The organism is Stenotrophomonas sp. 10L48, assembly GCF_056395105.1.
This window is the reverse complement of record NZ_JBFTIX010000018.1, coordinates 1-54,855: the sequence shown is the minus strand read 5'-3', so window position 1 is coordinate 54,855 and position 54,855 is coordinate 1. Positions and strand designations below refer to the sequence as shown.

The window sequence follows — 54,855 nt, the reverse complement described above, 5'->3', positions numbered from 1 at the left end:
AGACTGTTCATCCCGAGGTTGCCGGCCAGCGGCCGACACTACCGGGACACCCGGCGTACCATGTGGGGCATGAGTACCCTGCCCCACACGCCGGGCTACAGCCGGCGCAGCCACGAAATCGCTCCCTTCCATGTGATGTCCCTGCTGGCCCGCGCACAGGCGCTGGAACAGGCCGGTCACGATGTGATTCATCTGGAGATCGGCGAACCGGACTTCACCACCGCCGAACCGGTCGTGCGTGCCGGCCAGGCGGCGTTGGCCGCCGGCCACACCCGCTACACCGCCGCACGCGGCCTGCCCGCCCTGCGCCAGGCGATCAGCGGTTTCTATCGCAGTCATTACGGCCTGGATATCGACCCCGAACGCATCCTGGTCACGCCGGGCGGCTCCGGCGCGCTGCTGCTGGCCAGCAGCCTGCTGGTCGACCCCGGCCGCCACTGGCTGCTGGCCGATCCCGGTTATCCGTGCAACCGCCACTTCCTGCGGCTGGTGGAAGGCGGCGCGCAGCTCGTTCCGGTCGGCCCGGAAACGGCCTACCAGTTGACCCCTTCGCTGGTGCAGCAGCACTGGAACGCCGACAGCGTCGGCGCGTTGGTGGCGTCGCCGGCCAATCCCACCGGCACCGTGCTGTCAGCCGATGAACTTGCGGCCCTCTCGGCTTCACTGCATGCGCGCGGCGGCCACCTGGTGGTCGACGAGATCTATCATGGCCTGACCTACGGCCTGGATGCAGCGAGCGTGCTGCAGGTCGATGACAGCGCGTTCGTGCTGAACAGTTTCTCCAAGTACTTCGGCATGACCGGCTGGCGACTGGGCTGGCTGGTGGCGCCACCGGCGGCGGTACCCGACCTGGAGAAGCTGGCGCAGAACCTGTACATCAGCGCTTCGAGCATCGCCCAGCACGCGGCCCTTGCCTGTTTCAGCGACGAGGCGATGGCGATCTTCGAGCAGCGCCGCCAGGCCTTCCAGCAGCGCCGCGACTTCCTGCTGCCGGCGCTGCGCGAGCTTGGCTTCCGCATCGAAGTGGAGCCGCAGGGGGCGTTCTACCTGTACGCCGACGTCAGCGCGTTCACCGATGACGCGCAGGCGTTCTGCGCACACTTCCTGGAAACCGAGCATGTGGCGTTCACCCCGGGCCTGGATTTCGGCTTCCATCGATCGAACCAGCACGTACGCCTGGCCTATACCCAGGAAGTGCCGCGGCTGCAGGAAGCGGTGGAGCGTATCGCGCGCGGGTTGAAACGATTCCGGTAGCGCCGGGCCGTGCCCGGCGGAATTTTGCCGCGCGACGCGGCAAAGGAGCCGCCGGGCACGGCCCGGCGCTACCGTTCAACGAATACCCAACGAAAAACGCCGCCCGAGGGCGGCGTTTTTCATTTCATCATTTACCGCCCAACCGCTCCCACAGGAAGCTGTAGGCCAGTGCGGACATGTGCGCGGCCTGCGCGTTGTTGGCTGCACCGCCATGACCGCCTTCGATGTTCTCGTAGTAGGTCACGTCCTTGCCGGCATCGATCATCTTCGCGGCCATCTTGCGGGCGTGGCCCGGATGCACGCGGTCATCGCGGGTGGAGGTGGTGAACAGCACCGGCGGGTAGCTCTTCTTCGCGTCGAACAGGTGGTACGGCGAGAAGGTCTTGATGAACTCCCAGTCGCTGGTGTCCGGGTTGCCGTACTCGGCCATCCACGAGGCGCCGGCCAGCAGGTGGCTGTAACGCTTCATGTCCAGCAGCGGAACCTGCACCACCACCGCACCGAACAGCTCCGGGTACTGGGTCAGCATGTTGCCGGTGAGCAGGCCACCGTTGCTGCCGCCCTGCACGCCCAGGTGCTTGGCAGAAGTGATCCTGCGGGTGACCAGGTCCTGGGCAACCGCGGCCATGTCTTCATAGGCCTTGTGACGGTTCTGCTTCAGCGCCGCCTGGTGCCAGCGCGGGCCGTACTCGCCACCACCACGGATGTTGGCGACCACGTACACGCCGCCCTTCTCCAGCCAGGCGCGGCCCATGCCGCCCGAGTACGACGGGGTCAGCGAAATCTCGAAACCACCGTAGCCGTACAACAGGGTCGGGTTGGAGCCGTCAAGCTTCATCGCCTTGTCGTGCACCACGAAGTACGGCACGCGGGTACCGTCCTTGCTGGTGGCGAAATGCTGCTCGATCACCTTGCCGTCGGCATCGAAGAACGCCGGCATGGTCTTGAGCACTTCCGGTGCCTTGCCGATGTCGGCGATGGCCAGGGTGGTCGGGGTCAGGTAATCGGTGGCGGTCAGCCACACCGCATCGCTGTCATTGCTGTCGACCGCACTGACGCCCAAGGTGCCGAAGGCCGGCGCGCCGACGAAATCGCTCTTCTGCCAGCCCTTGGCGGTCGGAGTCAGCACCGACAGGCGGTTCTTGACGTCGTCCAGCACGTTCAGCACCAGGTGGTTCTTGGTCCACGAGGCACTGGCCAGCGAGGTGGTCGCGGTCGGGGTGAACAGCACCTCGAAGTCACGCTTGCCGGCCAGGAAATCATCCAGCTTGGTCACCAGCAGTGCGCCGGAGGCGTAGGTCTTGCCACCCACGGTCCACGGATCGCGCAGTTCCAGGGTCAGCCACTGCTTGTGCAGGCCCTTCTCGGCCGAGTTCGGCGCATCGATCCTGGTCAGCTTGCCATCGTCGCCGCGCAGGTAGATCTCGTTGTTGTAGAAAGCCAGCGTACGGCTGACCAGGTTGCGCTCGAAGCCCGGGGTGTCATCGTGCATCGCCGCGATGTACATGTCTTCCGGCTTGCCTTCGTAGACCACGCTGGCGGCGGACATAGGCGTGCCACGCTTCCACAGCTTGGCCACGCGCGGGTAACCGGAGGTGGTCATCGAGCCGCTGCCGAAATCGGTGTAGACGAACACGGTGTCGCGGTCGATCCAGCTCAGGCCGCCCTTCGATTCGGGACGGAAGAAGCCGTCCTTGATCCAGCTCTTGCTGGCCAGGTCGAACTCGCGGGTGACATCGGCGTCGGCACCGCCGCGCGACAGCGCGATCAGGCAGCGGCTGTAATCCGGACGCAGGCAGTCAGCGCCGTGCCAGACCCAGTTCTCGTTCTCGGCCTTGTTCAGCGCATCCAGGTCGAGCACGGTTTCCCAGGTCGGCGAGGCCTTGCGGTACTCGGCCAGGGTGGTGCGACGCCACAGGCCGCGCTCGTGCTGCTTGTCCTTCCAGAAGTTGTAGTAGTAATCACCGATCTTCTGCACGCCGGGAATCTTGGCGTCCGAGTCGAGCACCTCGCGGATGCTGCTCTCCATCTGCTTGAAGGCCGGGGTCTGCGCCAGGCGCGCCTCGGACTTTGCGTTCTGTTCCTTGACCCAGGACAACGGCTTGTCGCCGGTGACGTCCTCCAGCCAGGCGTAACGGTCGGTGTCTTCAGCGGCCACGGCGGTACCCACCGAGGCAGCGGTCATCATGCCGGCCAGCAGGCAGGCGGAAGCGAATCGTGACATTGCAGCTCCAGGCAGTCATTAGCTGTGAAACGCTAGCATGGATCACCGGGGCCGCCCCCGTGTCGAAGGTCAGGCCGTGGCGGTGTGCGCCTTGCGCGTACGCGTGGGGGAGCGCCGCCGGGCCTGCCCATGGTCGCGTCGCAGCGAGCGGAGCGCGGCCAGCGTTGGCAACGGGCAGCGCAGCAGTGCCCACCAGGCCGCCAACGGCATGCCGACCAGCCACAGCGGCAACCAGCCCAGCCAGGCACTGCTGCCGCGCGCGGCCGGCCACACCAGCACCACGGCCAGGCCAGCGAGGGCGAGCTGCGGCACCACCCGCAACAGGCGCGGATCGGCGCGTTCGCTGACGCGTTCAGTTGGCGGGCGGTGGCGGGGACGTGTGCGCATGCGGATTCTCCGGTGGTCGATGGCGGTCAGCTTGGCTGCGGGGCTTCTCACCGGCTGCGACACCATTGACGGATGGCGTGCACACAGTGACCATGCGCGGGCAAGCCCACTGGAGCCCGCTCCCGCATGACCTCGATCCGCCCGCTCTGCGCTGTGTTGCTGGCCCTGTCCCTGGGCGGTCCGGCAGTGGCTGCCAATTCTCCACCGTCGTCCCACAACAGCGCCGCGGAAGCCTCTGCAGATGGGGCGATCGACCTGCAGCGCTTCATGGGGACCTGGTACGTGATCGGCCGCGTGCCGAACTTCATCGAGCGCGGCCACGTCGCCAGCGTCAACCAGTACGAGCTGCGCGAGGACCACAAGGTCGCCATCACCTATCGCTACCGCGATGGTTTCGGTGAACCGCTGCAGGAAATCCGTGCGCGCGCCAGCGTCGATCCCGACAGTGGCAACCACGGCTGGCGCACCTGGTTCTACCGGGTCGTGCCGACCCATTCGCGGGTACTGGAAGTAGCGCCGGACTATTCCTGGGCGCTGATCGGCTACCCGGGCCGCGAGATGGCCTGGATCTTCGCCCGCACGCCTGACATGGACAAGGCCCTGTACAAGGACCTGGCCGAACGCCTGCGCGACGAGTACGGGGTCAACACCGACAAGCTCAAGCGCGTGCCGCAGCACGCCGAGCAGGTCGGCAAGCTGGGCTACGAAGTACCGAACGTGCGTTGACTGCACACGGTGGTAGTGCCGGCCAGCGGCCGGCACCACCCTGAACGATGCCGGGCGCCGCCCGGCATTCTGTTATCTGCGGCTGTAATGCGCGACCAGGCGGTCGCCCAGCATCTGCAGCAGCTGCACCAGCACCAGCAAAAGGACCACCGTGACCAGCGCCACGTCGGTGTGCGAGCGCTGGTAGCCGTCGCGGAAGGCCAGGTCGCCCAGGCCACCGGAACCGATCGCACCGCCCATCGCGGTGAAGCCGATCAGGGCCACGGTAGTCACCGTGGCACCGGCAATCAGGCCCGGCCGTGCTTCGGGCAGCAGCACGCGGGTGACCAGCTGCCAGGTGGTGGCACCCATTGCCTGGGTCGCCTCGATCACCCCGCGGTCCACTTCACGCAGCGCGGTTTCCACCAGCCGCGCATAGAACGGCGCAGCGCCGATGACCAGCGGCACGATCGCGCCACGCACGCCCAGCGAGGTGCCCATCATGAACAGGGTCACCGGGATCAGCACGATCATCAGGATGATGAAGGGCACCGAGCGCAGCAGGTTCACCACCAGCGCCAGCACGCCGTAGGCAACCGGCCGGCGTTTCAGCTGTGGCGCACCGAACAGGTACAGCAGCACGCCCAGCGGCAGGCCGATGGCCAGGGTCAGCGGCAGCGAACCGGCCAGCATCAGCAGGGTGTCGATGGTGGCCTGGCCGATGTCGGCCCACTTGCCCGCATCCAGGTGACGGAAGAAGCCGCCGGCGGTGGCGATGATCATCGACGCAGTTCCTCAACATGCACGCCGGCAGCCACGAATGCGGCCTGCGCGGCGGACTGGTCACCGCCCACCAGGGCGACGATCAGCTGGCCATACGGGGTGTCCTTGATCCGGTCGATACGCCCGGACAGGATGTTGTAGTCGACCCCGGTCTGCCGCGCGACGCTGCCGAGCAGGGGTTCGTAGGTGTCGGCGCCGAGGAAGGTCAGGCGCACGACACGGCCACCGACCGCGTCGAAGTCGCGGTGCAGGGTGCCCTCGTCCACCTGCTCCGATTCGCTGACGAAACGGCGGGTGGTCGGGTGCTGCGGGTGCAGGAACACCTTCGTTACCGGGCCGGTCTCGACCAGCTGGCCGGCATCGAGCACGGCCACGCGGTCGCAGACGCGACGGATCACGTCCATCTCGTGGGTGATCAGCACGATGGTCAGGCCCAGTTCGCGGTTGATCTTCGACAGCAGCGCCAGCACCGACGCGGTGGTCTGCGGATCGAGCGCGCTGGTGGCCTCGTCGCACAGCAGGATCTGCGGGCGGGTGGCCAGTGCGCGGGCGATGCCCACACGTTGCTTCTGGCCGCCCGACAACTGCGCCGGGTACTTGTCCGCATGCGCCTGCAGGCCCACGGTCTGCAGCAGCTCGGCGACGCGCGCATCGATCTCGGCCTTCGGCGTACCGGCCAGCTCCAGCGGGAAGGCGACATTGCCGGCCACCGTGCGCGAGGACAGCAGGTTGAAGTGCTGGAAGATCATGCCGATCCGGCGGCGCAGCGCGCGCAGGCCTTCCGGATCCAGCGCGGTGACATCTTCGCCGGCGATCAGCAGGCGGCCACCACTGGGCTCCTCCAGGCGGTTGATCATGCGGATCAGCGTCGATTTGCCCGCACCGGAATGACCGATGATGCCGAACACCTCGCCGGCCTCGATGGTCAGGTCCAGCGGCTGCAGCGCGCTGACCGCGCGGCCGGCAACGGCATAGGATTTGTGCAGGCGCTGGAACTCGATCACGGGATCAGCTCACCGGGAGGGCGATGGAAGGGGCGTGCAGCCTACCAGCGCTGGCGCTCGCGCGCCCGCGCCATGGGCCAGAATGTTATTCCTTTTGGTTCTAAGACGCCCGCATCGGCATATCGGCGGCCCCGTCCCCAGCCAGATCGGTTCAGGGATGGTCCAACGGTTTCGGCGGCTCCTGCCGGTTCACCCGTTCGCGGTGCAGCAGGTACAGGCCCGAGGCGACGATGATTGCCGCGCCCGCCCAGATGTAGCCATCGGGCAGCTGTCCCCAGAAGGCCAGGTCCCAGCCGATCACCCAGACCAGGCCGCTGTATTCGAGCGGTGCGATCATCGATGCCTCACCCAACTGGAAGGCCTTGGTCAGCGCGATCTGGCCCAGCGCCCCGGCCAGGCCCATGCCGGCGATCAACGGCGCATGCGCCATCTGCAGCGGCACCCAGCCGGGGATAGCCAGCAGCCCGGCGCCGATGGCCATGATGACCAGGAACCAGACCACCATCGACTGCGAGGTATCGGTGCGGGTCAGCAGGCTGACGGTGATCGCGGCGATGGCATAGGCGGTGGCGGCGGCCAGCACCATCAGGCCCGGCACCGAGATGAAACCGCCCACGCCCGGCCGCAGCACCACCAGCACGCCGACCAGGCCGATGCCGATGGCGACCCAGCGCCGCGGCCCGACCCGCTCGCCCAGCAGCGGCACCGACAGTGCGGCAATCAGCAGCGGCGCGACGAAATAAATGGTGTAGGCGGTGGACAGCGGCAGGTCGCGCAGGGCGAACACGAAGCAGCCGATCATCGCCATGCCCAGCCCGCCGCGCAGCAGGTGCAGCCCCCAGCGGCGCGGGATCAGCGAGCGTGGCCCGGCACTGGCCAACACCCAGACCAGCACGAAGGGCAGCGACGCCGCGCCACGCAGGAAGGTGACCTGCAGCGAGGGATAGCCAGCCGAGAGCTGCTTCATGCCGGCGTCCATCAGCGAGAAACAGGCGACAGCAGCGACCATCCAGGCCACGGCGCGCGAAGGGGAGCGTTGCACGTTCATGGCCCATTATCGCCGACCACGGGCGTTGCCGCCGCGACCGGCGCGATAGAATGGCCGCCACTGATTTCTGCGGAGTAACGCCCATGCCTTCCTTCGACGTTGTGTCCGAAGTCGACACCCACGAACTGACCAATGCGCTCGACCAGGCCAACCGCGAGCTTGCCACCCGTTTCGACTTCAAGGGCGTGGACGCCAAGTTCGAGCGCGACGGCGAAGTGATCACCCAGTCCGCACCGAGCGAGTTCCAGCTCAAGCAGATGAACGACATCCTGCGCGCTCGCCTGGCCGCCCGCAGCATCGACGTGCTCAGCCTGGAATATGGCGACGTGGAAACCAACCTTGCGCAGGCCCGGCAGAAGATCACCGTCAAGCAGGGCATCGAGCAGAAGATCGCCAAGAAGATCGCTGCGGCGCTGAAGGAAGCCAAGCTGAAGGTGGAAACCCAGATCAACGGCGACAAGCTGCGGGTGATGGGCAAGAAGCGCGACGACCTGCAGGACGCCATCGCCGTGCTGAAGGCCGGCAAGTTCGAACTGCCGCTGCAGTTCAACAACTTCCGCGATTGATCGACACCGCGATGTAGCGCCGGCCTACGTGGCCGGCCTCACTCGCGCAGCAGTTTGTACAGCGTTGTCCGCGAGATGCCGAGCTGGCGTGCGGCGAGGCTGAGGTTGCCTTCGGCGGTATGGGCGGCTCGCCGTGCCGCATTGCGCTGCTGGTCACGCAATGGTGCCGCCTGCACGGGCGCTGCGGCCGTAGCTGGTGAACGTGTCCGTGCGGCGCGCGGTGCCTGCAGATGCTGCAGATGGACCGCACTGCCCTCGCCCAGTCGCACCCGATGCGCAGGGCCGGGCTGCAGCAGTCGACGTCGCTGTGCTGCGCTGGCGCCGGCAAACAGCGTGTCCAGCGAAAGCAGCGGCAGCGGCCCACGCCGCGGCAGGCCGAGCAGGCGCCGGGCGACGCGATTGGCGCAAAGCAACTGGCCGTCTTCCTGCACCGCCAACAGGCCCTGCAGCGGTGATGCCAACCAGCGCGGATCATGCTGCACCGCCAGCAGATGCACATCGCTGAGCGTGTGCATCAAGCGGTTCTCGATGGCCAGCGCTGCCTGCCGGAAATAGCCCTGCAGCAACGCCGGATCGCGTTCCCCCAGCCCAGTGATGTCGATCGCACCGCAGACCTTCCCCTGCAGGTCATGCAGCGGCTCACTCAGGCAGAACACGGGGGCGAACCGCTGCAGATAGTGTTCATTGCCGCGTACCAATGCGGGCAGGTCGTCGGCCAGGCTGACCGCAGGCGCGGTGGTACCGATCTCGGCCTCGCCCAGCCGCCGGCCCACCTGGATCGGCCGCAGCAGCGCTGCATCTTCCAGGCCATGGGCGCGATGCACGATCACCATGCCCTCGCGGTTGGCGCAGAACATCGTCCAGCCACGCGCACCGAACGCGGCCCACAACTGCTCCAGTTCCGGCTGCACGCAACGCGCCAGGCGGCGGTCATCGCGGGACTCCAAGCGGTGTCCGTTGCCCTGCAACGGCGGGTAATACGGCTCCTGCCCGGGGCGCACACCCGCCGCATGCGAGCGCTGCCAGGACTGCTGCAACGGCAAGGGCAGCATCGCCAGCGACTGCACGTCGCCTTCGGCGAAGGCGGCCCTAGCCGCCACCAGCTGCTGTTGCCCGACTGTCGTGGCCATCATGCATGCAGCGTACACCCACACACGCCATGCCCGCGTTACGTGTCAACAACGGAGCGTTTCCATTTCGTTGGGCATTCATCCATGCATGGCGTGGATCTGCGTGTCGACCAAGGTCGACACCCACCAAGAGCAGCCCATGCCGTTTCGACAGATCGCGGGAACCCACGATCACCCCAGCACAGCGCCAAGCCGGGAAATGCGCTTCCATTCTCGTCCGGCATTCATCCACGCATGGCGTGGATCTACGTGTCGACCAAGGTCGACACCCACCAACAGCAGCGTGGTCGACACCCGCCAACAGCCGCGTGCCGACCAACGGTCCCCACCCACCAACAGCAGCGGGAACCCGTCGAAGGCGGGGTGGGTCCGGTTGCGGGGGCGTGAGCGCCATGGATGGCGCGATCGAGCTTACATGGACGTACTTGCAGCGTCCCCCGCAACCGGACCCACCCCGCCATCCCACGGAATGCCCGCTTTTGCCGTTGCCGTTGCCGTTGCCGTTGCCGTTGCCGTTGATTCGGCAGGTGCAGGGCGCAGCCCTGCAAACCCACCCCACCCTCACCTCACGCCGCGATCCGCAGAATCGGCTTCAGCGTAATCCCCCGCGTGCTGTCCTCGGCCGCCTGGTTGATCTGCTCCAGCGGATAGAACTTCACCAGCCTGTCGAACGGGAAGCGCCCCTGCTGGTACAGCGTCACCAGCTGCGGAATGAACACCTGCGGCACGCTGTCACCCTCGACAATGCCACGGATGCTGCGGCCACCCAGCAGCAGGTTGTTCACATCGAAACTGGCAGTGGTGCCCAGCTTCGGCGCACCGACCACGCCCATCATGCCAAGCCCGCCGAGCGCTTCGATGCCGGCCGACAGCACTTCCGGGCGCCCGGTCGATTCCAGCGCGAAATCGGCGCCACCCCCGGTGATCGCGCGCACCGCCTCGATCACGTCGGTCTCGCGGCTGTTGACCACATGGGTGGCGCCCAGCTCCATGGCCAGCTGCAACCGCGAGGGCACCACGTCGATGGCGATGATGGTGGTGGCCCCGGCCACCTTGGCCGCCATCACCGCGCTCAGGCCGACCGCACCGGCGCCATAGCTGGCGAAGCTGCTGCCCGATCGCACCTGCAGCGAGTTGAGCACCGCACCGGCACCGGTCTGGATGCCGCAGCCCAGCGGGCCGAGCAGCTCCAGCGGCGCATCGTCAGGCACCTTGATCGCATTGATCTCGCGCGCCAGCGCAAACGTGGCGAACGACGACTGTGCAAAGAAGTGATCGTGCAGCGGTTGGCCCTGTGCATCGGTGATGGCGGTATGGCCGTGGCCATCATCACCACCGAAATTCAGCGCGAAGAAATCGCGGCAGTACGCACCGTGGCCACCACGACAGGGATTGCAGTGGCCGCATTGGCCGTAGGTCAGCACGACATGGTCGCCGGCCTTCAGTTCGCGCACGTTGGGGCCGACCGCCTCGACGATGCCCGCACCCTCATGGCCCAGCACCGCCGGCAGCGGCACCGGATAGTACTGGTCACGCACGATCAGATCGGTATGGCACAGGCCGGTCGCTACGATCTTCACCAGCACTTCGTCGTCCTGCGGGCCGCGCAGGCGCGCCTGCTCGATGACAAAGGGCTGTTCCTTGCCGCGCACCACCGCTGCGGTGATGTCACGCGATCCACTGTTGCTGCTCATCGTTGCGTTCTCCTCGATCAGATGGGATAGGCCGGGGCTTCGCCCTTGACCGTCATCCATTGCCACTGGGTGAATTCCTCCACGTTGGACGGGCCGCCGATGCTGGTGCCGTTGCCGGACGCCCCTACCCCACCGAAGGGATTGATGACCTCGTCGTTCACGGTCTGGTCGTTGATGTGCAGCAGACCGGTGCGCAGGCGCTCGCCCAGCTTCAGCGCGCGGCCGACATTGCGGGAGACGATCGCCATCGACAGGCCGTACTCGCTGTCATTGGCCAGGCGCACGGCTTCGTCGTCGTCATCGAACGGCACCACCACCGCTACTGGCGCGAAGATCTCTTCGTTGAACGCCGGATTGTCGACACTGACGTTGCCGAGCACGGTGGGTGCGAAGAACAGGTCCTGGTGGGTGCCGCCGGTTTCAAGCGTGGCACCCGCCTTCACCGCGTCGTCGACCACACGCGCTGCATGGTCGCGTTGCGCGGCATTGATCAGTGGACCCAGCGCAACATCCTCGCGTGCCGGGTCACCCACCTTCAGCGACTTCGCCTTGGCCACCAGCTTCTGCAGGAAGGCCTGGTGGATGCCGCGCTGTACCAGCACACGGCCGGTGGCCATGCAGATCTGGCCCTGGTGCAGGTACACGCCCCAGGCGGTGTTGGCCACGGCCAGGTCGAGATCCGCATCGTCAAGGATGATCAGCGCGTTCTTGCCGCCCAGCTCCAGCGACACCTTTTTCAGGTGCTTGCCGGCGGCTTCGCCAACCTTGCGTCCGGCCGCCGTCGAGCCGGTGAACTGGATCATCGCCACATGCGGGTCGCTGGTCAGCGCGGCACCGGCGGCGCCGTCGCCGGGCAACATCTGCAGCACACCCTGCGGAAGACCAGCCTGCTCGAACAGGCGTGCGATCACCGCACCACCACACACCGCCGTGCGCGGGTCCGGCTTGAGCACCACGGCATTGCCGAGCGCGATCGCCGGCGCCACCGCGCGCATCGCCAGGTACAGCGGGAAATTGAACGGAGAGATCACCCCCACCACACCCAGCGGACGGCGCCGCGCCAGGTTCAGCCGCCCAGGTTCGGACGGCAGGATCTCACCCACGCTGCGCGAAGGGAGCGCGGCGGCCTCATGCAGCGCCTTGATGGTCACCTTGGCCTCGAAACCGGCCTTCAGGCGGGTGGAGCCACTTTCACGGACCAGCCAGTCGATCAGCGTATCGATGTTTTCTTCGGCCAGGCGTGCAGCCTTGCGCAGCACCTCGGCGCGCTGTTCGTACGGCGCTGCCGCCCATGCCTGTTGCGCCTGCGCCGCAGCGGCCGCCGAACGTGCGACCTGCGCCGCATCGGCCAGGCCGATTTCGCCAAGCGAGTGCCCGGTGGCGGGCTCGATCACCGGCTGGCGCTGTGCAGCGGCGCTCCATTGACCGTCGAAGAAGGCGCCTGACCAGAGTGCGTCCGGCAGCCATGGGGAAGATGCAGTCATGAAAAGTCCTCCTGTGTCGTGCCGCCATTGCACGCCTGGCCCGCAGCGTCGGCAATCGGCCATTGGCGTGATGTCGGCAAGGGATTGAATCAATGGGAATTTCCAGCATCGCCGTTGTCCAGTTCCTGCACAGTGAACGGCGCCCCTGCAGCGGCCCGCCTACAATGGCCACCCCCGCCAGCCGATGCGCCCGCCATGACCGACACCCCCCTGCCCACCGATGACCCGATCGCCGCCACCCGCCTGTGGCTGGAGCGCATCGTCATCGGCCTGAACCTGTGCCCGTTCGCCAAGGCGGTGTACGTGAAGGACCAGGTCCGCATCGTGCTGAGCGACGCGACCACACCCGAAGCCCTGGTGGAAGAACTGGCCGAAGAACTGGTGCTGCTGCGCGACACGCCGGCCGAGCAGATCGATACCACCCTGATCGTGCATCCGCAGGTACTGACCGACTTCCTCGACTACAACGACTTCCTCGACAACGCCGATGCGGCGATCGAGGCGCTGGACCTGCAGGGCATCCTGCAGGTGGCCAGCTTCCATCCGGACTACCAGTTCGATGGCGTCGCCGCCGATGACGCCAGCAACTACACCAACCGCGCGCCCTACCCCACCCTGCACCTGCTGCGCGAAGACAGCGTGGCACGCGCGGTGGATGTCTACCCGGACCCGGACGTGATCGTCGAGCGCAACATCCAGACCCTGGACCGGATCGGTGTCGAGGGCTGGCACCGTCGCCTGCGCGGCGACGACCTGTCATGAGCACGGTGCCGCCGATTGCCACCTGGCCGACTGCGCCGCTGCACGGCAGGGTGGTGCTGGTCACCGGCGGTGCCAACGGCATCGGCCGCGGCATCGCCCAGGCGGTGCTCGGTGCCGGCGGCCGTGTGCTGATCGGCGATCTGGACGTAGAGGCGGGCCAGGCCTGCCTGGCCGAATGGCAGCGCAGCGATGATGCCGCGTTCCAGCGGCTGGACATCACCGACGAAAGCAGCGTGCGCGACTTCATCGCGGCGGCCCTGCAACGCTTCGGGCGCATCGACGGCCTGGTCAACAATGCCGGCATCGCCGGGCCGCACGGCACCCTGCTGCAGGACATGGACTGGGAAGAATGGCAGCGCCGGCTGTCATCGCTGCATGGCGCGTTCCTGTGCAGCAAGCACGCATTGCCGGCGTTGTCGGCCGACGCAGGCGCGATCATCAACATCGCATCGACGCGCGCCTGGCAGTCCGAGGCCCACAGCGAAGCCTACGCTGCGGCCAAGGGCGGGCTGGTGGCCTTCACCCACGCTCTGGCCATCAGTGCGGGACCGGCGGTGCGGGTGAACAGCATCAGCCCCGGCTGGATCAGCACCGATGCCTGGCAGGCGCCGTCACGCCGGCACGTGCCGCAGTACTCGGCCACCGACCACGCCCAGCATCCGGTTGGCCGCGTCGGCGAACCCGAGGACATCGGCGCACTGGCGGTGTACCTGCTTTCCTCGTTGTCCGGCTTCAGCACCGGCCAGGACTTCATCGTCGACGGCGGCATGACCCGGAAGATGATCTACGCCGATTGAAAGCGGGACGCCCCGGTAGCGCCGGGCCATGCCCGGCGGCTTTCCTACACCGCGCTACGTGCTCGCCGGGCATGGCCCGGCGCTACCGGAGCGCTGCCCTTTTTTGCGTTTACGCCATGCCGGAGCATTCCGGTAGCTCCACGCCATGCGTGGATGGCGGCAACCTGCTTACGCCATGCCCGAATGGCGCAGCAGCGCGTCGATCTGCGGCGCACGGCCGCGGAAGGCCTTGAAGTTCTCGGCAGCCGGGCGACTGCCGCCGCGCGACAGCACCTCGTCGCGGAAACGCGCGCCGGTCGCGGCCAGCGCCTGCGGCGCTTCCTCGAACGCGGCGTAGGCATCGGCGCTCAATACTTCGGCCCACTTGTAGCTGTAGTAACCGGCGGCATAGCCTCCGGCGAAGATATGGCTGAACTGGTGCGGGAAGCGATTCCAGCTCGGCGGATGGTTCACCGCCACTTCCGCACGCACCCGCTCAAGCAGTGCCAGCACGCTGTCCTGCGCCGCCTCGAACTGGCTGTGCAGCAGCATGTCGAACAGACCGAATTCCAACTGGCGCACGGTGGCCATGCCGCTGTGGAAGTTGCGTGCGGCCAGCATGCGCTCGTACAGCGCGCGCGGCAGCGGCTCGCCGGTTTCCACATGCGCGGTCATGCCCTGAAGGTGGTCCCATTCCCAGCAGAAGTTCTCCATGAACTGGCTGGGCAGCTCCACCGCATCCCACTCCACGCCGTTGATGCCGGCCACGCCCAGTTCGCCGATGCGGGTCAGCAGCTGATGCAGGCCATGGCCCATTTCATGGAACAGCGTGGTCACTTCATTGTGGCTGAAGGTTGCCGGCTTGCCATCGGCACCACGGCCGAAGTTGCACACCAGGTACACCAGCGGCGTCTGTACGCTGCCATCGGCGCGCTCGCGGCGGTTGCGGCAGTCATCCATCCACGCGCCGCCACGCTTGCCCTCGCGGGCGTACAGGTCCAGGTAGAACTGGCCCACCAGGGCGCCCTGCGCATCCACCAGGCGGAAGAAGCGCACGTCCTCATGCCAGACCGGCGCGCTGTCTTCCTGCACGCGCAGGGCGTACAGCTGCTCGATCACCGAGAACAGGCCGCCGAGTACCTTCGGTTCGGTGAAATACTGCTTCACTTCCTGCTCGGAGTAGCTGTAACGCGCCTGCTTCAGGCGGTCGGCGGCGAACGCCAGATCCCAGGCCTGCAGGCTGTCGATACCGAGATGCTCGCGGGCGAACTGCTCCAGCTCGGCGCGGTCCTTGGCCGCGAACGGCTTGGCGCGCGCGGCCAGGTCACGCAGGAAGCCCAGCACTTCGGCGGGGTCGCTGGCCATCTTGGTGGCCACCGAATAGTCGGCGTAGGAATCAAAGCCCAGCAGCGCGGCCAGCTCGGCACGCAGTGCAAGGATGCGATCGATGTTGCCGCCGTTGTCCAGCGCATCGTCGCCGAACTCGGAGGCGCGTTGCGCGCTGGCGCGGTACAGGATCTCGCGCAGGTCGCGGTCCTCGCCCCAGGTCTGCACCGGCAGGTAGCACGGCATCTGCAGGGTCAGCTTCCAGCCTGCCTTGCCGTCTTTTTCCGCAGCGGCGCGTGCAGCAGCCTTCACATCGTCCGGCACGCCGGCCAGGCGCGCCGGGTCTTCGACGATCAGCGACCACGCATCGGTGGCGTCGAGCACGTTCTGCGAGAACTTCGCCGACAGCGCCGACAGTTCCTCCTTGATGGCGGAAAAACGCTGCTGCGCGTCCGCATCCAGTTCAGCACCGCCGAGGCGGAAATCACGCAGGGTGTTGTCCAGCACCTTGCGGCGCGCCTCATCAAAACCGGCCGCTTCGGTGCTGGCCGCCAGCGCCTGGTACTGGCGGTACAGCGTCAGGTTCTGGCCCAGCGCACTGGCAAAGCGGGTCACCCGCGGCAGGTTGCTGTTGTAGGCCTCACGCAGTTCCGGCGTGTTGACCACGCCCTGCAGGTGGCCCACCAGGCCCCAGGCGCGCCACAGGCGTTCGGTGGCGTCGTCCAGCGGGGTGACGAAGGTCTGCCAGGTTACCGGCTGCACCTGCTCGGCAGCGCTGACCGCCGCTTCGGCCTGCGCCAGCAGCACGTCCAGCGCCGGCGCCACATGCTCGGGGCGGATCGCCTCGAAGCGCGGCAGGCCGGAAAAATCGAGCAGGGGGTTGGCAACGGTCACGGCAGGTCTCCAGAGTACGGGCCCGGCAGCGCGGGCAGCCAGATCGATATGGCGCTGGCCGGGCCGGCAGACAAGGGGCGGCGGGCCATTGTTCACGTCGGCCTTACGGCCGCCGGCTGAAGCTTGCAGCGCGGGGGAGACCGCAGCGGAACGTGTCGAGGAGGCCCCACATGGAAGGTCTGGCTCCAGCTCCATCCGCAGTACGTTCACCAACGCTGGCGCTGTCGGCCAGCCCGACTGAACTGGCCTGGATCGCCGCGCTGTGCGATGCGGGCGATGATGCGCCGCGCCACCTGCAGCAGTTGCAGGCACTGCAGCGCCAGGGCGGCAGGTTCAGCGATGAGCAGGAATGGTATCCGTTCGAAGTGATCGAGCGCGGTGCCAGCCAGGTGCGGCTGGGCCACGAGCGCGAATTCGTCATCTGCGTGCTGCTGTGGCTGCAGGCCCTGGCCCAGGGCCGGGCCAGCAGCCTGGACCCACGTCTGCACCTGGACGACCGCGCCGTGGAGATCGAGGCCCTGCCCGACGCGCTGCGCGATGCGGTACTGGAGGCCTTCATGGCCGCGGGGTATTGAGCGCGATCCAATGCGCCGCTGCGCTCGCCGGGCATGGCCCGGCGCTGCCGACCTGTCCTGTGGTAGCGCCGGGCCATGCCCGGCGGATGCCTGACGGGCTTACAGCGCTTCCAGACTGCACCACGGCAATCCAGGCAGGCCCTGCCCGGCCACCGCCGCCGCTACCTGCGCGTCGGCAGCGTCCACATCGATTCCCTGCCGCACATACCAGGCCGGGTCGTAATAGCTGTGCGCGTAGCGATCACCGCTGTCGCACAGGATGCTGACGATGCTGCCCTGGCGGCCGGCCTCGCGCATCCACTGCGCGGCCTGCAGCACGCCTATGAAGTTGGTGCCGGTAGAGCCACCGACGCGGCGCCCCAGCTGGCGGCTGACATGACGCATCGCAGCCAGGCTCAAGGCGTCGGGCACCTTCACCATGGCATCGACACTGGTCGGGATGAAGCTGGACTCCACCCGCGGCCGGCCGATGCCTTCCACCCGCGAGCCGCCGTTGCAGGTCATGCCGCGCCACTCGTTGCCGCCGGCCAGTGCAGCCTGGTAGCCATCGTAGAACACCGAGACTTCCGGGTCCGCACACAGGATGCGGGTGTCATGCCGGCGATAGCTGACGTAGCGCCCGAGCGTTGCTGCGGTACCGCCGGTGCCGGGGCTGCACACGATCCAGTCCGGAATCGGGCTGGGCTCCTCGGCCATCTGCTTGAAGATCGATTCGGCGATGTTGTTGTTGGCACGCCAGTCGGTGGCGCGCTCGGCATAGGTGAACTGGTCCATGAAGTGGCCGCCGGTTTCGCGGGCCAGCTTTTCCGAATCGCAGTTGAGGTCGCAGGCGCGCTCGACCAGATGGCAGCGGCCACCGTGGAACTCGATCGCGGCAATCTTCTCCGGCGACGTCGTGGCCGGCATCACTGCGATGAACGGCAGGCCGAGCAGGCGCGCGAAGTAGGCCTCGGAAACGGCGGTGGAGCCGCTGGAGGCCTCGATCACCGGCCGCCCTTCACGCAGCCAGCCGTTGGCCAGCGCATACAGGAACAGCGAACGCGCCAGCCGGTGCTTGAGGCTGCCGGTGGGATGGCTCGATTCATCCTTCAGGTACACCTCGATGCACTCGAACCCGGGCAGCGCCAGCGGGATCAGGTGGGTATCGGCGGAACGGTTGAAATCGGCTTCGATCTTGCGGATGGCGGCGGCCACCCATTCACGCTGCGACATGGCGGGCAATGGTCATCAGGACGGAACGGTGCGATCCGGCCATTGTACGTCGCGGTGCCGTCAGCTGCCGGCCCGTAGAATGACACCCATCCGGCCGGCAACGGCCCTGTCTGAAGGACCTCCCCCATGACCATTCCCGCCCTGCGCGATGTCCCCGGCGTCGCCGCCCAGGCCCCGGCCGAGACCACCGGCTTCGTCTTCAACCACACCATGCTGCGGGTCAAGGACGCCACCGCCTCGCTGGACTTCTACACCCGCGTGCTGGGCTACCAGCTGATCGACAAGCGCGACTTTGCCGAAGCCCAGTTCAGCCTGTACTTCCTGGCCTACGTACCGGCCGGCACCATGGTGCCGGAAGATGACAACACCCGCCGCCTGTGGATGGCCGGCCTGCCGGGCGTGCTGGAACTGACCCACAACCATGGCACCGAGAACCAGGAAGGCGCCGTCTACCACGACGGCAACAGCGACCCGCGCGGCTTCGGCCACATCTGCGTGTCGGTGCCGGACATCGAAGCGGCCTGCCAGCGTTTCGAAGACCTGGGCGTCACCTTCCAGAAGCGCCTGACCGACGGCCGCATGAAGAACCTGGCCTTCATCAAGGACCCGGACGGCTACTGGGTCGAGATCATCGCCAACGCCTGACCCAGAAAGGGGCACAATTCCGGTAGCGCCGGGCCATGCCCGGCGGCCTTGAGCAGGCCGCGCTGCGCGCTCGCCGGGCCCGGCCCGGCGCTACCGACTCCGTCCCCCTTTTTTGCGAGGTTCGTATGGAAACGATGGAACTGCACCGTGGGCGATTGATCGACCACATCCAGCTGGTCGTACGCGATCTGGCCGCCAGCCGCCGCTTCTACCAGGCGGTGTTCGACACGATCGGCATCCCGGTGGCCGGCGAAGGCGATGACTACTTCTGGGCCGACGAACTGTTCATTTCCAGCGCCAGCAGCGAGGCCGCTGCCGGCCAGTTGACCGGTCGCCACCATCTGGCGTTCCAGGCACGCGATACCGCCACCGTCGATGCTTTCCACAGCGCTGCGCTGGCGGCTGGCGGCAAGGACAACGGCGCGCCCGGCGAGCGCCCGTACCATCCCGGCTACTACGGCGCCTTCGTGCTCGATCCGGATGGCAACAACATCGAGGTCGTCTACCACGGCCCGGCGAACTACAGCGCCGATTCGGTGAAGGTCAGCTTCTGATTCCTGCGCTACGCGCTCGCCGGGCATGGCCCGGCGCTACCTACGAAGAAGCCGGGCAATGCCCGGCTTCGTTTCATCACACAGCGCAGGCCTCAGTGGGCCGCCATGTAGATGTCCTGCAACACGGCCTTTTCCAGCTCCAGCTCGCCCAGCAGGTTCTTCACGATGTCACCCAGGCTGAGGATGCCGACCAGCTTGCTGCCGTCGGTGACCATCAGGTGGCGGCGACGCGAGTAGGTCATCAGGGACATGGCCTGCTTCAACGTGGCATCCGGCGCAATGCCTTCCAGGCCGGTGGACGGCAGGCTGGAAATCACCCGGCGACCGGCCTGCGGGCCATCATCGGCCAGGCTGCGGACGATGTCCTTTTCGGAAATGATGCCGACCGGCGCATCATCCTTCATCACTACCAGTGCGGCGATTTTATTCGCGCTCATCTTGTGCGCGGCGGCACCGATCGTGTCTTCCGTGTCGATGGTGATGACAGCTTCTTTCTTGGATTGCAGGAGCTCGCGGACGTTCATTCTTGTTTCCTGGTGCAGGTCACTCAAGTCAAAAAAGTGTGCTCTGCCGATTCGCCCCCTCCCCGGGAACAGACCTTTCAGTGCACGTCTGGCGCACCCACCTGCCGCTTGGAATGGATCGGCAGACGTCGTGCTGCAACACGAACGAGGGGGTTCAACGGCTCAACCCGGCTCTCGGTCAACTCGATTCTACGACTGCGACCATCGGTCACTAGCGGCATCGATGGGACAGTTCGTCGTAGGAACCAACTGACGATCCAGAGAATGGCACCGCGGCTGAAACCGCCGCTGAATACAGGCGATGTCGCGCATTAAAGATTGATTGCCTGCTGCCGACTGCGGACAGAAAACCCGGCAGCTGTCCCACTTGGCAGCGCCAGCGTCGTAAACAAAAGGGGCCACGTGGGCCCCTTTCGCATGCAGCATCCAATGGATCCGAGTGTTACTCCACCGTAACGCTCTTGGCCAGGTTACGCGGCTTGTCCACGTCGGTGCCGCGCGCCAGCGCGGTGTGGTACGCCAGCAGCTGCACCGGGATGGTGTGCACCACCGGGCTGAGCACGCCGGCATGGCGCGGGGTGCGGATCACGTGCACGCCTTCGGACGCGTTGAAGTTGCTGTCCTGGTCGGCGAACACGAACAGCTCGCCGCCACGCGCGCGCACTTCCTGCATGTTGGACTTGACCTTCTCCAGCAGGCTGTCGTTGGGTGCGATCACCACCACCGGCATGTCCTCGTCCACCAGCGCCAGCGGCCCGTGCTTGAGCTCGCCGGCCGGGTAGGCCTCGGCGTGGATGTACGAGATTTCCTTCAGCTTGAGCGCGCCTTCCAGGGCGATCGGATAGTGCAGGCCACGGCCGAGGAACAGCGCACTGCTCTTGCGTGCGAAACGCTCGGCCCATGCGGCGATCTGCGGTTCCATGTTCAACGCATGCTGCACGCTGCCCGGCAGGAAACGCAGCTGCTCCAGGTAGTCCGCTTCCTGTGCGGCATCAACGCGGCCATGCAGCTTGCCCAGCACCACGGTCAGCTGGAACAGCGCGGCCAGCTGGGTGGTGAACGCCTTGGTCGAGGCCACGCCGATCTCGGCGCCGGCACGGGTGTAGCAGACCAGTTCGCTGGCGCGCGGAATCGCGCTTTCCGGCACGTTGCAGATCGACAGCGTGTGCGTGTGTCCCAGCGATTTGGCGTACTTCAGCGCTTCCATCGTATCCAGCGTTTCGCCGGACTGGGAGATGGTCACGATCAGGTGCTTGGGATTGGCATACGCGGCGCGATAGCGGTATTCGCTGGCGATCTCCACGCTGCACGGCAGGCCGGCGATGGCCTCGATCCAGTAGCGCGCGGTCAGGCCCGAGTAGTAACTGGTACCACAGGCCAGGATCTGCACGCCCTCGATTCCCGACAGCACCGCTTCGGCATTCTTGCCGAACAGTTCGGCCGGGAAGCCACCAGCGTCGATCGCCGCTTCGATGGTGTCGCCCAGCGCACGCGGCTGCTCGTGGATCTCCTTCTGCATGAAGTGGCGGTACGGGCCCAGCTCCAGCGATGCCAGCGAGACATCGGAGAGATGTACATCGCGCTCGATCGGCTGATCGTTGCCATCGAAGATGCTCACGCCATCCCGGCGGATCTCGGCGGTGTCACCCTCTTCCAGGAAGATCACCTTGCGCGTGGCCGACAGCACGGCCGACACATCGGACGCCACGAAGTTCTCGCCCTCGCCCAGCCCGACCAGCAGCGGGCAGCCCATGCGGGCGCAGACGAAGCGTTCCGGCTCGGCACGGCTGACCACGGCCAGCGCATAGGCACCGGTCAGTTCCTTCACCGTGTGCTGCAGCGCGACCAGCAGGTCATCGCCATTCTTCAGATGGTGGTGGATCAGGTGGGCGATCACTTCGGTGTCGGTCTGCGACTCGAAGGTATAGCCCAGCGCGCGCAGCTTCTCGCGCTGCTCCTCATGGTTCTCGATGATGCCGTTGTGCACCAGCGCCACGCCATGGCTGATGTGCGGATGCGCGTTCGCCTCGGTGACACCACCATGGGTGGCCCAGCGGGTGTGGCCGATACCCAGGTTGGCGTTGAAGCCTTCAGCCTCGGCAGCAGTGGCCATCTCCGAGACACGACCGGTGCGGCGTACGCGGCGCACCTCGGGCCGTTCGGCCTGATCGATCACGGCGATGCCGGAGGAATCGTAGCCGCGGTATTCCAGTCGCTTCAGTCCTTCGATCAGCAGCGGCACCACGTCGCGCCCGGCGATCGCACCCACGATTCCACACATGTCACGCATTTCCTTGAAGACGGTCGCCGCATTCTAGCCTGCGTGTCCGCCAGCCCCCTCCTGTCCGCTTAATGAAAGTGTCCGGAAAGGTGTCCGCGGACACCCGGACAGTAGCGACACATGTTCAACTCATTGATGGAAAAGGAAATAAAGTTGGCACGCTGTGTGCTTTGTCCTTGACACCACTCTGGCACCACCGACAGGCACGAACCCGATGATCCGCGACACCTCCGCCCAGGACCAGATCGTTTCCTCCGCTTCAGCCAGTGCCCCCAAGGCCGCATGGCACCGTTACCGCTGGCCGGCCCTGGCGGGTATCGCGCTGCTGGCCGGCATCGGCTGGGCCGTGCATGCCTGGTCCAATGCCAGCAGCTCGTTCAACAGCAGCCGGGTGCGCATCGCCGAAGTGCAGCGCGGCGACCTGGTGCGCGACATCGCCGCCGACGGCCGCGTGATCGCCGCCAACAGCCCGGTGCTGTACGCCATCTCCGCCGGCACGGTGGACCTGAAGGTGGTCGCCGGTGACGTGGTCAAGAAGGGCCAGGAGCTGGCGATCATCGACAGCCCCGAGCTGCGCAGCAAGCTCGCCCAGGAGGAGGCCACCCTGGCCGGCCTGGAGGCCGAGGCCAGCCGCGCCAACCTGGATGCCACCCTGGCCCGGGCCAAATCGCGCAAGGAAACCGACCAGGCCAGCATCGAGCGACAGGCCGCCGACCGCGACCTGCAGCGCTACCAGCGCGGCTTCGATGGCGGCGCGGTGCCGCAGATCGATCTGGCCAAGGCCCAGGACACCCTGAAGAAGGCCGACATCAGCCTGGTCAATGCCACCACCGATGCACGCCTGCAGAGCCAGGGCGCGGACCTGGACGCACGCAACAAGCGTTTGCTGGCCGACCGCCAGAAGGCCGTAGTGGCCGAAGTGCGGCGCCAGGTGGACGCACTGACCCTGCGTGCACCGTTCGATGGCCAGGTCGGCCAGGTGCAGGCCACCCAGGCCACCAACCTTGCCGCCAACGCGCCGGTGCTGGGCGTGGTCGACCTGTCCAAGTTCGAAGTTGAGATCAAGGTGCCGGAGAGCTTCGCGCGCGATCTGGCGATCGGCATGCCGGCGCAGCTGACCGGCGGCAATGGCCAGCCGTTCCCGGGCGAGATCAGTGCGGTGTCGCCGGAAGTGGTCAATGGCGAAGTCAACGCACGCGTCCGCTTTGCCGCAGCCCAGCCTGAAGGCCTGCGCCAGAGCCAGCGGATGTCGGTGCGGGTGCTGCTGGATACCCGCAGGAACGTCATGAAGGTCGAGCGCGGCCCGTTCGTGGAACAGGGCAACGGTGTGGCGTACGTAATGGATGGCCGCACCGCGGTGCGTCGTCCGATCGAACTGGGCGTCAGCAGCCTGGGCGAAGTGGAAATCAAGTCGGGTGTGCAGCCGGGGGACCGCATCGTGGTCTCGGGCAGCGACCTGTTCAAGGACGCCGAACGCGTCTCCGTCAACTGACAACTCATACATCCTGGAGAGAGGACACCCCATGTACATGCTCGAAATGCGTTCGGTCGCCAAGGTCTTCCGTACCGAACAGGTGGAAACCCACGCGCTGCGTTCACTGGAACTGCAGGTCAAGGAAGGCGAGTTCGTCGCCGTCACCGGTCCGTCCGGCTCCGGCAAGACCACCTTCCTCAACATCGCCGGCCTGCTGGAAACCTTCACCAGCGGCACCTACATGCTTGATGGCCAGGACGTCAGCAAGCTCGGCGATGATGCCCGCAGCCGCCTGCGCAACCAGAAGATCGGCTTCATCTTCCAGGGCTTCAACCTGATTCCGGACCTCAACCTGTTCGACAACGTGGACGTGCCGCTGCGCTACCGCAAGATGAGCGCCGGCGAGCGCCGCGAGCGCATCGAGAAGGCGCTGAGCCAGGTCGGCCTGGGCTCGCGCATGAAGCACTACCCGAACGAACTCTCCGGCGGCCAGCAGCAGCGCGCGGCAATCGCCCGTGCCCTGGCCGGCAGCCCGCGCCTGCTGCTGGCCGACGAACCGACCGGCAACCTGGACACGCAGATGGCGCGCGGGGTGATGGAACTGCTGGAGGAGATCAACGCCGCCGGCACCACCATCGTGATGGTCACCCACGACCCGGAACTGGCCGCACGCGCGCAGCGCAACGTGCACATCGTCGACGGCCAGGTCACCGACCTGGTGCGCGAGCCGGTGCTGGCCACCCCGCGTCGCATCGTCGCCGTCAACGAGTGAGGGCACGACCATGTTCGCCTACTACGCCCGACTGGCGGTACGCAGCTTCCGCCGCAACAAGGTACTGACCGCGCTGATGGTGGTCGCCATCGCGCTGGGCATCGGTGCTTCGATGACCACCCTGACCGTTTTCCACGTGCTGTCCGGCGACCCGATCCCTGACAAGAGCGACCGCCTGTTCTACGTGCAGGTCGATCCGCGCCCGCGCTCGGGTTACCTGACCGGCGAAGAGCCGGAGACCCAGATGACCCGCTTCGATGCAGAGACGCTGCTGCGCGAGAAGCGTGGCGAGCGCCAGGCGATGATGAGTGCTGGCGCCGTCACCGTCGAGCCGGAAGGCAGCACGTTGAAGCCGTTCAACATCGACACCCGCTGGACCTCGGCCGACTTCTTCCCGATGTTCAACGTGCCGATGCTGTATGGCCGTGCCTGGACGGCCAGCGACGATGACGGTCGCGCCCGCGTGGTGGTGCTGTCCAAGGTGATCAATGACAAGCTGTTCCAGGGCGCCGACAGTGTCGGCCGCCAGATCCGGGTCGAGGGCCATTCGCTGCGGGTGATCGGGGTGATGGACACCTGGAATCCGGAACCGCACTTCTTCGACCTGACCGTCGGCAACTACGGCCGCGAAGAGGACCTGATGATGCCGCTGTCCACCGCGATGGACCTCAAGCTCGGCAGCAACGGCAACATGAACTGCTTCCGCGACGGCGCACCCGATGACGACAGCAATTCGATCAACGCGCCGTGCACCTGGATCCAGTACTGGGTGGAGCTTGACCCGTCCAAGGCCGAGGACTACCGCCGCTACCTGGTGAACTACTCGGACCAGCAGCGGGCTGCCGGCCGTTTCGAGCGCCCGGCCAACGTGCGCCTGCGCACCGTGATGGAGTGGCTGACCTTCAACAACGCGGTACCCAGCGACGTACGCCTGCAGATGTGGCTGGCCCTGGGTTTCCTCGGTGTCTGCCTGGTCAACACGGTCGGCCTGCTGCTGGCCAAGTTCCTGCGCCGCAGCGGTGAGATCGGCGTGCGCCGCGCACTGGGTGCCAGCCGCGGGCAGATCTTCCTGCAGTGCTTGGTCGAGGCGGGCGCGGTGGGCGTGGTTGGTGGCGTGCTCGGCATCGGCCTGGCACTGCTGGGACTGTATGCGGTGCGCCAGCAGCCGGTGGACTACGCCAAGCTGGCCCACCTCGACGGCAGCATGCTGCTGCTCGCCCTCGGCCTGACCCTGCTGGCCAGCATTGCTGCCGGCTTCCTGCCCGCCTGGCGCGCGATGCAGGTCACCCCGGCCATCCAGCTCAAGTCGCAGTAAGCACCAGAACGAGGACTTCCCATGGACATCCGCCCCATCCTCAGCACCCTGCGCCGGCACAAGACCGCAGCCGCATTGATCGTGCTGGAAATCGCCCTGACCTGCGCCATCGTCTGCAATGCCCTGTTCCTGGTCACCCAGCGCGTGGAAAAGATCAGCCAGCCCAGCGGCCTGGCCGAGAACGAACTGGTCATGGTCCGGGTCAGCGGCATCGGCAAGCAGGCCAACGCCATGGCCCGCACCAACGAAGACCTGGCATCGCTGCGCGCGATTCCCGGCGTGACCAGCGTGACCAAGGTCAACCAGCTGCCATTCCGCCGCAACTCGAGCAACACCAGCATCTCGCGCGAACGTGACCAGGAGCGCCCGACCGCCTTCGTGTCGTTGTACATGTTCAGCGAGAACGCGTTGTCCACGCTCGGCCTGCAGCTGGTCGCCGGCCGCGACTTCCTGCCCAGTGAATACATCGACTATGAGGAAGCCCAGAAAAATCCCAAGCCCGACCGCGCCGCGCCGGTGATCATCAACCAGCAGGTCGCCGCCAAGATGTATCCGGACCAGAGCGCGCTGGGCAAGACCTTCTACATGGGCAACCAGGCCCTGCACGTGGTCGGCGTGGTCGCCCATCTGGCCACCCCCACCGACTACAACGACAACAGCACCCTGTCGATGATGCTGCCGGTGCGTACCGACTTCACCCGCGGCCCGTACATGCTGCGCACTTCGCCGGAACGCCGCGATGAAGTGCTGAAGGGTGCGCTGGCCGCGCTGGACCACAACGATCCCAACCGCCTGGTGCGCGAGAAACTGACCTATCAGGAACAGCGTGCCGACTACTTCAAGAACGACCGCTCGATGGTCGGGCTGCTGGTGACGGTCTGCGTGGCGCTGTTGGTGGTCACCGCCCTGGGCATCGTCGGCCTGGCCAGCTTCTGGGTGCAGCAGCGCAGCAAGCAGATCGGCATCCGCCGCGCATTGGGCGCCACCCGCGGGCAGATCCTGCGCTATTTCCAGACCGAGAACTTCCTGCTGGCCACGCTGGGCATCGTGCTGGGCATGCTGGCGGCGTACGCCATCAACCTGGCCCTGATGAACATGTACGAGCTGCCGCGCATGCCGCTGCTGTACCTGCCGCTGGGCGCAGCGCTGCTGTGGCTGCTGGGGCAGATCGCCGTGTTCGGCCCGGCCCGCCGCGCCGCTGCGGTGCCCCCGGCCGTCGCCACGCGGGGGGCGTGAGATGCGCGCCAGCCTGCTGGTGCTGTTGCTGGCCCTGCCGCTGCCGGTACTCGCCGGCAGCAGCAGCGCGCAGACGCTGGAGTGGCGACAGGACGATGCGCGGCTGGCGCTGCGCTCGACCGAAGGCGTGGTGAGGGTGGATGCGGCCAGCCCGGAGCCGCGCTTCGGCGTGCGCCATGGCGACCGCATCCTGCGCGTGGACGACTCGCCGGTGCGGCAGATCGAACAGCTCGCCGACGCAATACGGGCGGCATCGACGCCCACCGTCTACCTGCTGCTGCGCCGCGATGGCCGGATGCTGACCGTGCCGGTGGCGGTGTCGGCGTGGCGGGCGGCGCTGAACCCGCCAGCACCGCCGCCACCGCCGCCGCCACGGCGCTGAGTCGGGACGCCCCTGCGCTACCGCTGGTTTCGCTATATTGCAGAGCGGCCCGGTAGCGCCGGGCCATGCCCGGCGGTTCCAGCCGCTGCAACTGCACCCGCCCCGCCGGGCATGGCCCGGCGCTACCCTCTTTGCGACCCATGCCTGCGATCCTGATCATCGACGACAACGCCAGCGTGGGTACCGCGCTGGACGTGCTGTTCTCCCTGCATGACATCGACACCCTGCTGGCGCAGAGCCCGGCCGAAGGGCTGGCGCTGCTGGAATCGCAGCCGGTGGACCTGGTGATCCAGGACATGAATTTCAGCGAGGACACCACCTCCGGTGAGGAAGGCGAGGCGCTGTTCGCACAGATCCGCGAACGCCACCCCGATCTGCCGGTGATCCTGCTGACCGCCTGGACCCACCTGAGCAGCGCGGTGGACCTGGTCAAGGCCGGTGCCGCCGACTACCTGGCCAAGCCCTGGGATGACCGCAAGCTGCTGACCACGGTCAACAACCTGCTGGAATTGTCCGAAGCGCGGCGCGAACTGGACCAGCGACGCCAGCGCGAACAGCGCCAGCGGCATGCGCTGGAAGACAAGTACGCATTGTGTGGTGCAGTGTTCGCCGACCCCGCCAGCGAGCGGGTGATCGCCCTGGCGTGCCAGGTCGCGCGCTCTGAGCTGCCGGTGCTGATCACCGGCCCCAATGGCGCGGGCAAGGAGAAGATCGCGCAGATCATCCAGGCCAACTCGCTGGTGGCCAAGGGCCCCTTCGTGGCGGTGAACTGTGGCGCCCTGCCCTCCGAACTGATCGAGGCCGAACTGTTCGGTGCCGAGGCCGGCGCCTATACCGGCGCCAACAAGGCGCGCGAAGGCAAGTTCGAGGCAGCCGACGGCGGCACGCTGTTCCTGGATGAGATCGGCAACCTGTCGCTGGGTGGGCAGATGAAGCTGCTGCGTGTGCTGGAGACAGGACGTTTCGAACGCCTGGGCTCCAACCGCGAACGCCAGGTCAAGGTGCGCGTGGTCAGCGCGACCAATGCCGACCTGCCGGCGATGATCCGCGAAGGTACGTTCCGCGAAGACCTGTACTACCGGCTCAACACGGTGGAACTGACGCTGCCGCCGTTGGCCGACCGCCCCGGCGACATCGTGCCGCTGGCCGAGCATTTCCTCAGCATCGGCAAGCCGCTGTCCAGCACGGCGGCCACCGCACTGCAGCGCCACCTGTGGCCGGGCAACGTGCGCGAGCTGCGCAACGTGATCCAGCGTGCCGAGCTGCTGGCCACCGGCAACCGCATCGAAGTGGCCGATCTCAACCTGCCGCGTGCACCTGCTGCACCGCGCCCGACGCCAAGCGCCGGCAATGATCCCGATCGCGCACGCATCGAAGAAGTGCTGGCGCGCAATCACGGCGTCATCGCACAGGCGGCCAACGAGCTTGGACTGAGCCGGCAGGCGCTGTACCGGCGCATGGACCGTCACGGCATCCCACGCGAATGAAGCGACGCTCCTTCACCTTCCGCCTGTTCCTGCGCCTGCTGCCGGTGCTGGCGCTGGCTGCCGCGCTGCCGTGGCTGCTGGCCTACTGGATGGACCATGGCTGGGTGGTGACCACGGTCTCCACGATCATCCTGCTGTCATTGATGTGGTGGACGCTGCGCCGCGCCACCGCACCGGTGCGCTCGTTGATGCGGGCGCTGTCCGGGACCACCAGCAGCTACCGCGACGGTGAGTACAACTTCGGCATCTACTGGCCCGGCAATGATGAACTGGGCGATCTGGTGCAGGCACACCGCGAGCTGGGGGAAGTGCTGCGCGCACAACGCCAGGGCCTGGTGCAGCGCGAACTGCTGCTGGACACCATGGTGCAGAACACCCCGGTGGCGATGCTGCTGATCGCCGCCGGTGGCGATGGCATTTCCCGCGTGGTGTTCTCCAACCTGGCCGCGCGCAAGCTGCTGCACAGCGGCTGGAAGCTGGAAGGCCAGCGCATGGAAGACGTGCTCGAGCAGCTGCCGGTGGAACTGCGTGATGCCATCGGCCGCGGCGGCGACAGCCTGTTTGCGGTGAAGTCGGAAAGCGAAGACGGCGTGGAAGGCGACGAGGACGACGAACAGGTCTATCACCTGTCGCGGCGCGCGTTCCAGCTCAACGGCCGCCCGCATGACCTGCTGCTGGTACGCCAGCTCACTGCCGAACTGCGCCGGCAGGAAGTACAGACCTGGAAGAAGGTGATCCGGGTGATCAGCCACGAACTCAACAACTCGCTGGCGCCGATCGCATCGCTGGCGCACTCCGGCGGCGAACTGGTCAAGCGCGAACGCTTCGACCGGCTGCCGGAGATCTTCACCACCATCGAAGACCGCGCCCGCCATCTGGAAGGCTTCATCCGAGGCTACGCGCGTTTCGCCAAGCTGCCGCAGCCGCAGCTGCAGACCGTGCACTGGGCGCCGTTCCTGTCCAGCCTGTGCCAGCAGATTCCGTTCACGATGGAGCGTGCACCTGACGAGGAACTGAGCAGCCGGATCGACATCGCCCAGTTCGGCCAGGCCCTGCTCAACCTGCTGAAGAATGCACACGAGGCCTGCGCCGAAGCCGATCCGCCCAACGACGACGTGCAGGTGCAGCTGACCCGGCTGCCGCAGTGGCTGCGGCTGGATGTGCTGGACCGCGGCAAGGGCATGAACGAGCAGGTGCTGCAGAATGCGCTGATGCCGTTCTATTCGACCAAGCGCAACGGCACCGGGCTGGGGCTGGCCCTCACCCGCGAGATCGTCGAGGCGCACGGTGGTCGCGTGTCACTGCAGAACCGCACCGACGGCGGGCTGTGTGTGTCGATCCTGTTGCCGGTGGGGTAGGTTTGTTCTTCCTTCCTCTGTTGATGGCTGAAGGTTGAGCATTGTTCATGGGTGTCACTTTTCTTTGTACGCAAAGAAAAGTAACCAGAAGAAGCGTTCCGCCGACCGCGAGCCGTCGTGCTGCGCATCGGTGCTCGGCTCGCTTCAAGACGGACTCGAGAAGCAGAGCAAAAGCATCCACGCATGGCGTGGATCTACTGGGTGCAGCTGTGGCCTTTGACTTGGGTCCGCCTTGAAGCGAGCCGAGCACCGCAGGGCCGGCGAGGGCGAAGAGGCGCGGGTGTCTGAGCGCAGCGAGTTCCCGCGCCGTCCCTCGACGGACCGAGGAACGCAGGGTACCGGCGTGCGCAGCACGACGGCTCGCGGACTGGCGGCGCGTTTCTTTTGGTTACTTTTCTTTTCGCGCGAAAAGAAAAGTGACACCCATGAACCGTGATCAACCTTCAGCAATCAACAGGAGAAGCAAAACTAAAGCACCCGTCGCATCGCCACCCGCAGGTGCATCGGGAATCCCAACGCGGCTTCCTCGGCCATCACCCCTCGCAGGCCCGCGCCCCACTCCGGCTCCGGCAGCAGGGTGAATCCTTCGCTGGCATAGAACGCCGCATTCCACGGTACATTGGACAACGTGGTCAGCACCGCCGCCGGATAGCCAAGCGCCTTGGCCTCGGCGAGTGCATGCTGCAGCAACGCCCGTCCGTAGCCACGGCGAGCATGATTGGGATCCACATCCATCTGCAGCACATGGAAATCGCCGTCGAGCGTACCGCCCAGCAGATAGCCGGCGATGCCGCCATCGGCGCCTTCGATGATCCACAACAGGCCACGCCGCAGTCCGGCCTGCAACGTGGGAAGGTCCAGTCCATGGCCGGCGAACACCGGGTACGCCTCGTGCCCGCGCAGCAGTTCACCCGCACGCTGTTCGATGCGGGGCAGCGCACTCAGTTCATCGACGCGCGGTGGCCTCGGCTCAGCTTTTCTTGATGGGGCGCTGCCAGCCATCGATGGTTTCCTGGCGCGCACGGGCTACGGTCAGCTTGCCGTCCGGCGCAGTGCGGGTGATGACCGAACCGGCAGCAATCGTCGCGCCTTCACCGATCAGCACCGGCGCCACCAGCGAACTGTTGGAGCCGATGAAAGCGTTGTCGCCGATGGTGGTGGTCGACTTGTTCACGCCGTCGTAGTTGCAGGTGATGGTGCCCGCGCCGATGTTGACCTTGCTGCCGATCACCGCGTCGCCCAGATAGGTGAGGTGGTTGGCCTTGCTGCCCACTCCCAGGGTGACCTTCTTGGTTTCCACGAAGTTGCCCACGTGCACGCCATCAGCCAGCACCGTGCCCGGGCGCAGGCGCGCGAACGGGCCGATCTGCGCCGCCCCCTCGCTGATCACGCCTTCCACATCGCAGTGCGCACGCACTTCGGTGCCCGCGCCGAGAGTGACGTCCTTCAGCCGGGTGAACGGGCCGATGGTCACGCCATCGCCGAGCACCACCTTGCCTTCAAGGATCACATCGACATCGATCATCACGTCGCTGCCGACGATCACCTCACCCCGGATATCCACCCGCGCCGGATCGCGCACGCGCGCGCCCTGGATGCACAGCGCGCGCACCGCGCGCCGTTGCCAGGCCCGTTCCAGCTGCGAGAGCTGCCACGGATCGTTCGCGCCTTCGGCGTCCTGCGCATCGGCCACCAGGGCCATCTCCGCCGGAGTGAACTCGCGGGCGGCAAAGGCGAATACATCGGTCAGGTAGTACTCGCCCTGCGCGTTGCTGTTGGACAGCTGCGACAGCCAGCGGCGCAGCGCCGTCGATTCGGCAGTGATGATGCCGGTGTTGATGATGCGCACCCGGCGCTGTTCGTCATCGGCGTCCTTCTGCTCGACGATCGCCCCGACCTTGCCTTCGGCGTCGCGCAGCACGCGACCATAGCCGGTGGGATCCTCGACATCGGCCACCAGCACGGCCAGCCGGCCCGGCTGGGCCAGCAGGTCGCGCAGGGTCTGCGCACGGATCAACGGCACATCGCCGTACAGCACCAGCACCTGGGCGGCGTCGGGCACCTCCGGCATGGCCTGGGCAACGGCGTGACCGGTACCCAGCTGCTGCGCTTGTTCCGCCCACAACAGGTCCGGCTGGTCAGCGAAGTAGCTCCGCACCTGATCCCCGCCGTGGCCGTACACCACGTGGATGGCGGCCGGCTGCAGTTCCCGCGCCGTGGCGATCACATGCGCCAGCATCGGCTGGCCGGCAATCGGCTGCAGCACCTTGGGCAGCACCGACTTCATGCGCTTGCCGGCGCCAGCGGCGAGGATGATCACGTGCAGGGGTTGGGTCATGCGGGCGGTCCACGATTCGATGGCGGTGATTCTAGAACGGAGGCCGTTAACATGGAGCCCCCACCATGACCCCGGCACCATGAGCCTGCTCCGCCAAGGCCGTTCCTATCTCGTCATCGGCCTGCTGCAGTTACTGCTGGACTGGGCGGTGTTCGTGCTGGCGACGGCGGCCGGCATGCCGGCTGCGCCCGGCAATGTCTGCGGACGCGTGGCGGGCATGCTGCTGGGTTTCTGGCTCAATGGACGCATCACCTTCGCCGACGCCAACGGGCAGCGCCTGGGCTGGCGCCGCTTCGCACGATTCCTGCCGCTGTGGCTGCTGCTGACCGCGGCCAGCACGCTGCTGGTGGCCGCCGCCGACCATGCGCTGGGCCTGCGGTACGCCTGGCTGGCAAAGCCGCTGGTGGAAGCGGGCCTGGCGGTGGTGTCTTTCCTGCTGCTGCGCCATGTCGTGTACCGGTAACGGCGTTTCCGCTGCGTTGTCGACACATACAAAAACGCCGGCACTGGGCCGGCGTTCCTGCTTGATGGCGCTGGACCTCAGTGCTTGAGGGTCTTGCGCAGGCGCTCAAGCGCCTGCAGCTGGACAACGGCCTCTGCCAGCTTCTGCTGGGCTTCGGCCACTTCCATCGCTTCGCCGCGGTTGGCCAGGATGCGTTCGGCTTCTTCCTTGGCCTTGCGGACCGAGGCTTCGTCGATGTCCTGTGCGCGGATCGCGGTGTCGGCCAGCACGGTCACCACCTGCGGCTGCACTTCCAGGATGCCGCCGGAGATGGCGAAATCCAGCTGCTCGCCGCTCGGCGTGGTCACTACCACCTTGCCCGGCTTCAGGCGGGTGATCAGCGGTGCGTGCTTGGGCGCGATGCCCAGTTCGCCCAGCTCACCGGTGGCCACGACCAGGGTCGCTTCGCCACGGAAGATTTCCTGCTCGGCGCTGACGATGTCGCAACGGATGGTGCTCATGTAACTCTCTTCGCTAGGGGGCGGGTCGAACCCACCGCAGGGATTCCGCAGCGGTGGGCGCAGGCCCACCCCGTGTCACGGTCGGGACGGGCGTGTGCCCGTCCCCGCCGCATCAGGCCTTCTCGGCCATCTTCTTGGCCTTCTCGACCGCTTCTTCGATGCTGCCGACCATGTAGAACGCCTGCTCCGGCAGGTGGTCGTACTCGCCATCGACGATGGCCTTGAAGCCACGGATGGTGTCCTTCAGCGACACGTACTTGCCCGGCGAGCCGGTGAACACTTCGGCCACGTGGAACGGCTGGCTGAAGAAGCGCTCGATCTTGCGGGCGCGCGACACGGCCTGCTTGTCTTCTTCGGACAGTTCGTCCATGCCCAGGATGGCGATGATGTCCTTCAGTTCCTTGTACTTCTGCAGGGTCTGCTGGACGCGCTGGGCGGTGTCGTAGTGCTCGTGGCCGATGACCAGCGGGTCCATCTGGCGGCTGGTGGAGTCCAGCGGATCGACCGCCGGGTAGATACCCAGCGAAGCGATCGAACGCGACAGGGTCACGGTCGAGTCAAGGTGGGCGAAGGTGGTCGCCGGCGACGGATCGGTCAAGTCATCGGCCGGCACGTAGACGGCCTGGATCGAGGTGATCGAACCATTCTTGGTCGAGGTGATGCGCTCCTGCAGGACGCCCATTTCCTCGGCCAGGGTCGGCTGGTAACCCACTGCCGACGGCATACGACCCAGCAGTGCCGACACTTCGGTACCGGCCAGGGTGTAGCGGTAGATGTTGTCGACGAACAGCAGCACGTCCTTGCCCTTGCCGTTCTCGTCCTTCTCGTCGCGGAAGTACTCGGCCATGGTCAGGCCGGTCAGGGCGACGCGCAGACGGTTGCCCGGCGGCTCGTTCATCTGGCCGTACACCATCGCGACCTTGTCCAGGACGTTGGAGTCCTTCATCTCGTGGTAGAAGTCGTTGCCCTCACGGGTACGCTCACCCACGCCGGCGAACACGGACAGACCGCTGTGCGCCTTGGCGATGTTGTTGATCAGTTCCATCATGTTGACGGTCTTGCCGACGCCGGCGCCGCCGAACAGGCCGACCTTGCCGCCCTTGGCGAACGGGCACATCAGGTCGATGACCTTGATGCCGGTTTCCAGCAGCTCGGTGGCCGGGGACTGGTCTTCATACGACGGAGCAGCGCGGTGGATTTCCCAGGTGTCGCTGGAGGCGACCGGACCGGCTTCGTCGATCGGGCGGCCGAGCACGTCCATGATGCGGCCCAGGGTGCCAGCGCCGACCGGCACGGAGATGCCGCGGCCGGTGTTGGTGGCCACCAGGTTGCGCTTCAGGCCATCGGTGGAGCCCAGCGCGATGCAGCGGACCACGCCGTCACCGAGCTGCTGCTGCACTTCCAGGGTGATTTCGGTGTTGTCCACCTTCAGCGCGTGGTACACCTTCGGCACCGACTCGCGGGGGAATTCGACGTCGACGACGGCGCCGATGATCTGAACGATCTTGCCCTGACTCATTGCTGCATCCTCTAAATGTGTGCTTTTAACGAACGCGGTCAGACTGCTGCCGCGCCGCCGACGATTTCGGAGATTTCCTGGGTGATCGCTGCCTGGCGGGCCTTGTTGTAGACCAGCTGCAGGGTTCCGATCAGCTTGTTGGCGTTGTCACTGGCCGACTTCATCGCCACCATGCGCGCGGCATGCTCGGAAGCGACGTTTTCCAGCAGCGCCTGGTACACCAGCGACTCGATGTAACGCGTCATCACGTGCTCGAGCACGGTCGCGGCATCGGGTTCGTACAGGTAGTCCCAGTCGTGGTGCGCAACCTGCTTCTCAGCGGCCGGCAGCGGCAGCAGCTGATCGAAGCTGGCCTTCTGCGTCATCGTGTTGACGAAGCGGTTGTAGACCAGGTACACACGGTCGACCTTGCCTTCGGTGAAGGCGTCGAGCATGACTTTGATCACACCGATCAGCGATTCCAGCTTCGGCGTGTCGCCGATGTGGGTCACCGTGCCGACCATGTTCACCTTGACCCGGCGGAAGAAGGTCGATGCCTTCTGGCCGATGGTCACCAGGTCCACTTCGGCGCCCTTGTCCTGCCAGGCCTTGGCTTCGCCAAGCATCCTGCGGAACAGGTTGTTGTTGAGGCCGCCGGCCAGACCGCGATCGGAGGAGATCACGATGAAACCGACCCGCTTGACCTGCTCACGCTCGACCAGGAACGGATGCTGGTAGTCGGTGCTGGCCTGCGCCAGGTGGCCGATCACCTGCTTCATCGCCTGCGCGTACGGACGCGAGGTCTTCATCCGATCCTGCGCCTTGCGGATCTTGGAGGCCGAGACCATTTCCAGGGCGCGCGTCACCTTGCGGGTGTTCTGCACGCTCTTGATCTTGGTTTTGATTTCGCGTCCGCTTGCCATCTTTTATTCCCGTGGCGCGGGGCCGGGGCCCCGCGTTGTTCAACCGTTTGATCGTCTGGTCCAGCGGAGCATCGCTCCGCTCTACAGGACCTCGATTACCAGCTGCCGGTGGTCTTGAACTCGACGATGCCCTTCTTGAAGGCACCTTCGATGTCGTTGTCCCAACCGCCGGTGGCGTTGACCTTGCCGATCAGTTCGCCCTGGGTATTGGCGAAATGCGCGTGCAGGCCTTCTTCGAACGCCAGCAGCTTGCTGACCGGCACGTCGTCGAGGTAACCCTCGTTGACGGCGTAGATCGACAGCGCCTGGTTGGCGATCGACATCGGCGCGTACTGCTTCTGCTTCATCAGCTCGGTGACGCGCTGGCCGCGCTCAAGCTGCTTGCGGGTGGCTTCGTCCAGGTCCGAGGCGAACTGCGCGAACGCAGCCAGCTCGCGGTACTGGGCCAGCGAGATACGGATGCCGCCGGACAGCTTCTTGATGATCTTGGTCTGCGCCGAACCACCGACGCGCGACACCGAGATACCGGCGTTCACGGCCGGGCGGATGCCGGCGTTGAACAGATCGGTTTCCAGGAAGATCTGACCGTCGGTGATCGAGATCACGTTGGTCGGAACGAACGCGGAAACGTCGCCGGCCTGGGTCTCGATGATCGGCAGCGCGGTCAGCGAACCGGTCTTGCCGGTCACCGCACCGTTGGTGAACTTCTCGACGTACTCTTCGGACACGCGGGCAGCGCGCTCGAGCAGACGGGAGTGCAGGTAGAACACGTCACCCGGGTAGGCTTCACGGCCCGGCGGACGCTTCAGCAGCAGCGAGATCTGGCGGTAGGCCACGGCCTGCTTGGACAGATCGTCGTACACGATCAGCGCGTCTTCGCCGCGGTCCATGAAGTACTCGCCCATGGTGCAGCCCGAGTAGGCGCTGATGTACTGCATCGCGGCCGATTCGGACGCGGTGGCAGCCACCACGATGGTGTGCGCCAGGGCGCCGTTCTCTTCCAGCTTGCGCACGATGTTGGCAACGGTCGAAGCCTTCTGGCCGATCGCTACATACACGCACTTGATGCCGGTACCCTTCTGGTTGATCACCGCATCGATGGCCAGTGCGGTCTTGCCGGTCTGGCGGTCACCGATGACCAGCTCGCGCTGGCCACGGCCGATCGGGATCATCGAGTCGACCGACTTGTAACCGGTCTGCACCGGCTGGTCGACCGACTTGCGCCAGATCACGCCCGGAGCAACGCGCTCCACCGGAGCGGTCAGCTGGGTGGCCAGCGGGCCCTTGCCGTCGATCGGCTCGCCGAGCGCGTTGACGACGCGGCCCAGCAGTTCCGGACCGACCGGCACTTCCAGGATGCGGCCGGTGGTCTTGGCGACGTCACCTTCGCGCACGTTCTCGTAGCCACCCAGGACCACGGCGCCGACCGAGTCGCGCTCCAGGTTCAGGGCCAGGGCAAAGGTGTTGTTCGGCAGTTCGATCATTTCGCCCTGCATCACGTCGGCCAGACCGAAGATGCGCACGATGCCGTCGGACACGCTGGTCACGGTGCCTTCGTTGCGCGATTCCGCGGCCAGCTTGACCTTCTCGATGCGGTTCTTGATCAGTTCGCTGATTTCGGAGGGGTTGAGCGTGGTTGCCATCGTCAAGTCCTAGTGCCGGCAGCGGGGCCGGACGTTAAATGAATTCAGTTAGCGAGCGCGGTCTGCAGACGGGCCAGCTTGCCCTTCAGCGAACCATCGATGACCACGTCGCCGGCGTCGATCACAGCGCCGCCGATCAGCGAGGCGTCGACCGCGGTGGCCACTTCGACCTCGCGGTTGAAGCGCTTGCGCAGCGCGGCCTTGATCGCGTCCAGCTCGGCAACCGACAGCTCGGCCGCGGAGGTCACCGTGGCCTTGACCACGTGCTCGGCCTCGGCGCGCAGGGCGTCGAACATGCCGGCGATCTCCGGCAGCAGCGGCAGACGATGCGACTCGGCAAGCACAGCCAGGAAGCGCGAGTAGGTCTCGCCGCGGGACTCCGGCGCCAGCAGGGCGATGGCGTCATCGCGACCCAGCTCCGGGTTGGCGAGCAGGGCCGCCACGCGCGGGTCGGCGGCGACGTGGGCGGAGAACGCCAAAGCGTCCGACCACGGCGCGAACGCGCCTTCGTCACGCGCGGTCGCGAAGGCGGCGCGGGCGTACGGGCGGGCAAGCGTGAGGGCCTGGCTCATCCTTAAATCTCCGAGGCCAGCTCGTCGAGCAGCGCCTTGTGGGCGTTGGCGTCGATTTCGCGCTTGAGCAGCTTTTCGGCACCGGTCACGGCCAGCGCGGACACCTGCTTGCGCAGATCTTCACGGGCACGGTTGGCGGCGGCGTCGATTTCGGCCTGGGCCAGGTCCTTCTGACGGGTGGCTTCGGCAACAGCTTCGTTGCGGGCCGCGTCGACGATCTGGTTGGCACGCGCGTGGGCCTGGTCGATGATCTCGTTGGCCTTGGTGCGGGCTTCCTTCAGCGCTTCATTGACCTTGTCCTGCGCCTGGGCCAGATCTTTCTGGCTGCGGTCGGCAGCAGCGAGGCCTTCAGCGATCTTCTGCTGGCGCTCTTCGATCGCGTTCATCAGCGGCGGCCAGATCTTGGTCGCGATGAGCCAGATCAGGGCGGCAAAGGCCAGGGCCTGGGCGATGAGGGTAAAACCGATATCCATGGGGTTCGCTCAGTCGGTTGTGACGGGATGGATGCGCCGCCACACGGGCGGCGCCTCCGAACCTTCATCCGCGACCAGGCGCCTGCGGCGCCCGGTCGTTTCACTTTCGCTGGATCAGCCAGCGATTGCCGGCAGGCGCGAGATGAACTCGCCGACCAGCGGGTTGGCGAAGGCGAACAGCAGGCCCACGGCGACCGAGATGATGAAGGCGGCGTCGATCAGGCCGGCGGTGATGAACATGCGGACCTGCAGGACCGGGATCAGTTCCGGCTGGCGCGCGGCCGACTCCAGGAACTTACCGGCCATGATGGCCAGACCCAGACCGGCGCCCAGCGCGGCCAGGCCGATCATGATGCCGACGGCGAGGACGGTGGAGCTCTGAACTTGGGCGAGATTGGTCAGGACGGCGAAGTACATGGTTTTCTCCAGGAACTTGATTGCTAAGGGTTTAGAAACAAACGGATGAAGGGTGAAGCGAAACTCAGTGAGCGTCTTCCGACAGGCTCAGGTACACGATGGACAGCATCATGAAGATGAAGGCCTGCAGCGGGATCACCAGCAGGTGGAACAGCATCCAGCCGAAGCCGGCGAACGCGCCTGCAAACATGCCGGCGATACCTGCACCGCCCAGCACCCAGATCAGCAGGAACACGATTTCACCGCCGAACATGTTGCCGAACAGTCGCATCGCCAGCGAAATCGGCTTGCTCAGCCACTCGACGATGTTCAGGATCAGGTTGAACGGCATCATCCACTTGCCGAACGGTGCGGTCAGGAATTCCTTGGTGAAACCACCAATACCCTTGGCGCGCAACGCGAAGAACAGCATCAGGAAGAACACGCTGATCGACATGCCCAGGGTGGCATTGACGTCAGCGGTGGGGACCGGCTTCCAGTACGGCACGCCCATCAGTTCGAGCGGCTTGGCGATGAAGTCGGCCGGGATCATCTTGATGAGGTTCATCAGGAGGATCCAGAAGAAGATCGTGATCGCGATCGGGGTCACCAGCTTGCTGGTGCCGTGATAGGTGTCCTTGGCCTGGCGGTCAACGAACTCCAGGCAGATCTCGACGAATGCCTGCCACTTGCCCGGCACGCCGGAGGTGGCCTTGCGGGTCGCCATCCAGAAGGCGACGACCATCACCAGGCCCATCAGCAGCGAGGTTACCAGCGTGTCCACGTGGATCGCCCACGGGGTGCCATGACCTGCAGTCAGATTGTGCAGGTGATGCTGGATGTAGGAGGTGGGTGTAAGCGCCTCGCCTGCCATGTGTCCGGAACCTTAAGTTAAATGAATTCGATTAGCGCCTGGCCATGGCCAGGACCTGGAACATCAGCCCGACGGCGATACCGGCCAACAGCGCCAGTGCAGGCAGCTTGAAGACCAGGAACCCCACCATCAGGACACCAAAAACGAGCGCCCACTTGGCCACGATCGCAACGATCAGGCGTGCCATGGCCGAACCGGCCCCCAGCGCACCACCACCCAGCGCCATCCGTGCCGCCACCCAACCACCGGCCGAAACCGCCACACCGGATGCCAGGGCACCAAGGGCATACTTCGGCCCCACCAGCAGGAAGGCCAGAGCCAGGACAGCCACCGCGGCCAGCGGGTAGACCGCGGCGCGCAGCATCAGTCGCCGACCCGTTTCTACGGAGTTCAGCACAGGACGTCCCGCGTGGTTACAAGTGGATGGCTGAGGCGACTACAGCAGGGGGGGCCTCATCGAGCCGCCAAATTATAGCAATGGGACAATTTGCGAGACAACCGCTGCCTGTTCATATCGGAACAGCGCAAGTTGCGGTAAGGGCTGCGGTTTTGCAGCCCACCACGGGGACAATGCCATCTGCGCGATGTTGCGGTGCAGCGCATTGAACTTTGGTCGCAGGCGGCGGAACTTTCCGCCGACGGCAGTGGTCCCATCTTCCGACCTGCCTGCAGCTACCTCGTCGACGCTTCGCCTGCAGGTCCCCATGATGGCCCCGAAGCGCCGCTCCGGGGCCATCTTTTCGCAGGGCGCTGACAGCGCTGAACCGTCCACATCGCGTGGACCATACCTTCACGAATGGTGGACAGCGACGTCCGGCAAAGTGGCCTTCATTCCGATGAACCACTGCAAGGACTCTTTCGATGCGCTCCGTCCCCACCCTGCTCGCCCTCTCGCTTCTCGCCGCCGGCGCGTCGTTCGCCTCCTCCGCCCATGCCGCCGAAGGCGATGACCGCTTCGCCCTGCGCCTGGGTGCGATGAACATCGACTCGGACAACACCCTGCGCGGCAACACCAATGTCGCCGGCCAGGACATCGGCTTCTCCGAGGACTTCAAGCTGGGTGGCAAGGAATGGGAGCCGCGCATCGACGGCATGTTCCGCATCAGCAACCGCCAGCGCCTGCTGTTCAACTACTTCAAGTACGACAAGGACCGCCGCGAGACGCTTGGCCAGGACATTTCCTTCGGCAACGTCAACGTGCCGGCCGACAGCTTCGTCAAGGCCGAGCTGAAGTACCAGGTGGCCAGCCTGGTGTATGACTACTCGGTGGTGGACACCGAGAAGTTCGATCTCGGCCTGCAGCTGGGTGCCGAATACGCCAAGGTCAGCACCAAGGGCTACGCCGACCTGGGCACGGTGTATGAAGGCCAGTTCCTGGACGAGAAGACCGACGGTGTGGCGCCGGTGGTCGGTGCACGCCTGAGCTTCACCCCGTCCGAAAAGTGGATGATCACCCTGCAGGGCCAGTACCTCAACACGCGCTGGGGCAGCTTCGACGACTACAAGGGTGACCTCAGCCGCGCCAACGCGATCGTCGATTACCGCTTCACCCAGAACTTCGGCGTGTTCGCCGGCTACGACTGGTTCAAGCTGGATGCGGACAAGAAGGGCAGCGACGGCACCATCGGCCTGAAGCAGGAATTCAAGGGCCCGGTGGCGGGTATCAGCGTCACCTTCTAAACCCTGCTCCCCTTCCACAGCATTCTCTCTCCTGGCGCGGCCTCCGGAACATCGGGGGCCGCGTTTTTTTGTGGCTTCCTGGCAGAAGAGCAGAAGCGGGTTGGTCGAGCGCTGGAGGGAGAGGGGGCGGGGTGCGAATGTCCCCCGGCGCCGGCCTGCGGCCGTCACCTCCTCCTATACTTCGCACCCAGCCCCCTCTCCCTCCGCGTGTCAGGCATCCAGGCAGCCGCGCGCGGGCGGCAGGCGTTTCGACAAAGTAAAGGAGGAGGCGACCGCCGAAGGCGGGCGACGGGGGACATTTGTCGAAATGCCTGCCGCCCGCGCAGCGGCCCTACAGCTCGCAAAAATCCGGAACGGAGAAACAAAAAAACCCCGGCAATGCCGGGGCTTTTTGTTCGGGAAGGCGCGGGCGCCTTATTTCTTCTTCGGCATGTACAGATCGGTGATCGTGCCGTCGTAGATTTCCGAGGCCATCGCCACCGACTCGCTCAGCGTCGGGTGCGCATGGATGGTGTGGCCGATATCCTCGGCCTCGGCACCCATCTCGATCGCCAGGCCGATCTCGGCCAGCAGGTCACCGGCGTGCACGCCGACGATCGCACCGCCGATGATGCGGTGGCTGTCCTCGTCGAAGATCAGCTTGGTGAAGCCCTCGGTGCGACCGATGCCGATCGCGCGGCCGCTGGCGGCCCACGGGAACTTGGCCACGCCAACCTTCAGGCCCTTGGCCTTGGCTTCGGTCTCGGTGACGCCAACCCAGGCGATTTCCGGGTTGGTGTAGGCCACCGACGGAATCACCCGCGCGACCCACTCCTTCTTGTGCCCGGCAGCCACTTCGGCCGCCAGCTTGCCCTCGTGCGTGGCCTTGTGGGCCAGCATCGGGTTGCCGACGATGTCGCCGATGGCAAAGATGTGCGGCACGTTGGTGCGCATCTGCCGGTCGACCGGAATGAAGCCACGATCGGTCACCTGCACGCCGGCCTTTTCAGCATCGATCTTCTTGCCGTTCGGCGAACGACCCACGGCCACCAGCACGCGGTCGAAGGTGCCCTGCGCCAATGCCGGCGCCTGGCCTTCCTCGGCGGCTTCGAAGGTCACGGTGATGCCCTTGGCATCGGCGGTCACGCCGGAGGCCTTGGTCTTCAGGTGCACGTCAATGCCCTGCTTCTTCAGGCGGTCGGCCAGCGGCTTGACCAGGTCCTTGTCGGCGCCCGGCATCAGCTGGTCCATGAACTCGACCACGGTGACCTTGCTGCCCAGCGCGCCGTACACGGTGGCCATTTCCAGGCCGATGATGCCGCCGCCGACGACCAGCAGCGAGCCCGGCACTTCGGCCAGCTCCAGCGCGTCGGTGGAGTCCATCACGCGCTTGTCGTCCCACGGGAAGTTCGGCAGCTTCACCGCCTGCGAACCGGCGGCGATGATGCACTTCTGGAAGCGCAGCAGCTGGGTGCTGCCGTCAGCGGCGGTGATTTCCAGCTCATTGGCGGACACGAACTTGCCCACGCCCTGCACGCTGCGGACCTTGCGCTGCTTGGCCATGCCGGCCAGGCCCTTGGTCAGCTGGTTGACGACCTTTTCCTTGTACTGGCGCAGCTTGTCCAGGGTGATGGTCGGCTTGCCGAACTCGACGCCGAAATCACCGGCATGGGCGACTTCGTCGATCACCGCAGCGGCGTGCAGCAGTGCCTTGGACGGGATGCAGCCGACGTTGAGGCAGACGCCGCCGAGGCTGGCGTAGCGTTCGACCAGCACCGTATCCAGGCCGACGTCGGCGGCGCGGAAGGCGGCGGTGTAGCCGCCCGGGCCCGAGCCCAGCACAACCATTTCGCATTCGATGTCGGCGGCCTTGCCACTGGACAGTGCCGGCTTCGGTGCTGCGGGCTCGGCGGGGGCGCGGTGCGACGGCGTCACCGGCGGCTTGCTGGCCGGGGCGGCGGCCGCCGGGGCCGGCGCAGCGGCCTTGGCCGGCGCTTCAGCGGCGCCTTCGGTCTCCAGCAGCACGACGACCGCGCCTTCGGACAGCGTGTCGCCCAGCTTGACCTTGATTTCCTTGACCACGCCGGCTGCCGAGGACGGCACTTCCAGGGTCGCCTTGTCCGACTCCAGGGTCACCAGACCCTGGTCTTTCTTCACCGTATCGCCAACGGCGACCAGCACTTCGATCACCGGCACATCGCTGTAATCGCCGATGTCGGGAACCTTGATTTCAATCGTGGCCATGGTGGGTTTTCCTCGTGCCCGACCGGCGTGGCCGGCGGGCTGTCACTGCGTTTCGACAGGCGGCCGCGCCAGGGGCAGCGGCCGCACGGTGGGGGCGAAGCGGTGCCTTACAGCAGCACGCGGCGCATGTCGGCCAGCACCTGCGAGAGGTACGTGGTGAAGCGTGCGGCCAGGGCGCCATCGATGACGCGGTGGTCGTAGCTCAGCGACAGCGGCAGCATCAGCTTCGGTGCGAACTCCTTGCCATTCCAGACCGGCTGGATGGACGACTTGGAGACGCCGAGGATGGCCACTTCCGGGGCATTGACGATCGGGGTGAACGCGGTGCCGCCGATGCCGCCCAGCGAGCTGATCGAGAAGCAACCGCCGCTCATGTCGGCCGGGCCCAGCTTGCCGTCACGCGCCTTCTTGGCCAGCTCGCCGGTTTCCTGCGCGATCTGCACCACGCCCTTCTTGTCGACGTCGCGGATGACCGGAACGACCAGGCCGTTCGGGGTATCGGCAGCGAAACCGATGTTGAAGTACTTCTTCAGGGTCAGGTTCTCGCCGCTGGCATCGAGCGAGGCGTTGAACTCCGGGAACTTCTTCAGCGCCGCGGCGCTGGCCTTGATCAGGAAGGCGAGCATGGTCAGCTTGATGCCGGCCTTCTCGTTCTCCTTGTTCAGCGCCACGCGCAGGCCTTCCAGGTCGGTGATGTCGGCCTGCTCGAACTGGGTGACGTGCGGGATCATCGCCCAGTTGCGGGCCAGGTTCGCACCGGAGATCTTCTTGATGCGCGACAGCGGCTGCACTTCAACGTCGCCGAACTTGCTGAAATCAACCTTCGGCCACGGCAGCAGGTTGAGGCCACCGCCGGCAGCCACGGTGCCACCGGCAGCTGCCGGAGCGCCGCCGCTGAGCGCGGCCTTGACGAACTTCTGCACGTCGGCCTTGGTGATGCGGCCGCCCTTCTCGCTGCCACTGACCTGCAGCAGGTCGACACCGAGCTCACGGGCGAACACGCGCACCACCGGCGATGCGTAGGGCACCTTGGCCGGCAGCACGCCATCGGCGTTGAACTGTACCGGCGGGCTGGTCGGCGCGCCGGCCGAGGGGGCGCTGGCGATCTCGCGGGCGGCCAGCTTGTCCGGCTGGGCCGGCACGGCGACCGGCTCGACCTTGGTAGCGGTCTCGGCGGCGGCCGGGGCAGCAGCGGCGGCAGCCTTGCCCGGGGCCGGGGCGGCAGCGCCTTCGGCTTCGATGATGGCGACCACGTTGCCCTGCGACAGGTTGTCGCCGACCTTGACCTTGATCTCCTTGACCACGCCGGCGACCGACGACGGCACTTCCATGGTGGCCTTGTCGCTTTCCAGCGTGACCAGGCCCTGGTCCTTCTTCACCGTATCGCCCACGGCGACCAGCACTTCGATGACCGGAATGCCGCTGTAATCGCCGATATCCGGCACCAGGGCTTCCACCGCGCCGCCGCTGGCAGCGGGGGCGGCAGCAGCGGCCGGAGCGGGAGCGGCCTGGGTGGCAGCGGCCGGAGCAGCGGCCGGAGCAGCGGCCTTGGCCGGTGCGGGTGCAGCGGCGGGTGCAGCGGCAGCGGCCGGCTGGGCAGCCTCGCCGTCGGCCACTTCGATCAGTGCCACGACCTTGCCTTCGGACAGGCTGTCGCCCAGCTTGACCTTGATTTCCTTGACCACGCCGGCCACCGAGGACGGCACCTCCATGGTCGCTTTATCGCTTTCCAGCGTGACCAGGCCCTGGTCCTTCTTCACCGTATCGCCGACGGCAACAAGCACCTCGATTACCGGGATATCGCTGTAGTCACCGATATCGGGGACACGTGCTTCCTTGATTTCGGCCATGGGGAGAACTCCGGCAATCTGGTGTAGGGAAACGTCTATTGTGCGGCCAGCGGGAGCCAGCGCCAACCGTTACAGGTGTTTTCAGTACGCACGCAGCCGGGACACGCTGTTGCTCATGGCCCGCCGGCGCTTCCAGTCGGTAGCGTATTGTCCTGCCGATGTCCGCTTGATGTCGCCAGTGCGACGGCCACCGGCTGCCAGGCCTGGCGCAGGCGCGGCAAGGACCACGCTGCGTTGGCCGGACTGGTGGACGGCAGCGCCAGCACCTTGGCCGACGTGGCCAGCTGCGGCTGCACCCAGCGCTGGAAGGCCTGCATCGCCGCGCCACCGTTGCAGCCGATCAGCTGCAGGTCAGGCAGTGCGGCGATCAGTGCGGGAAGTGCATTGGCCACTTCCGTGCCACGCACGATGTCCGCATCCAGGCTTCCGCGTCGTTTGCAGCGGCCGATCACATCCCACAGGCCGACACCATTGGCTGCCAGCGCCTGCAGTCGCTGCGCGTACGGCATTGCCGGGTCGAAGCCGCACAGATCGCCGAGCAAGGGCCAGAAACGATTGCGCGGGTGCGCGTAGTAATGCTGTGCCTGCAACGAAGCGATACCGGGCATTGAACCCAGCAGCAACACCCGGCAATCCGCGTTCACCTGCGCAGGCAGGCCGATGCACAACGTTGCAGCGCTCACATCTTCTCCAACTGCATGAATATTCCAGGAGGGCAGAAACCGCATGGAAACAGGGATTTCGCGCTGTTCGCTGAACAGTGCGAACTAATTTTTAACGCGCGTCGGATTCGATTCATGTTGGGGCGACTACGGTGTGCTCGCCCCGCAACCGGGGGCCCAAAACAAGAAACATTAGGAGATTCCCCCATGCGCTCCATCCGTATCCTGAGCCTCGCCCTGCTGACCTCCGCCGCGTTTGCACCGGCTGCCTTCGCGCAGGACAGCAGCACCACCGATACCGCCTCGGGCAAGCATTTTGCCGTGGTTGGCGGCGTCTCGCTGCTGCAGCCGAAGAATGACCCGATCGACGGCATCAAGAAGGTCGATGGCGGCCCGGCACCGACCGTCAGCTTCAGCTACTACATCAACGACAACTGGGCCGTTGAACTGTGGGGCGCTGCAGACAAGTTCGACCACAAGGTGAAGGGCCCGGGCAATGCCCGCCTCGGCAACGTCGAGCAGCAGCCGGTCGCGCTGAGCGGCCAGTACCACTTCGGCCAGGCTGACAACGTGTTCCGTCCGTTCGTGGGCGTGGGCTACTTCCAGTCGGCCTTCAGCAATGAAACCCTGGCCGACGGCAGCGACTCCGACATCCGCCTGAAGGACGCCAAGGGCGTGATCGGCACCGTCGGTGTGGACATGAACATCAACTCGACCTGGTTCGCCCGTGCCGACGCCCGCTACATGCGTTCGCGTCCGGACGTGAAGGTCGGCGGCGAGAAGATCGGCGAAGCGAAGATGGATCCGTGGACCGTCGGCTTCGGCATCGGCGCCCGCTTCTAAGCGCTTCTGCGTCATTGTTGTACCGCGACGGGCCCTTCGGGGCCCGTCGTCGTTTCCGTCACCCGGGTTCTGTAGAGTCGACTGACAGTCGAATCTACACAGAAGGGATGCGGAGGCGCGATGCACGAGGTCGACCTGCTGGTGATCGGCGCTGGCATCAACGGCGCCGGTATCGCCCGTGATGCCAGCGGCCGCGGGCTGAAGGTGCTGCTGTGCGAACAGCACGACCTGGCAGCACACACCTCCAGCGCCAGCAGCAAGCTGATCCATGGCGGACTGCGCTATCTGGAACAGGGCGAGTTCGGCCTGGTGCGCAAGGCGCTGGGCGAGCGCGAGGTGGTGCGTCGGCAGGCGCCGTTCCTGGTGCGGCCGCTGTGCTTCGTGCTTCCGTGGCAGCCGCACCTGCGCCCGCGCTGGATGCTGCGGCTCGGGCTCTGGCTGTACGACCATCTGGGCCGGCGCGGTCCCGCCTTTCCTGCGTCGCGCGCCGTGGATCTGCACGACGATCCACTCGGCGCGCTGCTGTCGCCACAGCTGCAGCACGCCTTCAGCTACGCCGACGCGCAGGTGGATGATGCGCGGCTGGTCATCCTCAACGCGCTCGATGCTGCGCAGCGGGGTGCATGCATCCTGACCGGCACGCGCTGCGTGGACCTGCAACGCGGGCACGGACGCTGGCACGCCGTACTGGAAAACGCCGCAGGCCATCAGCAGACCGTGCAGGCACAGGCGGTGGTCAACGCCGCAGGCCCCTGGGCCGGCGGTCTGCTGGAGCGCATGCACGCCCGCAGCGGCGGACCTGCGCTGCGCCTGGTCCAGGGCAGCCACATCGTGCTGCGCCGCGCCTGGCCGAACGACCGCGCCTGCCTGCTGCAGCAGCCCGACGGCCGTGTGGTGTTCCTGCTGCCCTTCCACGACCACCTGCTCATCGGCACCACCGACACCGACTATCGCGGCGACCCCGCACGCTGCAGTGTGCTGCCCGCGGAAGTGGACTACCTGTGCAGCGCTGCCAACGGCTACCTGCGCGATCCGGTCGCACCTGCCGAGGTGGTCTGGCAGTTTGCCGGCGTGCGCCCGTTGCTGGCCGACCCGGACCCGCGCGCGGCCAAACTGAGCCGTGACTATCGCCTGCAACTGGACGCCGACGGTGCGCCTGCGCTGCACGTGCTGGGCGGCAAGCTGACCACGTACCGGGTACTGGCCGAGGAGGCACTGGACCTGCTGCGCCCCTATCTGCCGCACGCCCGCCCCGCCTGGACGGCGGCAGGCGAGCCACTGCCCGGCAGCGACTGGGGCGATGCCGGGCAGGCACGGGAACAGCTTCGGCACCAGGCCCCCTGGCTGCCGGAGGCCACGCTGCGGCGCTGGGCCAGCGCCTATGGCAGTCGCAGCATCGATCTGCTGCACGGCGCACGCAGCCTGTTCGATCTGGGCGAAGACTTTGGCGCGGGCCTGCACGCACGCGAGGTGGCGTTCCTGTGCGACCACGAGTGGGCCCGCAGCGCCGAGGATGTACTGTGGCGGCGGAGCAAGCTGGGGCTGCAGATGGACGCGACACAGGCGGCACGGCTGCAGGCCTGGATGGATTCACGTCGCCGGTAATGCCGCGCGCGGCCCGGCGCCACCGATGCATTACGATCCCAACATCGCCACCGGAGACGCTGCATGACGCCCCGCTACGTGCTGGCCATCGACCAGGGAACCACCAGTTCGCGCGCGATCCTGTTCGATCGCGCCGGCGACATCGTCGGCAGCGCGCAGCGCGAGTTTGCCCAGTTGTTTCCACAGCCGGGCTGGGTCGAGCATGACCCGCGCGAGATCCTGACCAGCGTCTATGCCACGATCACCGAACTGCTCAGCCGCGAACAGATCGATCCCCGCCACATCGCCGCACTGGGCATCACCAACCAGCGCGAAACCACCGTGGTCTGGGACCGTGCCAGCGGCCAGCCGATCCACAACGCCATCGTCTGGCAGTCGCGGCAGAGCCAGGCGATCTGCGAGCGGCTGAAGTCCGACGGCCACGAAGCGCTGATCCGCGAGCGTACCGGCCTGCTGATCGATGCCTATTTCTCGGCCACCAAGATCCGCTGGATCCTCGACCACGTCGACGGCGCGCAGCAGCGGGCCGAGCGCGGCGAGCTGCTGTTCGGCACCATCGACAGCTGGCTGGTGTGGAATCTCAGCGGCGGCCAGGCGCACGTGACCGACTACAGCAACGCCGCGCGTACGCTGCTGTTCAACATCCACACCTTGGACTGGGACGAGGACCTGCTGGCCCTGCTGGACATTCCGCGTGCGATGCTGCCGCAGGTGCGCGATTCCAGTTCGGTGTACGCGCACACGCGCCCGCAGTTCTTCTTCGACCATCCGATCCCGATTGCCGGCATCGCCGGCGACCAGCAGGCCGCGCTGTTCGGCCAGGCCTGCTTCCAGCCAGGCATGGTCAAGAACACCTATGGCACCGGCTGCTTCATGCTGATGCACACCGGCACGCAGGCCGTGCGCTCGCGCAATGGCCTGCTGACCACCATTGCCTGGGGCCTGGAGGGAAAGGTGGAATACGCGCTGGAGGGGTCGATCTTCATCGCCGGCTCGGTGGTGCAGTGGCTGCGCGATGGGCTGCGCATGATCGATCGCGCTGCTGACAGCCAGGCCTTGGCCGCACAGGTGCCGGACAGCGCGGGGGTGTACCTGGTGCCGGCCTTCGTCGGCCTGGGTGCACCGTACTGGCGCAGCGACGTGCGCGGTGCGATGTTCGGCCTGACCCGTGGCACAGGCAAGGCCCACTTCGTGCGCGCAGCGCTGGAGGCGATGGCCTACCAGACCCGCGACGTTCTGGATGCGATGCAGTCCGATGCGGGCATCTCGCTCAGTGAACTGCGCGCCGATGGCGGCGCGATCGGCAACGACTTCCTTGCCAGCTTCCAGGCCGACATCCTCGGCGTCCCCCTGCTGCGACCGCGGGTGACCGAGACCACCGCGCTGGGTGCGGCCTATCTGGCCGGGCTGGCGGTCGGCTTCTGGGAGAGCCGCGAACAGATCGCGGCACAGTGGGGGCTGGATCGCCGCTTCGAACCGCAGATGGCGGTGGCCCGGCGCGAGAAACTCTACGCCGGGTGGCAGCAGGCCGTGGCCGCCACCCTCGCCTTCCACGTCGACTGACGGTAGTGCCGGCCGCTGGCCGGCAACACCGTGATCTTCGGGTACACCTGCTGGGTTGCCGGMCAGCGGCCGGCACTACCCCAGAGTCAGAACGCCGGCAGCACCGCGCCCTTGTACTTGGTCTCGATGAAGGCCTTCACCTGCGGTCCGGTCAGCGCCTTGGCCAGCTTCTGCACGCGGGCGTCGTCCTTGTTGTCCGGGCGGGCGACCAGGAAGTTCACGTACGGCGAGTCCTTGCTCTCGATCGCCAGCGCGTCCTTGGTCGGGTTGAGGCCGGCATCCAGCGCATAGTTGGTGTTGATCAGGGCCAGATCGACCTGGTCGAGCACGCGCGGCAGCATGGCCGAATCCAGCTCGCGGAACTTCAGGTTCTTCGGGTTGGAAACGATGTCGCGCTGGGTGGCCAGTGCGTTGGTCGGATCCTTCAGCTCGATCACGCCGGCCTTGTGCAGCAGGATCAGCGCGCGGCTGTTGTTGCTGGGGTCGTTGGGGATCACCACATCGGCCCCTTCACGCAGTTCGGCCAGCGACTTGATCTTGCGCGAGTAGGCACCGAACGGCTCGATGTGCACGCCCACCACCTTGGTCAGGTCGGTCTTGCGATCACGGTTGTAGGCGTCCAGGTACGGTTCGGTCTGGAAGTAGTTGGCATCCACCTGCTTCTGCACCAGCTGGTCGTTGGGCTGCACGTAGTCGTTGAACACGCGCACGTCCAGCTCCACGCCTTCCTGCTTGAGGATCGGCTTGACCACTTCCAGGATCTCGGCGTGCGGCACGGCGGTGGCGGCCACCACCAGCTTCTGCGAAGGCTCACCGGACTTGCCGCAGGCGGTCAGGGCCAGCGCAGCGGCGAACAGGGGCAGCAACAGGGTCTTCTTCATGGGCGCAATCGATCTCGGGGGAGGTGTCAGGATTTTTCGTAGTTGGTCAGGGCCAGTTCCAGCAGTGCCTTGGCCTGCTCGCGCAGCATCATCGGCTCGACGATCTCGGCATCGGACCCGTAATGCAACACGTCCATCAACAGTTCGCGCGACACGCTGTAGGGCACTTTCAATTCGTAGCGGCCATCGGCGAGGAAGCGTCCCTGCTGCTTGGAGTGCCAGTGCTCGTCGGCCACCCAGCGCGCGGCCTTGGCACTGAACAGGATGGTTGCCCAGCCCTTGGGCGCACCGGAGAAGATGCCGTAGCTGGCGCCGAGCTGCTCGTCCAGTTCGCTGTCGGCGACATCGCGGGCGGTGCTGTCGATCACCCGCGCCTTGTAGATGCGGTCCACCGCGAAGCTGCGCAGGGCCTCGCGATCATGGTCCCAGCCGTCCAGGTACCAGTTGTCGCGGTAATGGGTCAGCCGTTGCGGCGATACGGTGCGCTTGGTCGCTTCGTCGGTCGAGCGGGCGCGGTACTCAAAGCCCAGCTGCTTGCGCTCCAGCACCGCCGAGGCCACCGAACGGAAGCTGGCTTCATCGAACTTGCGGCCACGGTGCGGAATCACCCGCACCCGATCCACCGGCCAGCTGGAAACACCGGCCTGGGCGGCCAGCAGGCTCTCGATGCGCTGCTGCAGCGGCGCCAGCACCGAAGACAGCACGCCGCCGCCGGTACGGGCCAGCAGGTGCTGCGAGGCCAGCAGGGCGTGCAGCTCCTCCGAGCTCAGCCACAGGCCGGGCAGCTCGAAGCGGTCGCTCTCGTCGGCCAGGTAGCGGAAGCCGGCCTCGCCATCGCCCTCGATCGGCGCCATCAGCGCATCGCGCAGGAACGCCAGGTCGCGGTAGACGGTGGCCCGGGAGCAACCGAGCTTGTCCTGCAGGGTCGCCACCGTCACCGGATAGCGTGCGGACTTGAGCAGACGATGCAGGGCGGTGATGCGTTCGTATCGGTCCATGCCCCCGATTATGTCCGAGTCTCGGGCGTTGTGGCGGACGATTGGGCTATCGTGGGCGCCCCCTGCCCCGTGGAGCGCCCGATGCGCCGGTTGTCTGTCCTGCCCCTGCTGGCCTGCCTGCTGCTGGCCGCCTGCGACCGCGCACCGGCGCCCACCGACGCTGCGACGCCCGTCCCCGCTGCCGATCCGGCGCAGGCGGTGCTGTCTGCCAGCCAGCGCTTTGCCGCCCTGCGCAGCTTCCATGCCGAGCTGGAGGTGCTGGGCGCGCAGCAGCCGGTGCGTACCGCGATGGACTTCGTCGCCCCGGACCGGTTCCGGGTACAGACCCCTGCCGGACCACAGGTGATCATCGGCGACACCATGTTCCTGCAGGCCGACGATGCGATCCGCCAGGTGCCGACCCCGCCGGGGCTGCTGGAGCAATGGCGCAGCCCGCTGCCTGCCGATATCCCCGCACAGGCCCTGCAGGCCGAAGACCTGGGCGAGCAGACGCTGGACGGCGTCAGCACCCGCCACTACCGCCTGCGTGGCGCCACGGCCGGTGAGCGCCTGGAGTACTGGGTGGATGCGCAGGGCCTGCCGCGGCAGATCGTGCGCAGCGGCCACAACAACGGCAAGCCCTTCCAGCTGCGGCTGCGGTACTCGCGCTTCAACGATCCTGCCCTGCAGGTCGACCTGCCCTGAATGGGCCTGGCCGACAACGCCTGCTGAAGCAGGCGGGACGGGCGATTCGGACGGTCATCACGCTTCCAGTATCATCACCGGCTGCCAACCGCTTCGGAGAAGCCTCGATGTCCCTGCGCGTGTCCCTGCTGGTCCCCTTGCTGCTCTGCGCCCCGCTGGCGTATGCGCAGGATGCCTCCGAACTGGCGGCGATGTCCTCGCCGTGGAGCGGCAGTGGTGGCGAACTCGGCTTCGCGTCGGCACGTGGCAACAGCAGCACCGAGAGCTTCAACGGCCGCCTGCGCCTGCGCTACACCGATGGCGACTGGGTGCACAGCATGGACCTGTTCGGCCTGCGCTCCAGCTCCAAGGTGACCGAAACCAGCGACGACGGCACCACCACGCGCCGCAACAACACCACCGCCAACCGCTACACCGGCAGTGCAGGCAGCGCGCTGCAGCTGGGCGAACATCGCCAGCTGACGGCCACGGTACGTACCGAGCGTGATGACTTCGCCACCTACGACCGGCAGAGCTCGTTCGGTCTGGGTTACGGCACCCGGCTGTGGAACACCGAGCGTTTCTCGTTCGATGCGCAGATCGGCCCCGGTGTGCGCCGCACCCACAGCACCGAGGACGACCGCACCCGCACCGGCCTGATCGGTCGCGGCCTGTTCGACCTGAAGTACTCGCTGACCGACAACACCGACCTGATCAACACGCTGCTGGTCGAATCGGGTTCGTACAACACCTTCGGCCAGAACGATTTTGGTGTCTCGGTGAGCATGAACGAGCACCTGGCGCTGAAGGCCGGCTGGCAGGCGCGTTACAACAGCGACGTCGCCGAGGACAAGCGCAAGACCGATACGCTGACCACGATGAACGTGGTCTACAAGTTCAAATAAGCGAAACGGGCGCCTGGCGCCCGTTCTGCTTTTGGTAGTGCCGGCCGCTGGCCGGCATTACCTGCGGTGGCTCAGACGTTCAACAGCTCGCCAGCACCCGCATCCAGCAGCATCTTCGCCACGCGCTGGCCCAGCACTTCCGGGTCGCTGGCCGGGCCCACGGCGTCGGCACGCACCGCGCGGCCGTCACTGGCGCTGCCGACCAGCCCCTGCAGGTGCAGGTCCTGGCCCTGCCACTGCGCGATCGCCGCCACCGGCACATGGCAGCTGCCATGCAGCGCGCGGTTCATCGCCCGCTCCGCTTCTACACAGGCGCGCGTGGCGGCGTCATCCAGGCCTGCAAACAGCGCCATCAGCGCGGCATTGCCGCCATCGCACTCCACCGCCACCGCGCCCTGCGCCGGCGCCGGCAACCACTGCGGCGGCTGCAGGCGGGCGACGATGCGATTGCCCAGGCCCAGCCGTTCCAGCCCGGCCACGGCCAGCACGATGGCGTCGTAGCCGCCGTTGTCGAGCTTGGCCAGACGGGTGTTGACGTTGCCGCGCAGGTCCAGCAGCTCCAGGTCCGGGCGCAGCGCACGCAGCTGGGCCTGGCGGCGCAGTGACGAGGTACCGACGCGCGCACCGATCGGCAGTGCATCCAGCGAGGCATACAGGTTGGAGACGAAACCATCGGCCGGATCGTGGCGGGTCAGCATTGCCGGCAGCGCGAACGGCGCATCCAGTTCCATCGGCACATCCTTCAACGAGTGCACCGCGCAGTCGGCCTCGCCACGCAGCATGGCCAGCTCCAGTTCCTTGAGGAACAGGCCCTTGCCACCGATGGCCGCCAGCGAGCGGTCAAGCACTTCATCGCCGCGGGTGCTCATCGGCACCAGTTCCACGTGCAGATCGGGATGTGCCTGGCGCAGGCGGTCGGCGACGTGTTCGCTCTGCCAGAGGGCGAGCGGGCTCTTGCGGGTGGCGATGCGGACGGTTTCCATCCTTTCATTATCGCGCCTATCGGCGGGATACGGCCAACGGCGGAGCCCCTCGTGGCTGGTGTGGTCGTGCAAGCAACAGCTGTGCTTGGCCGGGCGGGGTGGGCTGCGCGGGGGACGCCGTAAACCCATCCCTGGGGGCTTGGCCGCGGCATCCATGCCGCGGACACCCCCACGCAGTCCACCCCGCCCAGCCTCTGACGGTTTCCGTGTGCGTCAGCCACGGAAGATCAAAAGAAAAAAGAAAAAAGCAGAAGCAGAAGCAACAGCCGGCGACTTCCGGGGTCAGATCCCTTTTCCGCAGGAAAAGGGATCTGACCCCTCTTCCCCCACCCGATAACACCAACGCTCTTGCTGTCCGTCACCGGGAAATTCGCGAGGGTGAGGCGGGATGGGCGGGCGGGACCGTTGGCGCCATGGATGGCGCCATCGAGCCCCCATGGATGGGTTTACGGCGTGTCCCGCCCGCC

51 protein-coding genes are annotated in these 54,855 nt (G+C 66.4%); 22 read left to right on the top strand and 29 right to left on the bottom strand.

All coding sequences use genetic code 11. The annotated features are described in order from the left end of the window. Nucleotides 1-69 precede the first annotated feature (69 nt). On the top strand, nucleotides 70-1,254 hold the full coding sequence (locus AC1DCU_RS20045; RefSeq protein WP_025877299.1) for a pyridoxal phosphate-dependent aminotransferase: 1,185 nt from the start codon (nucleotides 70-72) through the stop codon (nucleotides 1,252-1,254). A 127-nt stretch (nucleotides 1,255-1,381) separates the two neighbouring features. On the opposite strand, the gene AC1DCU_RS20040 is transcribed toward AC1DCU_RS20045, so the two are convergent. Both AC1DCU_RS20040 and AC1DCU_RS20035 read right to left on the bottom strand, forming a co-directional pair. Then, nucleotides 1,382-3,478: a prolyl oligopeptidase family serine peptidase gene (locus AC1DCU_RS20040; protein ID WP_313115455.1), complete on the bottom strand. Its 2,097-nt coding sequence runs from the start codon at nucleotides 3,476-3,478 to the stop codon at nucleotides 1,382-1,384. A gap of 69 nt (nucleotides 3,479-3,547) precedes the next feature. Continuing rightward, nucleotides 3,548-3,865 (bottom strand): hypothetical protein, encoded by a 318-nt coding sequence (locus tag AC1DCU_RS20035; RefSeq protein ID WP_032976554.1) that lies wholly within the window; start codon nucleotides 3,863-3,865, stop codon nucleotides 3,548-3,550. Between the two features lie 126 nt (nucleotides 3,866-3,991). Between AC1DCU_RS20035 and AC1DCU_RS20030 the strand changes: the two genes are divergently transcribed. Beyond that, on the top strand, nucleotides 3,992-4,591 hold the full coding sequence (locus AC1DCU_RS20030; protein ID WP_100436930.1) for a lipocalin family protein: 600 nt from the start codon (nucleotides 3,992-3,994) through the stop codon (nucleotides 4,589-4,591). A gap of 72 nt (nucleotides 4,592-4,663) precedes the next feature. Here the strand turns inward: AC1DCU_RS20030 and AC1DCU_RS20025 are convergent, their stop codons facing one another. The 3 genes from AC1DCU_RS20025 to AC1DCU_RS20015 form a co-directional block, all read right to left on the bottom strand. Beyond that, complete coding sequence (locus AC1DCU_RS20025) at nucleotides 4,664-5,353, bottom strand: methionine ABC transporter permease (protein ID WP_025877307.1); 690 nt, start codon at nucleotides 5,351-5,353, stop codon at nucleotides 4,664-4,666. After that, nucleotides 5,350-6,357, bottom strand: a complete 1,008-nt coding sequence (locus AC1DCU_RS20020) for a methionine ABC transporter ATP-binding protein (RefSeq protein WP_025877309.1) — start codon at nucleotides 6,355-6,357, stop codon at nucleotides 5,350-5,352. The genes AC1DCU_RS20025 and AC1DCU_RS20020 overlap by 4 nt, the downstream gene beginning before the upstream one ends. Before the next feature lie 151 nt (nucleotides 6,358-6,508). Beyond that, a complete protein-coding gene (locus AC1DCU_RS20015) occupies nucleotides 6,509-7,405 on the bottom strand; it encodes a DMT family transporter (protein WP_442252105.1) in 897 nt (298 codons plus the stop codon). An 83-nt stretch (nucleotides 7,406-7,488) separates the two neighbouring features. Here AC1DCU_RS20015 and AC1DCU_RS20010 point away from each other — a divergent pair, with 83 nt between their 5' ends. After that, a complete protein-coding gene (locus AC1DCU_RS20010) occupies nucleotides 7,489-7,971 on the top strand; it encodes a YajQ family cyclic di-GMP-binding protein (RefSeq protein ID WP_025877313.1) in 483 nt (160 codons plus the stop codon). Between the two features lie 38 nt (nucleotides 7,972-8,009). Here the strand turns inward: AC1DCU_RS20010 and AC1DCU_RS20005 are convergent, their stop codons facing one another. From AC1DCU_RS20005 to AC1DCU_RS19995, 3 genes are all read right to left on the bottom strand, one after another. Further along, nucleotides 8,010-9,101, bottom strand: coding sequence for a helix-turn-helix domain-containing protein (locus AC1DCU_RS20005; protein WP_442252104.1), 1,092 nt, complete (start codon nucleotides 9,099-9,101; stop codon nucleotides 8,010-8,012). Between the two features lie 566 nt (nucleotides 9,102-9,667). Beyond that, nucleotides 9,668-10,795, bottom strand: a complete 1,128-nt coding sequence (locus AC1DCU_RS20000; RefSeq protein ID WP_025877316.1) for an NAD(P)-dependent alcohol dehydrogenase — start codon at nucleotides 10,793-10,795, stop codon at nucleotides 9,668-9,670. A 17-nt stretch (nucleotides 10,796-10,812) separates the two neighbouring features. After that, on the bottom strand, nucleotides 10,813-12,279 hold the full coding sequence (locus AC1DCU_RS19995; protein WP_313116054.1) for a benzaldehyde dehydrogenase: 1,467 nt from the start codon (nucleotides 12,277-12,279) through the stop codon (nucleotides 10,813-10,815). Nucleotides 12,280-12,474: 195 nt separating this feature from the next. Here AC1DCU_RS19995 and AC1DCU_RS19990 point away from each other — a divergent pair, with 195 nt between their 5' ends. Beyond that, nucleotides 12,475-13,041 (top strand): DUF1415 domain-containing protein, encoded by a 567-nt coding sequence (locus AC1DCU_RS19990; RefSeq protein ID WP_025877318.1) that lies wholly within the window; start codon nucleotides 12,475-12,477, stop codon nucleotides 13,039-13,041. Beyond that, entirely contained in the window at nucleotides 13,038-13,838 is an 801-nt protein-coding gene (locus tag AC1DCU_RS19985; protein ID WP_313116052.1) for an SDR family oxidoreductase, read from the top strand. The genes AC1DCU_RS19990 and AC1DCU_RS19985 overlap by 4 nt, the downstream gene beginning before the upstream one ends. Before the next feature lie 168 nt (nucleotides 13,839-14,006). Here AC1DCU_RS19985 and AC1DCU_RS19980 read toward each other — a convergent pair whose 3' ends face one another. Beyond that, the gene (locus AC1DCU_RS19980; protein WP_442252102.1) at nucleotides 14,007-16,037 is read right to left on the bottom strand and encodes a M3 family metallopeptidase; all 2,031 of its coding nucleotides are present in this window, start codon (nucleotides 16,035-16,037) and stop codon (nucleotides 14,007-14,009) included. Nucleotides 16,038-16,207: 170 nt separating this feature from the next. Here AC1DCU_RS19980 and AC1DCU_RS19975 point away from each other — a divergent pair, with 170 nt between their 5' ends. After that, entirely contained in the window at nucleotides 16,208-16,612 is a 405-nt protein-coding gene (locus tag AC1DCU_RS19975; RefSeq protein ID WP_033832265.1) for a hypothetical protein, read from the top strand. A gap of 99 nt (nucleotides 16,613-16,711) precedes the next feature. Here the strand turns inward: AC1DCU_RS19975 and AC1DCU_RS19970 are convergent, their stop codons facing one another. Continuing rightward, nucleotides 16,712-17,824 (bottom strand): PLP-dependent cysteine synthase family protein, encoded by a 1,113-nt coding sequence (locus tag AC1DCU_RS19970; RefSeq protein ID WP_442252101.1) that lies wholly within the window; start codon nucleotides 17,822-17,824, stop codon nucleotides 16,712-16,714. 126 nt (nucleotides 17,825-17,950) lie between these two features. On the opposite strand from AC1DCU_RS19970, the gene gloA reads away from it, so the two are divergent. Then, nucleotides 17,951-18,469 (top strand): lactoylglutathione lyase, encoded by a 519-nt coding sequence (gene gloA, locus AC1DCU_RS19965; RefSeq protein ID WP_442252100.1) that lies wholly within the window; start codon nucleotides 17,951-17,953, stop codon nucleotides 18,467-18,469. A gap of 125 nt (nucleotides 18,470-18,594) precedes the next feature. Next, a complete protein-coding gene (locus AC1DCU_RS19960; RefSeq protein WP_025877330.1) occupies nucleotides 18,595-19,023 on the top strand; it encodes a VOC family protein in 429 nt (142 codons plus the stop codon). Between the two features lie 92 nt (nucleotides 19,024-19,115). On the opposite strand, the gene AC1DCU_RS19955 is transcribed toward AC1DCU_RS19960, so the two are convergent. Continuing rightward, on the bottom strand, nucleotides 19,116-19,547 hold the full coding sequence (locus AC1DCU_RS19955) for a CBS domain-containing protein (RefSeq protein WP_025877332.1): 432 nt from the start codon (nucleotides 19,545-19,547) through the stop codon (nucleotides 19,116-19,118). A gap of 442 nt (nucleotides 19,548-19,989) precedes the next feature. Further along, nucleotides 19,990-21,828 (bottom strand): glutamine--fructose-6-phosphate transaminase (isomerizing), encoded by a 1,839-nt coding sequence (glmS, locus tag AC1DCU_RS19950; RefSeq protein WP_478013655.1) that lies wholly within the window; start codon nucleotides 21,826-21,828, stop codon nucleotides 19,990-19,992. Between the two features lie 214 nt (nucleotides 21,829-22,042). On the opposite strand from glmS, the gene AC1DCU_RS19945 reads away from it, so the two are divergent. The 7 genes from AC1DCU_RS19945 (at nucleotide 22,043) to AC1DCU_RS19915 (ending at nucleotide 29,852) form a co-directional block, all read left to right on the top strand. Continuing rightward, the gene (locus tag AC1DCU_RS19945) at nucleotides 22,043-23,320 is read left to right on the top strand and encodes an efflux RND transporter periplasmic adaptor subunit (RefSeq protein WP_442252098.1); all 1,278 of its coding nucleotides are present in this window, start codon (nucleotides 22,043-22,045) and stop codon (nucleotides 23,318-23,320) included. Between the two features lie 31 nt (nucleotides 23,321-23,351). Next, nucleotides 23,352-24,074 carry an ABC transporter ATP-binding protein gene (locus tag AC1DCU_RS19940; protein WP_032976565.1) on the top strand — a complete coding sequence of 241 codons (723 nt, stop codon included), beginning with the start codon at nucleotides 23,352-23,354 and terminating at the stop codon, nucleotides 24,072-24,074. Between the two features lie 10 nt (nucleotides 24,075-24,084). Continuing rightward, the gene (locus AC1DCU_RS19935; protein ID WP_208081690.1) at nucleotides 24,085-25,389 is read left to right on the top strand and encodes an ABC transporter permease; all 1,305 of its coding nucleotides are present in this window, start codon (nucleotides 24,085-24,087) and stop codon (nucleotides 25,387-25,389) included. Nucleotides 25,390-25,410: 21 nt separating this feature from the next. Next, the gene (locus AC1DCU_RS19930; RefSeq protein ID WP_442252097.1) at nucleotides 25,411-26,625 is read left to right on the top strand and encodes an ABC transporter permease; all 1,215 of its coding nucleotides are present in this window, start codon (nucleotides 25,411-25,413) and stop codon (nucleotides 26,623-26,625) included. 1 nt (nucleotide 26,626) lies between these two features. After that, nucleotides 26,627-27,007, top strand: coding sequence for a PDZ domain-containing protein (locus tag AC1DCU_RS19925; protein ID WP_312401428.1), 381 nt, complete (start codon nucleotides 26,627-26,629; stop codon nucleotides 27,005-27,007). Between the two features lie 140 nt (nucleotides 27,008-27,147). Beyond that, nucleotides 27,148-28,494, top strand: a complete 1,347-nt coding sequence (locus AC1DCU_RS19920; protein WP_025877345.1) for a sigma-54-dependent transcriptional regulator — start codon at nucleotides 27,148-27,150, stop codon at nucleotides 28,492-28,494. Next, on the top strand, nucleotides 28,491-29,852 hold the full coding sequence (locus AC1DCU_RS19915) for a sensor histidine kinase (protein ID WP_180831952.1): 1,362 nt from the start codon (nucleotides 28,491-28,493) through the stop codon (nucleotides 29,850-29,852). Before AC1DCU_RS19920 ends, AC1DCU_RS19915 begins: the two co-directional genes overlap by 4 nt. Before the next feature lie 468 nt (nucleotides 29,853-30,320). On the opposite strand, the gene AC1DCU_RS19910 is transcribed toward AC1DCU_RS19915, so the two are convergent. Beyond that, nucleotides 30,321-30,854, bottom strand: coding sequence for a GNAT family N-acetyltransferase (locus AC1DCU_RS19910; protein ID WP_442252161.1), 534 nt, complete (start codon nucleotides 30,852-30,854; stop codon nucleotides 30,321-30,323). After that, the gene (gene glmU, locus AC1DCU_RS19905; RefSeq protein ID WP_223486704.1) at nucleotides 30,823-32,190 is read right to left on the bottom strand and encodes a bifunctional UDP-N-acetylglucosamine diphosphorylase/glucosamine-1-phosphate N-acetyltransferase GlmU; all 1,368 of its coding nucleotides are present in this window, start codon (nucleotides 32,188-32,190) and stop codon (nucleotides 30,823-30,825) included. Before glmU ends, AC1DCU_RS19910 begins: the two co-directional genes overlap by 32 nt. Before the next feature lie 79 nt (nucleotides 32,191-32,269). Here glmU and AC1DCU_RS19900 point away from each other — a divergent pair, with 79 nt between their 5' ends. Then, nucleotides 32,270-32,653 (top strand): GtrA family protein, encoded by a 384-nt coding sequence (locus AC1DCU_RS19900; protein ID WP_424843708.1) that lies wholly within the window; start codon nucleotides 32,270-32,272, stop codon nucleotides 32,651-32,653. A 77-nt stretch (nucleotides 32,654-32,730) separates the two neighbouring features. Here AC1DCU_RS19900 and AC1DCU_RS19895 read toward each other — a convergent pair whose 3' ends face one another. The 9 genes from AC1DCU_RS19895 to AC1DCU_RS19855 form a co-directional block, all read right to left on the bottom strand. Beyond that, nucleotides 32,731-33,153, bottom strand: coding sequence for a F0F1 ATP synthase subunit epsilon (locus AC1DCU_RS19895; RefSeq protein ID WP_025877355.1), 423 nt, complete (start codon nucleotides 33,151-33,153; stop codon nucleotides 32,731-32,733). A 112-nt stretch (nucleotides 33,154-33,265) separates the two neighbouring features. Then, nucleotides 33,266-34,672 carry a F0F1 ATP synthase subunit beta gene (gene atpD / locus AC1DCU_RS19890; protein ID WP_025877357.1) on the bottom strand — a complete coding sequence of 469 codons (1,407 nt, stop codon included), beginning with the start codon at nucleotides 34,670-34,672 and terminating at the stop codon, nucleotides 33,266-33,268. 38 nt (nucleotides 34,673-34,710) lie between these two features. Then, nucleotides 34,711-35,574 carry a F0F1 ATP synthase subunit gamma gene (gene atpG, locus AC1DCU_RS19885; RefSeq protein WP_025877359.1) on the bottom strand — a complete coding sequence of 288 codons (864 nt, stop codon included), beginning with the start codon at nucleotides 35,572-35,574 and terminating at the stop codon, nucleotides 34,711-34,713. A gap of 95 nt (nucleotides 35,575-35,669) precedes the next feature. Continuing rightward, on the bottom strand, nucleotides 35,670-37,217 hold the full coding sequence (gene atpA, locus AC1DCU_RS19880) for a F0F1 ATP synthase subunit alpha (RefSeq protein ID WP_025877361.1): 1,548 nt from the start codon (nucleotides 37,215-37,217) through the stop codon (nucleotides 35,670-35,672). Nucleotides 37,218-37,261: 44 nt separating this feature from the next. Continuing rightward, nucleotides 37,262-37,789 (bottom strand): F0F1 ATP synthase subunit delta, encoded by a 528-nt coding sequence (locus tag AC1DCU_RS19875; RefSeq protein WP_025877363.1) that lies wholly within the window; start codon nucleotides 37,787-37,789, stop codon nucleotides 37,262-37,264. A gap of 2 nt (nucleotides 37,790-37,791) precedes the next feature. After that, nucleotides 37,792-38,262 (bottom strand): F0F1 ATP synthase subunit B, encoded by a 471-nt coding sequence (locus AC1DCU_RS19870; RefSeq protein ID WP_025877365.1) that lies wholly within the window; start codon nucleotides 38,260-38,262, stop codon nucleotides 37,792-37,794. Nucleotides 38,263-38,376: 114 nt separating this feature from the next. Next, nucleotides 38,377-38,679, bottom strand: coding sequence for a F0F1 ATP synthase subunit C (gene atpE, locus AC1DCU_RS19865; RefSeq protein WP_442252162.1), 303 nt, complete (start codon nucleotides 38,677-38,679; stop codon nucleotides 38,377-38,379). A 64-nt stretch (nucleotides 38,680-38,743) separates the two neighbouring features. After that, entirely contained in the window at nucleotides 38,744-39,532 is a 789-nt protein-coding gene (gene atpB / locus AC1DCU_RS19860; protein WP_025877369.1) for a F0F1 ATP synthase subunit A, read from the bottom strand. Between the two features lie 31 nt (nucleotides 39,533-39,563). After that, nucleotides 39,564-39,896 (bottom strand): hypothetical protein, encoded by a 333-nt coding sequence (locus AC1DCU_RS19855; RefSeq protein ID WP_032952006.1) that lies wholly within the window; start codon nucleotides 39,894-39,896, stop codon nucleotides 39,564-39,566. A 497-nt stretch (nucleotides 39,897-40,393) separates the two neighbouring features. Here AC1DCU_RS19855 and AC1DCU_RS19850 point away from each other — a divergent pair, with 497 nt between their 5' ends. Next, nucleotides 40,394-41,212, top strand: a complete 819-nt coding sequence (locus AC1DCU_RS19850; RefSeq protein ID WP_025877373.1) for a hypothetical protein — start codon at nucleotides 40,394-40,396, stop codon at nucleotides 41,210-41,212. Between the two features lie 414 nt (nucleotides 41,213-41,626). Here the strand turns inward: AC1DCU_RS19850 and lpdA are convergent, their stop codons facing one another. From lpdA to AC1DCU_RS19835, 3 genes are all read right to left on the bottom strand, one after another. Next, entirely contained in the window at nucleotides 41,627-43,435 is a 1,809-nt protein-coding gene (gene lpdA / locus AC1DCU_RS19845) for a dihydrolipoyl dehydrogenase (RefSeq protein ID WP_313443603.1), read from the bottom strand. A 107-nt stretch (nucleotides 43,436-43,542) separates the two neighbouring features. Then, nucleotides 43,543-45,285 carry a dihydrolipoyllysine-residue acetyltransferase gene (gene aceF / locus AC1DCU_RS19840; protein ID WP_442252163.1) on the bottom strand — a complete coding sequence of 581 codons (1,743 nt, stop codon included), beginning with the start codon at nucleotides 45,283-45,285 and terminating at the stop codon, nucleotides 43,543-43,545. A gap of 113 nt (nucleotides 45,286-45,398) precedes the next feature. After that, the gene (locus AC1DCU_RS19835) at nucleotides 45,399-45,968 is read right to left on the bottom strand and encodes a DNA-deoxyinosine glycosylase (protein WP_051585033.1); all 570 of its coding nucleotides are present in this window, start codon (nucleotides 45,966-45,968) and stop codon (nucleotides 45,399-45,401) included. 186 nt (nucleotides 45,969-46,154) lie between these two features. Here AC1DCU_RS19835 and AC1DCU_RS19830 point away from each other — a divergent pair, with 186 nt between their 5' ends. The 3 genes from AC1DCU_RS19830 to glpK all read left to right on the top strand — a co-directional run bounded on the left by AC1DCU_RS19830 (nucleotide 46,155) and on the right by glpK (nucleotide 49,958). Continuing rightward, nucleotides 46,155-46,790 carry an OmpW/AlkL family protein gene (locus tag AC1DCU_RS19830; RefSeq protein ID WP_025877381.1) on the top strand — a complete coding sequence of 212 codons (636 nt, stop codon included), beginning with the start codon at nucleotides 46,155-46,157 and terminating at the stop codon, nucleotides 46,788-46,790. A 120-nt stretch (nucleotides 46,791-46,910) separates the two neighbouring features. Then, nucleotides 46,911-48,395 (top strand): glycerol-3-phosphate dehydrogenase, encoded by a 1,485-nt coding sequence (glpD, locus tag AC1DCU_RS19825; protein WP_032976573.1) that lies wholly within the window; start codon nucleotides 46,911-46,913, stop codon nucleotides 48,393-48,395. A gap of 63 nt (nucleotides 48,396-48,458) precedes the next feature. Further along, a complete protein-coding gene (gene glpK / locus AC1DCU_RS19820) occupies nucleotides 48,459-49,958 on the top strand; it encodes a glycerol kinase GlpK (RefSeq protein WP_032976574.1) in 1,500 nt (499 codons plus the stop codon). A gap of 86 nt (nucleotides 49,959-50,044) precedes the next feature. Here the strand turns inward: glpK and AC1DCU_RS19815 are convergent, their stop codons facing one another. Both AC1DCU_RS19815 and AC1DCU_RS19810 read right to left on the bottom strand, forming a co-directional pair. Further along, a complete protein-coding gene (locus AC1DCU_RS19815) occupies nucleotides 50,045-50,839 on the bottom strand; it encodes a MetQ/NlpA family ABC transporter substrate-binding protein (RefSeq protein ID WP_032976575.1) in 795 nt (264 codons plus the stop codon). A gap of 26 nt (nucleotides 50,840-50,865) precedes the next feature. After that, on the bottom strand, nucleotides 50,866-51,837 hold the full coding sequence (locus AC1DCU_RS19810; RefSeq protein ID WP_025877388.1) for a helix-turn-helix transcriptional regulator: 972 nt from the start codon (nucleotides 51,835-51,837) through the stop codon (nucleotides 50,866-50,868). An 81-nt stretch (nucleotides 51,838-51,918) separates the two neighbouring features. Here AC1DCU_RS19810 and AC1DCU_RS19805 point away from each other — a divergent pair, with 81 nt between their 5' ends. Then, on the top strand, nucleotides 51,919-52,521 hold the full coding sequence (locus AC1DCU_RS19805; RefSeq protein WP_032976576.1) for a LolA family protein: 603 nt from the start codon (nucleotides 51,919-51,921) through the stop codon (nucleotides 52,519-52,521). A 107-nt stretch (nucleotides 52,522-52,628) separates the two neighbouring features. Further along, nucleotides 52,629-53,405, top strand: a complete 777-nt coding sequence (locus AC1DCU_RS19800; RefSeq protein ID WP_025877391.1) for a DUF481 domain-containing protein — start codon at nucleotides 52,629-52,631, stop codon at nucleotides 53,403-53,405. A 71-nt stretch (nucleotides 53,406-53,476) separates the two neighbouring features. On the opposite strand, the gene hemC is transcribed toward AC1DCU_RS19800, so the two are convergent. Further along, the gene (gene hemC / locus AC1DCU_RS19795; RefSeq protein WP_025877394.1) at nucleotides 53,477-54,388 is read right to left on the bottom strand and encodes a hydroxymethylbilane synthase; all 912 of its coding nucleotides are present in this window, start codon (nucleotides 54,386-54,388) and stop codon (nucleotides 53,477-53,479) included. Between the last annotated feature and the right edge of the window lie 467 nt (nucleotides 54,389-54,855).

What these genes read in the sequence shown, in the direction of transcription:
- AC1DCU_RS19800 (WP_025877391.1), top strand. Translation starts at nt 52,629, where the DNA reads ATGTCCCTGCGCGTGTCCCTGCTGGTCCCCTTGCTGCTCTGCGCCCCG.
- AC1DCU_RS20040 (WP_313115455.1), bottom strand. Translation starts at nt 3,478, where the DNA reads ATGTCACGATTCGCTTCCGCCTGCCTGCTGGCCGGCATGATGACCGCT.
- atpG (WP_025877359.1), bottom strand. Translation starts at nt 35,574, where the DNA reads ATGGCAAGCGGACGCGAAATCAAAACCAAGATCAAGAGCGTGCAGAAC.
- AC1DCU_RS19855 (WP_032952006.1), bottom strand. Translation starts at nt 39,896, where the DNA reads ATGCTGCGCGCCGCGGTCTACCCGCTGGCCGCGGTGGCTGTCCTGGCT.
- AC1DCU_RS19955 (WP_025877332.1), bottom strand. Translation starts at nt 19,547, where the DNA reads ATGAACGTCCGCGAGCTCCTGCAATCCAAGAAAGAAGCTGTCATCACC.
- AC1DCU_RS19870 (WP_025877365.1), bottom strand. Translation starts at nt 38,262, where the DNA reads ATGGATATCGGTTTTACCCTCATCGCCCAGGCCCTGGCCTTTGCCGCC.
- AC1DCU_RS19920 (WP_025877345.1), top strand. Translation starts at nt 27,148, where the DNA reads ATGCCTGCGATCCTGATCATCGACGACAACGCCAGCGTGGGTACCGCG.
- hemC (WP_025877394.1), bottom strand. Translation starts at nt 54,388, where the DNA reads ATGGAAACCGTCCGCATCGCCACCCGCAAGAGCCCGCTCGCCCTCTGG.
- AC1DCU_RS20045 (WP_025877299.1), top strand. Translation starts at nt 70, where the DNA reads ATGAGTACCCTGCCCCACACGCCGGGCTACAGCCGGCGCAGCCACGAA.
- atpE (WP_442252162.1), bottom strand. Translation starts at nt 38,679, where the DNA reads ATGTACTTCGCCGTCCTGACCAATCTCGCCCAAGTTCAGAGCTCCACC.
- AC1DCU_RS19850 (WP_025877373.1), top strand. Translation starts at nt 40,394, where the DNA reads ATGCGCTCCGTCCCCACCCTGCTCGCCCTCTCGCTTCTCGCCGCCGGC.
- AC1DCU_RS20015 (WP_442252105.1), bottom strand. Translation starts at nt 7,405, where the DNA reads ATGAACGTGCAACGCTCCCCTTCGCGCGCCGTGGCCTGGATGGTCGCT.
- AC1DCU_RS19895 (WP_025877355.1), bottom strand. Translation starts at nt 33,153, where the DNA reads ATGAGCACCATCCGTTGCGACATCGTCAGCGCCGAGCAGGAAATCTTC.
- AC1DCU_RS19810 (WP_025877388.1), bottom strand. Translation starts at nt 51,837, where the DNA reads ATGGACCGATACGAACGCATCACCGCCCTGCATCGTCTGCTCAAGTCC.
- AC1DCU_RS20025 (WP_025877307.1), bottom strand. Translation starts at nt 5,353, where the DNA reads ATGATCATCGCCACCGCCGGCGGCTTCTTCCGTCACCTGGATGCGGGC.
- AC1DCU_RS19830 (WP_025877381.1), top strand. Translation starts at nt 46,155, where the DNA reads ATGCGCTCCATCCGTATCCTGAGCCTCGCCCTGCTGACCTCCGCCGCG.
- AC1DCU_RS20005 (WP_442252104.1), bottom strand. Translation starts at nt 9,101, where the DNA reads ATGGCCACGACAGTCGGGCAACAGCAGCTGGTGGCGGCTAGGGCCGCC.
- AC1DCU_RS19975 (WP_033832265.1), top strand. Translation starts at nt 16,208, where the DNA reads ATGGAAGGTCTGGCTCCAGCTCCATCCGCAGTACGTTCACCAACGCTG.
- AC1DCU_RS20030 (WP_100436930.1), top strand. Translation starts at nt 3,992, where the DNA reads ATGACCTCGATCCGCCCGCTCTGCGCTGTGTTGCTGGCCCTGTCCCTG.
- AC1DCU_RS19915 (WP_180831952.1), top strand. Translation starts at nt 28,491, where the DNA reads ATGAAGCGACGCTCCTTCACCTTCCGCCTGTTCCTGCGCCTGCTGCCG.
- lpdA (WP_313443603.1), bottom strand. Translation starts at nt 43,435, where the DNA reads ATGGCCACGATTGAAATCAAGGTTCCCGACATCGGCGATTACAGCGAT.
- atpB (WP_025877369.1), bottom strand. Translation starts at nt 39,532, where the DNA reads ATGGCAGGCGAGGCGCTTACACCCACCTCCTACATCCAGCATCACCTG.
- glmU (WP_223486704.1), bottom strand. Translation starts at nt 32,190, where the DNA reads ATGACCCAACCCCTGCACGTGATCATCCTCGCCGCTGGCGCCGGCAAG.
- glmS (WP_478013655.1), bottom strand. Translation starts at nt 21,828, where the DNA reads ATGTGTGGAATCGTGGGTGCGATCGCCGGGCGCGACGTGGTGCCGCTG.
- AC1DCU_RS19910 (WP_442252161.1), bottom strand. Translation starts at nt 30,854, where the DNA reads ATGGCTGGCAGCGCCCCATCAAGAAAAGCTGAGCCGAGGCCACCGCGC.
- gloA (WP_442252100.1), top strand. Translation starts at nt 17,951, where the DNA reads ATGACCATTCCCGCCCTGCGCGATGTCCCCGGCGTCGCCGCCCAGGCC.
- AC1DCU_RS19805 (WP_032976576.1), top strand. Translation starts at nt 51,919, where the DNA reads ATGCGCCGGTTGTCTGTCCTGCCCCTGCTGGCCTGCCTGCTGCTGGCC.
- AC1DCU_RS19875 (WP_025877363.1), bottom strand. Translation starts at nt 37,789, where the DNA reads ATGAGCCAGGCCCTCACGCTTGCCCGCCCGTACGCCCGCGCCGCCTTC.
- AC1DCU_RS19945 (WP_442252098.1), top strand. Translation starts at nt 22,043, where the DNA reads ATGATCCGCGACACCTCCGCCCAGGACCAGATCGTTTCCTCCGCTTCA.
- atpA (WP_025877361.1), bottom strand. Translation starts at nt 37,217, where the DNA reads ATGGCAACCACGCTCAACCCCTCCGAAATCAGCGAACTGATCAAGAAC.
- AC1DCU_RS19900 (WP_424843708.1), top strand. Translation starts at nt 32,270, where the DNA reads ATGAGCCTGCTCCGCCAAGGCCGTTCCTATCTCGTCATCGGCCTGCTG.
- AC1DCU_RS19960 (WP_025877330.1), top strand. Translation starts at nt 18,595, where the DNA reads ATGGAAACGATGGAACTGCACCGTGGGCGATTGATCGACCACATCCAG.
- AC1DCU_RS19995 (WP_313116054.1), bottom strand. Translation starts at nt 12,279, where the DNA reads ATGACTGCATCTTCCCCATGGCTGCCGGACGCACTCTGGTCAGGCGCC.
- AC1DCU_RS19985 (WP_313116052.1), top strand. Translation starts at nt 13,038, where the DNA reads ATGAGCACGGTGCCGCCGATTGCCACCTGGCCGACTGCGCCGCTGCAC.
- AC1DCU_RS19990 (WP_025877318.1), top strand. Translation starts at nt 12,475, where the DNA reads ATGACCGACACCCCCCTGCCCACCGATGACCCGATCGCCGCCACCCGC.
- AC1DCU_RS19925 (WP_312401428.1), top strand. Translation starts at nt 26,627, where the DNA reads ATGCGCGCCAGCCTGCTGGTGCTGTTGCTGGCCCTGCCGCTGCCGGTA.
- AC1DCU_RS19815 (WP_032976575.1), bottom strand. Translation starts at nt 50,839, where the DNA reads ATGAAGAAGACCCTGTTGCTGCCCCTGTTCGCCGCTGCGCTGGCCCTG.
- AC1DCU_RS19935 (WP_208081690.1), top strand. Translation starts at nt 24,085, where the DNA reads ATGTTCGCCTACTACGCCCGACTGGCGGTACGCAGCTTCCGCCGCAAC.
- AC1DCU_RS20010 (WP_025877313.1), top strand. Translation starts at nt 7,489, where the DNA reads ATGCCTTCCTTCGACGTTGTGTCCGAAGTCGACACCCACGAACTGACC.
- AC1DCU_RS19940 (WP_032976565.1), top strand. Translation starts at nt 23,352, where the DNA reads ATGTACATGCTCGAAATGCGTTCGGTCGCCAAGGTCTTCCGTACCGAA.
- glpK (WP_032976574.1), top strand. Translation starts at nt 48,459, where the DNA reads ATGACGCCCCGCTACGTGCTGGCCATCGACCAGGGAACCACCAGTTCG.
- AC1DCU_RS19930 (WP_442252097.1), top strand. Translation starts at nt 25,411, where the DNA reads ATGGACATCCGCCCCATCCTCAGCACCCTGCGCCGGCACAAGACCGCA.
- aceF (WP_442252163.1), bottom strand. Translation starts at nt 45,285, where the DNA reads ATGGCCGAAATCAAGGAAGCACGTGTCCCCGATATCGGTGACTACAGC.
- AC1DCU_RS20000 (WP_025877316.1), bottom strand. Translation starts at nt 10,795, where the DNA reads ATGAGCAGCAACAGTGGATCGCGTGACATCACCGCAGCGGTGGTGCGC.
- atpD (WP_025877357.1), bottom strand. Translation starts at nt 34,672, where the DNA reads ATGAGTCAGGGCAAGATCGTTCAGATCATCGGCGCCGTCGTCGACGTC.
- AC1DCU_RS19970 (WP_442252101.1), bottom strand. Translation starts at nt 17,824, where the DNA reads ATGTCGCAGCGTGAATGGGTGGCCGCCGCCATCCGCAAGATCGAAGCC.
- glpD (WP_032976573.1), top strand. Translation starts at nt 46,911, where the DNA reads ATGCACGAGGTCGACCTGCTGGTGATCGGCGCTGGCATCAACGGCGCC.
- AC1DCU_RS20035 (WP_032976554.1), bottom strand. Translation starts at nt 3,865, where the DNA reads ATGCGCACACGTCCCCGCCACCGCCCGCCAACTGAACGCGTCAGCGAA.